Source organism: Chlamydia ibidis 10-1398/6, from assembly GCF_000454725.1.
In the GTDB taxonomy this organism is placed as follows: Bacteria; Chlamydiota; Chlamydiia; order Chlamydiales; family Chlamydiaceae; genus Chlamydia; species Chlamydia ibidis.
This window is the reverse complement of the sequence record NZ_APJW01000003.1, coordinates 173,014-230,684: the sequence shown is the minus strand read 5'-3', so window position 1 is coordinate 230,684 and position 57,671 is coordinate 173,014. Positions and strand designations below refer to the sequence as shown.

The following is a 57,671-nucleotide window of genomic DNA, read 5'->3' as shown; positions in this document are numbered from 1 at the left end:
GACGTGTCGTTTTAGGTTTTATCACGTCATAAAATGTTGACATATACCCTACTTATTTAGAGATATTCAGCGGAAAAGCTTTCCTTATGGATTCTAAAACTTCCGTGATTAGTAATTCAGGCGTCGGAGATAGAGAATATGGAAGCGTTTTCTTTATTTGCTCAGCTTTGCCATGGCATTGCTGTATGTACAGTGCGTTTGCCGTGCCCTTAATGCTAGAGACATTATGTTGTAGAGCAAACAGACGTATTTGAGCTATGCTGAATAACCACAACACTTCCTCTGGGAGAGCCCCGAAACGATCACGCATCTCATCTTGTATTGCCAGGAGATGATCCGTAGTCTCTGCGCTTCCTATTTTTTGATAGAATTCGATGCGCATAGACGCTTGATCAATATAATCGTCAGGAATACGGGAATTGTAGGGAAATTCGATTTTTACATCATCATGGAATAGTGATGGCAAAGAATTATTTTTTAATGCAGCCACTGTTTTTTTTAGTAACTTGCAATATAAATTAAAACCAATAGCAGTAATATGTCCTGATTGGTCAGTACCTAAGATATTGCCTGCACCTCGGATTTCTAAATCATGGAGGGCTATTTTCATCCCACCTCCATATTCTTGTTTATTTAGGGCTGCTAAGCGTTTTGCAGCTTGTGCTGATAGGCGATCAAGATGAGAGACTAAGAAATAACAGTAAGCTTTCTTATTCCATCTACCTACTCGACCTTTCATTTGATAAAGATCTGCCATACCAAATTTATCGGCTTGATCTATCAAAATGGTATTTGCATTGGGAATATCAATACCGTTTTCTATCAGCGCTGTTGCGACCAGGATATTAACTGTCTGATTTTTGAATTTATCAAAAATGGATGCCAGTTCTGTAGAGCTCATCTGTCCATGAGCAACAGCAATACGTGCTTCGGGGATTAATTGACGAATATTATCAGCAAGCCGGTATATGCTTTCTATGCGGTTATGGATAACATATGCCTGTCCGCCTCTGAGTAATTCATGTCGTAATGCACCTGAAAGTGTTTCTTCGTTATGTTCAACGACAAATGTGCTTACTGGTAACCGGTCCAGGGGAGGCATAGTAATAAGAGATAAATCACGGGCTCCCGATAAGGACATATAAAGAGTTCTAGGTATAGGCGTTGCCGATACAGTAAGACAGTCAATTGTCGGATAGCGCTCTTTAAGGAAATCTTTTACTTTGACTCCGAATCGTTGTTCTTCGTCGATGATTAGTAGTCCTGGGTTTTTAAAATTTAGGTTTTTATTAATAACTTTATGTGTGCCTATCAGAATGTCGATATTACCTGCAGCAATATCTTCGAATAGTTTTTTCATTGTTTTCCCTTGAGAAAATCTCGAGAGGGTAGCGATATTGATAGGTAACCCGGCCATCCTTTGTTTGAATGTTTCAAAATGCTGATTCGCCAATATTGTGGTAGGTACCATCACAATAACTTGTTTATGCCCGTCGCATACAGCTTTAACTGCTGCACGCATGATGACCTCGGTTTTCCCAAACCCTGCATCTCCGCAAATTAAGCGATCCATCAGTTTATCCGACATCATATCGGAATAGATTTGGTCGATTACTTTAAGTTGATCAGGAGTTTCGTCATAAGGGAAATTATCTGCAAATTTGATAACTTCTGGGCCATGAGGTGGATAAATGAAGGCAGATGTGGTAGAGCGCTGAGCCTCTAGTTGTAGGAGTTTTTCGGCATAAAGGACGAGCGATTTCTCAGCTAGATCTCTAGAACGTTTCCATTTAGAGCCATTTAAGTTGTGTAAATCGGGAGCCTTATCAGAGGAGCCGACATATCGAGAAATTAAGTACGCTTGATCGGAAGGTACGTACAAACGTGCTTTGTCTGCATACTCAATAACTAAGTAATCTGTTTCGATGTTAAGATGATTTGGTTTTTTTTCTATGCCAAGAAATTTCCCTATTCCATTGTGTAAATGGACAACGGTTTCCCCAGGTATTGGGACGAAAACCTCTTCTGTGGTAATAGAAAAATAGTTTCTCTGTTTTTGTCTACGTAAGATTTTAGTATCAGCAAATTCTCCCAAAGAGATTGCAGAAAACCCATATTCAATTAGAGCGAAGCTAGAAGATAAGTTCCCTATATTTTCAGAGATTTCATAGGATTCGCTTGATAGGGTGCTGACTAGAGTTCTAGCTTCTTGTAGAGCTTTATTTTGTGTGCTGTACAGAGCTAGATTGATAGGCGACTCGCATCGATTATACTCTTGTAAGCGGTGTAAAAAGCTAACTAGCGGGTTGTCATCTTCACTAATATCGGAATTGGGGTACACAAAAGGAATAGATAGACGAGAGCACTGAATGACCTGGTTAAATGCCTCGATATCTACTATTGAAGATGGTTTTTGTATTGTGTTTGGATAGAGTTTGTCTTCGAAGAACAGGGTTGCTGAGTGCAAAGCTCGAGACAATAGGTCTTGTATGGAGAAAAAGCGATGAGGTAGAGCTGACAGGGTCCCAGAAACTTGGGAAAAAATGTCTTCCAATTCTGATAAATTATCGAAAATAAGTATCGGAGGTTGTTCAAAGTAGTCTAATAAACTATGTGAAAAATTATGTTCGGAAGTGTTTTGTAAAGTCGGTGAAACAGTAATTTTTTTCACCTTTCCTGTTGATAGCTGGTCGGAGGGATTAAATGAACGAATGGATACGATTTCCTCTCCCCAAAATTCTATACGGTATGGTTCTTGAGAGGATAAGGGGAAAATATCTACAATCCCTCCGCGATAAGCAAAATCTCCTTTTTCGATAGCTAATACTTCATGACGGTATCCTAGATCTTTGCATAAAGAAATCATTGTCTCTGTGTCAAGAGTATCTCCCACAGAAAGTTCAAGATGTTGTTGAACAGTCGCTTTAGGAGAACGAGTTTTCTCTAGTAATGCTTTTAATGTGGTCACACAGAATATCGGCTGAGAACTATAACTTTGTAGATCATAAAGCACCTTATCACGTTTCCCTACAGCGTCAACATTAACGAGATTCTGGGAAAGATCAATCTCAGATGACGGGAACTCTAAAGGAGATGATCTCAGGAATGTCGTAATGTCCTCTACAAGGTCATCTATTCTAGCTGGTGAGGTGATCATCACGACTGAACGCTGATGATCATGAAAAATTTTTGCAGCTAAAAATGCTCGAGCTCCCGAACGGATTGTCTCTATAAGGAAAGGCAGAGCACAATCTGTTACTTCGATAGGGAATTTAAAATTTAAACTAACTGGGTCAAAATCCATTGTGCTAAAGTTTGATTTAAGACATCGATAGAAGGTAGAGTAGGCGCACTTCCCTGTGCTACAAGATCCTTCCCTCCCCAACGTCCTCCATAGGGAGTCAGCAGCGTTTTTAGCAAATCTTGAGCACGTAATCCTTCTGCATTAAGATCACTAGATATTCTAGCTAAGATTATGTACTTATCACTTTTCTCCGTAGTCCACAAAGAAACCAATCGTTTTGATATCTTTTCGTGCATGCAGTTGGCATATTGTTGGAGATAATGTGCTTCTGATTTTTCTAAATGATACGCTAGATAAAAGATATCATTTACCTTCTGACATTGTTTAACTAGATTATTAAGATGTGAGTTAATTAATTTGTTTTCTAGGTCATTAATAAGTTTTGTTTGTTTCTTTCTTTCATCTACAAGATTTTTTAGCTTGCTTAGAATTTGATCTTTAGGAGTTTGTAGTAGGGCGGCTACCGCATTCAAGGTGTCGTTTTCTTCAGCTACTAATTTTTGAGCCTCTTCTCCAGTAGCAGCCTCTATACGGCGTATTCCGGTTGAAACAGCCTGTTCTTTCACTATGCGAAAGTAACCTAAATCCCCAGTAGCTGATGCATGAGTCCCTCCGCAAAGTTCGTGTGAGAAGCCAGCAGAAACAACACGGACAACGTCACTGTACTTATCACCAAAGAACTGTTTAATTTCTGGAGAATTCATAATGTCACAATATAACTCTTCCCTGGTGTTTACAGGAGAATTCTCTCGTATTTTTTCGTTAACTAAAAATTCAATAGTTTGAAGATCTTCATTAGATATAGCTCGAGGATGAGTGAAATCTAGACGAATTTTTGTATCATCAACGTAAGAACCAGCTTGACGTATGTGGGAGCCAAGAGTTAATTCTAATGCTTTATGTAGCAAATGGCAGCCAGTATGATTATTGGCAATTTTTGTACGTCGAGAAAGATCAATTTGTGCAGTTACTGCAGACGCTTTTTTTAATTTTCCTGATGTTACGAGGCCTTGGTGCACGATTAAACCAACTTTTGGGCTGGTTGTGTTCATAACTGAGAAACTTCCTTCCGAAGAAAAAATTTCTCCTTTATCACCTATTTGGCCTCCTTTTTCAGGATAGAAAGGTGTTGTTGTTAAAATTAGATACCCCTCTTGCCCTTCGCATAGCTCATTCTGCTGTTCGCCATTGTGAATAATGGCTTCTACAAAAGTGTCGCAAGAAAATTGGTTGTAACCAATAAATTCCGATTCACTTTCAATGATAATGGAGTCAGAGATTGAATTTGAAGGTTGATAACTTTTTGCTGAAGTATTTCTAGATCGTTCTTTTGCCTCGTCTTCTAATCTGTAGAATGTTGCCATGTCCACAGTGTAGTCGTAGTCTTTAGCTAAGAGAGAAATTTCATCTATGGGGAGCCCATAAGTATCTTTTAATTTGAAAGCATCTTCCCCAGAAATTTGACAAGATGAGGAGGAGCTTTTGAGCACTTGTTGTAGGAGATTTCCTCCACGTCGCAAAGTTCTAAAAAAGCTTTCTTCTTCTAGGGTAATAACTTCTTGGATTTGAGATTGTGCAGACTTTAATTCAGGATAAGCTTCGCCCATAGTGTCAACCAACGTAGGTACAATTTCCGCCAAGAATGGTTGTGTGAACCCTAAACGTCTTCCGTAGTTTACGGATCTTCGCAAAATTTTTCTTAAAACATAACCGCGTTCAGTGTTTCCAGGAAGAAGACCATCTGCGATTGCAAATGAGAGAGAACGGATATGATCAGCAATTACTTGAAAAGGAGCACTTGATTCATTTTTTGGGTCATATTTTTTTTCGAAAGTTGTTCTGTAGACGCAATAAGGGTTCGTAAAACATCGGCTTCGAAAACAGTGCTAGTTCCTGAAATAAGAGAAACCAGACGCTCTAACCCAGCACCAGTATCCACGTGTTTATTAGGCAAGGCTAGGAGAGAGCCATCGCTAGTGCGATTAAACTCCATGAATACGAGATTCCAATATTCAAGAAAACGTTCTCCTTGTGTGTCTTCAAGAGGAGAGTTGGCAGGACCAAATTGTTTGCCGCGGTCAAATAACAATTCAGAACAATATCCACAAGGGCCAGTATCTGCCATACTCCAGAAATTGTCTTTGTCGCTTAATCGAAAAATACGTTCGGTGGGTAAATACTGCTCCCAAAGAGCAAAGGCTTCTTCATCCTGTTCATGTACTGTTGCGTAAATAAACTCTGGATCGAAATTGAAAACGGAAAGAGAGGCCTCCCAGGCAAATTTTATAGCTTCTTTTTTAAAGTAATCTCCAAAAGAGAAATTCCCTAGCATTTCGAAGAACGTTAAATGGCGGGAAGTATGACCAACATTTTCTAGGTCATTATGTTTGCCCCCAGCACGAATACATTTTTGTGAAGTCGTGGCACGTGAGTAGCTAACAGTTTCTTTGTTCAAAAAGATATTTTTGAACTGATTCATCCCGGCATTTGTGAAGAGGATGGAAGGGTCATTATGAGGGAAAACGGGAGAGGACGGGACTACGGTATGATCTCTGTTGGCATAAAATCTTAAAAAATTAGAACGCAATGTATTACTTAACATACGAGAAGACTCTGTGATTTGGCAAACGAAGCATTGAAACTGAAGATAATTATAGAGAAGATCTATATTTTAGTCTCCAATGCGCTCCTAATTTATACCGTTTTAAGATAAAAGTCTTACAAAGATTCTATGACACAGATTATTTGAAGATTGCTTGCTTTTTGCATAAGTATATCCTATGCTTTCTGCTTTATTCACTTAAGAAATGTCGTTTAGGTTTAAAGAATGGGACATAAAGCTCTCGATATTGATACCTTAGAAAAAATCTCTGGAACGATAAAACAATTGAGCATCGAAATGATTCAGGAAGCGGCTTCTGGACATCCAGGCCTTCCTCTGGGGTGTGCGGAGTTAGCTGCTTATCTGTATGGTTATGTGCTTCGTCATAATCCAAGAGATCCTGAGTGGGTCAATAGAGACCGTTTTGTTTTATCGGCAGGTCATGGTTCAGCTCTTCTATACGCTTGCTTGCACTTGTCTGGTTACGATGTTTCTTTAGAAGATCTTCAACAGTTTCGTCAGTTACACTCTCGAACACCTGGTCATCCAGAATTTGGCGAAACAGAAGGAGTTGAGGCAACTACAGGGCCTCTCGGGCAAGGTTTAGGTAATGCTGTGGGTATGGCATTGTCTTCCAAGATATTACAAGCAAGGTTTAATCGTCCCGAGCATGAGATTTTTAGTAGCAAAGTCTACTGCTTAGCTGGCGATGGCTGTATGATGGAGGGGGTTAGTCATGAGGTCTGCAGTTTTGCAGGTTCTTTAGGCCTCGACAATCTAGTCGTTATATATGACTACAATAACATTGTTTTAGACGGTTTTTTAGGCGAAGTTTCAGTAGATGATGTAGCCAAGCGATTTCAATCTTATGGATGGGAAGTCTATGAGACTGATGGGTACGACTTCTTGATGATGCATGAGGTATTTTCTAAATTAAAACACGAGCAAAAGCGTCCTGCTTTAGTTATAGCTCACACTGTTATAGGTCGAGGATCTCCTAAGGAGGGTACTCATAAAGCACATGGATCTCCCCTAGGCGAGAGTGGGGTAGAACAGACCAAACGTTTTTGGCATTTACCTGAGGAGAAGTTTTTTGTTTCTTCTGCTGTTAAGGCGTTTTTTTCTCATAAATTACAAGAAGATCGTAAACTGCAAGAAGCGTGGCAAGATGACTTTCGTGTTTGGACAAAGCAATTCCCAGAATTGTATCAAGAATACCTTGCTTTAAAAGCTTCTCCATCTTCTCAGGATTTAGAAAGAATATTGGGTAGTATTGAAATGCCTGAAATGATTGCAGGCCGTGCTGCTTCTAATAAGGTAATCCAAATTTTATCTCACAACTTGCCTTCTCTCATAGGAGGATCGGCTGATTTATCTAGTTCCGATGGAACATGGATAGCTGATGGTAGTGTGATAGGTTGTGATAACTTTCTAGGTAAAAATATCAAATATGGAATCAGGGAATTCGGTATGGGCACGATTATGAATGGCTTAGCCTATTCTCAGATCTTTCGTCCGTTTGGCGGAACCTTTCTGGTGTTTTCTGATTATCTCAGAAATTCTATTCGGTTAGCTGCGATGTCCCATCTGCGTGTAATCTACCAGTTTACCCACGATTCTATTTTTGTTGGTGAAGATGGACCGACTCACCAACCTATAGAGCAGATCATGTCTCTAAGAGCAATTCCAGGACTGCATGTAATCCGGCCTGCTGATGCAAATGAAGTTAAGGGGGCTTGGCAAGCTGCCTTGTCTTATTCTGGGCCTACGGCGTTGATTTTATCTCGTCAAAGTCTTCCTACACTAGCACAAACTAGCCGTGCTTATGTAGATGGTGTTGGTCGCGGGGCATATATAATTTTAAAAGAAGCTCGAGAGAAGATAGATTATACTTTATTTGCAACTGGATCAGAGGTGCATCTTGCTTTACAGGTGGCTAAAGAATTAGTTTACTTAGATAAAAGTGTCCGCGTAGTGTCTTTCCCATCTTGGGAATTATTTGAGTTGCAAGACTCTGAGTATAAGGAAAGCATTGTAGGAGGGGATCTTGGGCGGCGAGTCTCTATCGAAGCAGGTTCAGCATTGGGTTGGTATAAATATATTGGTACTCAGGGTCTTGCTATTGCCATGGATAGATTTGGATATTCTGGGGCTGCTAGCGATGTTTCCGAAATCTGCGGGTTTACCCCAGACCATGTTTTGCAAAGGATTTTATCTTAATAATCCGTGTCAGAAGGTTCTGAATCTTTGGCCATTGTATCATCCGCCTCTCCAATTTCCATATGAGGGAGGCCTTTTTCTTGTATTTGTGACACACGTTTTTTCAAAACGGTATCTAGCTTAGAGATGACTTCAACTCCTGTTTCAATATGGTCTTTAGTATAAGTTTTGAGTACGAAAGAGCCGCTTTCTTTTGTTTTTATTCCCTCTTTTCTCAAGGGAAGATCAGAGATCACAAGTAATGCGCCCATTGGTAGATTTCTTCTGTATCCTGCTGCAAATAGTGTCGCACATTCCATTTCTGCACTCTGTGCCTTGTTGGTGTATAAACGTTTGCGAAACTCGGTATTGAATTCCCAAAATCGTATATTAGTGGTATGTGAAATACCTATATGGTAATTTTTTTTTGCATTTTCTAAGACATCAGAAATAGTTTTTTGTACTACAAAATTCCCTAAAGCAGGGACCTCAGGAGGAAAATAGGCATTTGATGTGCCTTCTCCTCTAATACTCGCGACTGGGACAAAGTAGTCGCCAACTTCATAGTGAGAACGTAGCCCACCACACATTCCTAACATAATTCCTGCTTTTATGCAGGGAACAAAGGAGCATAAATCTACGATGAGGGCTGCTCCAGGAGAGCCTAATTTAAAATCTACAATGGATGTATTAATTTGTGGTGCGTGTGCAGCTAAAAACATAGACCCTTGAGATATAGAGACTTGATAAAGCTTGGCAAACGTTTCAACGTAGTAAGCAAAGTTGGTTAATAATAAGTAGGAACAGAATTCTTCGACACGAGACCCCGAATAGCGTTCTAACATATCTTGAGCAATCTGCTTTTCATCTATATTTCGTGTTTCCTTTGAAATCACTTCACTCTCTCCTTTTGATATCTTCTGTGTTGTGCTACTTGCTTTTAATAGGAAGAGAAAGGAATTTCAAATAAAAAATTTCTAGGTTGGCATAAGTTTCTATAGGGACATTCTTCTGGACAAAGCTAATAGTACTTGGATAACATAAACTAGAGAAAATTAAGGATAAGTTGCGCTATGGTTCGTGTAAGTACTAGTGAATTTCGTGTAGGATTAAGAATAGAGATAGATGGTCAACCTTATTTGATTTTACAAAATGATTTCGTCAAACCAGGGAAAGGTCAGGCATTTAACCGAATAAAGGTTAAAAATTTTCTTACAGGACGTGTTATTGAAAAAACCTTTAAGTCTGGAGAGTCTGTAGAGACTGCTGATGTGCGTGAGCAGCAAATGCGCCTTCTTTATACGGATCAAGAAGGTGCGACATTTATGGATGACGAGACTTTCGAACAAGAACTAATCTTTTGGGAAAAAATAGAAAATATTCGTCACTGGTTGCTCGAAGATACTATATATACTTTAGTTTTGTACAACGGAGAGGTCATTGCTGTAGAGCCTCCTATTTTCATGGAACTAAAGATTGCTGAAACAGCTCCAGGTGTACGTGGTGATACGGCATCAGGTAGGGTTTTGAAGCCTGCGGTAACAAATACAGGTGCAAAAATTATGGTCCCTATTTTCATAGATGAAGGGGAGTTGGTTAAAGTTGATACTCGTACTGGGAGCTATGAGTCCCGAGTTAGTAAGTAGCTGGCTAAAGTTTTTTGAAGTTTTATTGTGTAAAAATATACTTTTCTCTTAAGTTGCGTGGTATGCAAGATAAGTTAGTAGAACAACTCTCTCAGGAAGCTGAGTTGCTTAAGAAATTACGAGATAAAGCGTTAGCGCAAAGCGAACAGAGAAAGCGCGATCTTTGGCTGGAGGAGCTTTTGGCTATGCCAGAAGTAACGTCATGTTCTCAGGTTGATGTAAACTCTCTTGATACACCAGAGGTTTTTCTGGAAGTTGCGAAAAGAATAATAGAGAGGGGCGTATAGCGTCTCTCCCTGTACTATTTCTATTTTTGAACTACAATTCGACTATTCCCTCAATAGAGATTTCTAGAGGCTCCTCCGTCATTAGCAAGTTTTTAAGTGCTACTGTGTATACTCTGCACTCCTGTGTATAGAGATCGATCACATGGAAGCGTGCATTCGAAGGTAAAGAGATAGACCCGCTGTTTAAGATGAGGTTAGGTGCGTGATCTTTACACGTATAAATAGCAGCTTGATGATCATGGCCGTGTAAATACAACCGCACATTACTGTATTTCTTTAGAGTTTTCTGCAACAAATCATGATTAATTAGATCATGAGATGGGTTTTGTGTTGGTAACAATGGATAATGATTGGCGATAATAACGTTCTCGTGATGAGGAAGACTTAGAATAAAGTTTTCCAAGGATGATACTTGTGCTGATCTAATAATTCCGTTCGCAGAAAGCCAACCATTTAGATGCGAACAATCCAAAAGAACAAGCCACCAGTGGGGAGCAAGCTTGTTAAAAGAAATGCCTTCAGTTGCAAGTTGTTTATTAGGGAAATAATGGTAGAAAGCTTTTGTTTTTAGTGATCTTGGTGTGTAGACATCGTGATTCCCAGGCAATACATATGTATTTGCGTGCTGAGAAAGATTGTAGACAAAACGTTTAGCTAAAACAAATTCTTTAGGTAAAGCGGTGAGAGAAAAATCGCCAGTGACACAGATACTGTCAGCCTGTAGATTTTGTGCTAGTTTTGGGAAACGGTCTCCTATAGATCTTGCCTGGAAGGGCACTCCACCACATATCTTCCTTAGTAATCCTTTAAATCGTTTGTTAAAACATGTTAGGGGATTTTTTGGAAAAACATGAAAGTGAACATCGGAAATATGAATAACACGATGTGCTTCCTTAAGTTTATTAAGCATACGAATACCTAATGCCAGACACCCTGTATCATAAATAATAAACTCTAATAAGTAACAGCGATTTTCAAGGTATATGAGAAAGTATGTGCTCTGGTGGTATCATCTACTTCATGTTCGTGAGCATATTTGTTTTGCTTGGACTAAGAACCTTGAAACTCGTCCTCAATTTTGTTTTCTTTATAAATAACAACATTGGAAGATAAGATTTGGATTGCCGTATCTAAAGAAAAAGAAAAAATGTCCTGCATTTTCTCTAAAGGATCCAGTATATGAGAAGCAATTAAATCTTCAATTTGTCTAGAAACAATATTCAAGCCTAAACTAGGTGTAGCAATATTTCGTAGTTTATCAGTCACCATAGTTCCCTCTAAGCCTAAGTTATAGGCAAGTTGGCTAATAGGGGCTTGGCACGCCGTTTTTATAATTTGTAACGCCGCTTTTTCTTCTCTAGTTATAGCCAGATCTTCTTGGATATCTAAAGCAGCATAGAATAGGCCTGCTCCTCCTCCAGGGATATAGCCATGACGTAAGCTGGAATACAAGGTTCGTAGAGCTAGTGTGTATGCCTTTCTCTCTTCTTTTTTTATAGGGATTATCGCTATTAAACCTTGTAACCGAGTTTTTCTTTTTTTGTTCAGAGATTTTGTATTTGCTATATCTTCAGACTGTTCTAATTGTCGGATTTTTAGTTCTAGAACTTCTGGAAGATGGTGCCCATCAATAATAACTATTTCTTCTGAGGATATCTCTATATACTCACAATTCCCCAACGAAGAATAGTGTATAGAAACAGAAGATGGTGAAAATCCTTGAGAGTAAATGCTAGTTCCGGTGGATATTGCAATGTCTTCAAAAAGAAACTCATCTAAATCGGGATTATCGATTAACTTAATAACAGTTACTCTTAACAGACCTTCAAGGCAATTAATGGTGAGGGTAGCTAGGGCGTCTTTGTCTATATCATAACAAAATATTACTAAATGTTCATCGCGTTCTGAGATTTGTTTTAGGAGAGGTAAAAATTGTAATACCGTGGTGATTCTCTTATCGGTAACAAATATTTTTGGTTTCCGAATACGCGTGAATTTTTCTGTTTGTGTTCCTCTGTATAACGAAGCGGCTCCGATTTCAATTTTCAACCCTGGATATACCATTATCTCTGATTCTTCGGATTCCGATAGCCAGATAAGTCCTTCGATACCCGCATAGAATAGCGCAGAACAAATATGGTCAGAAATCCTGTTATTAGATATTGCAGAAAGTATAAGCCCTTTGATTTTAGAAACATCTTTGACTGGTAAAGTATATTTCAATAGGTTCCTTAAGAAAATTTTTTCTGCTTCTCGCAGTGATAAAGTGAGTTTATAACATGAAGTTCCCTCATCAACAACAGCAAGTCCTTCTTTGAGAAAATAGTAAAGAAAGAATAACGCCGTTGTCGTGCCATCTAAGTATTTATTATATACTTTGCTGGTTAGAGATTTAATAAAATCCAACCCTATATTTTCATACGGGTCGGGCAAAGATAGTGAAGAAACAATAGTATAGGTCTGGTGATCTGCATAGGAAGAAGACGGTGAAAAGGAGGGACTGGGGCCGTAAAAACTTTTGATAGAATGAAACACTTTTTCTATGCCAAGGAAAATTCTTGCCTTAGCATTTCCTGTTTCCTTATCTAGCACAGCGAACCCCTAAGTAATGCAGACACATATCGACACACTACCAAGTCATGATTTAGTTCACAATAACCTAAAGAAAAAGACAGGTGGCACCCGGAATCGAACCGGGGATAAAGGCTTTGCAGGCCTCGGCCTTACCGCTTGGCTATGCCACCAAAGGAACTAGTCTAAGCAAAATAGGATTTTCTGAGAAACAGGAAATCATTCTAATTACCAATGCGAGTTAAGAAACCCGTTTATAAATCGATTCTTACATTCTCGATAGGACGTGTCATGCGATTCTTTATCGTCATGATAAAATTGTTTCCACAACAAATTATTTATTAGTAGAATCCCCAAGGTAGCGCATCTTTGTAATCTGGTCATAATTTGATACGATCAGGGAGTTTGTCGTTGGTGGGCTTAGGTTTGTTGCAGGAGATCATAGGCAAATTATGCGCCCTATTTTGCTAGAGGAGTGGGTAGCACTAATGCTATCCGATGTCAAATGCCGCAGGTCCGGAAAAAAAATTTCAGGGTTTGCTATAGACAGTAGGCACGTTGTTCCGGGGGATTTGTTTTTCGCCCTTGAGGGAGGACATACGGACGGCCATTATTACTTGGAGCAAGCTGCTAAATCAGGAGCTGTTGCTGCTATTGTTTCCTCAGATTACAAAGGAAGCGATTTTGGTTTAGAATTAGTGTATGTCCCAAGTCCTAAAGCAGTTTTAAGAGAGGCAGGCCAAAGTCAAAGCCACTTAATGCAGGGTAGCTTAATAGGTATTACAGGGTCTGTAGGGAAAACTACAACAAAAGAATTTCTAAAGACTCTTTTATCCACATCTTACAAAGTACATGCTAGTCCTAAAAGTTATAACTCTCAGTTAACTGTCCCGTTAAGTCTTCTTATGGCAGATGGTGATGAGGACTTTGTCATCTTGGAAATGGGAGTTTCAGAACCTGGTAATATGGAGGACTTACTGACCGTAGTAGAGCCTGATATTTCTGTAATTACTCATATCACCGATCAACATGCTGCCTATTTCCCAAATAGTGGCTTACAAGGGATAGCTGAAGAAAAATCTAAGATTTTGTGTAATAGTCAAGTCCAAATCTTGCCTAAAGATTCCCCGTGGTATCCTTATTTCGTAGAGAAGTCTCCGTGCTCAGAGAGATTTTGTTTTTCATTTTGTGATGAGACCGCTGATTTCTATTATCATGCTATTACTTCCAATAATGTGTTTATAAGCACTCCTGAGGGCGTTATAGAACTCCCTATACAATTCCCTTATCGACCTGCATACAGTAATTTTCTGATAGCTTTTTCTCTTGCTTGGGTCCTTAGCACCCCGTTAGATCGCCTAGTGCATGCATGTTCTAATTTACAATTGCCGCCTATGAGGTTTGAAGAAAGTATGCGTAATGGTGTTAGGATAATTAACGATGCTTATAATGCTTGTCCAGAAGCTATGCTTGCTGCTTTAGATGCTTTGCCGAGTCCTGAAGTAGGAGGGAAGGTGATTTTAATTTTGGGCCATATGGCGGAATTGGGCGCGTATTCGCGTGAAGGTCATACAGTTGTAGCTATGAAAGCTTTATCTAAGGCGCACACAGTCTTTTTCATTGGCGAAAATTGGCTGCCAGTCCAACATATGTTGTCCACGAGTCTTTGTAAGGTGTCCTTTTATCCTTCCGCACAAGCCATAGAAGAAGCCTTAAAAGGTGTCGCGCAGCAAGGGGATATTGTATTGTTGAAAGGATCACGATCTTTAGCTTTAGAGTCCTTGCTAGGTTGTTTTTAATATTTATAGTTGTGCATGTACTCTTTACTTTTTCATTATTACCCGTTTTCATTGATCTGTGTTTTTCTAGCATCTTTTCTCCTCGGATTAATCCTAGGTAAACCGGTGATCTCATTATTGAGACATAAATCCTACTATGATCAGGTACATAAGGATCATTGCGAAAAACTTTTGTTGTTGCATAAAGATAAAGCGCAAATCCCTACGGGAGGCGGTTGGTTATTTCTCATCCTATTTTTGTTATTTGCTACTTGCTGCTTGCCTTTGAACAGAGCATCTACTTGGTTGTTTATTTTTCTTTTTTTGAGTTGGTCTAGCTTAGGTTGGTATGATGATAGTATAAAAAACCGAGCAAAAACAGGACATGGTATTAGTGCACGCACCAAATTATTTGCGCAGTTGGTTATCGCGATAATTACGGTAGTTAGCATCTATTACATATACGGTCCGGAAGTCTTTTATCATCTAAAAATTCCTTTCTTAGGAGAAGTATGTTTAAAAGGTTTGGTATTGGGGAAGGTTATTTGTTTCTCTTTAGCTATATTAGCAATAGTAGGTACCTGCAATTCTGTAAATCTTACGGATGGTTTAGATGGTTTGGCTTCTGGGACTGTAGCAATGGCTGGGTTGGGTTGTTTAGTTATCGGTTTGCTGAAAGGAAATACTTTAATAGCTTGTGATGTCCTATTAATCCTGTCAGTATTAATAGGGTCTTGTCTCGCATTCCTTTGGTATAATGCTTCCCCAGCACAGATCTTTATGGGAGATACTGGCTCATTATTATTGGGAGGAGTTTTGGGAAGTTGTGCCGTTATGTTACGTGCGGAGCTTATTCTACCAATTTTTGGCATGGTCTTTGTTGCAGAAGCAGGGTCTGTTATTTTGCAAGTTTTGAGTTGTAAATTCCGTCATAAACGTGTTTTTCTATGCGCTCCATTACATCATCATTATGAATATCAAGGCATACCGGAAACAAAAATCGTTGTGCGTTTCTGGATTGCGGCTTCAATTTTTACTACTCTTGGCATCATCTCATCCTTATTAGGATAACCAATATGACTAAGCGGTGTGTTATTGTGTTAGGTGCAGGGATCTCAGGAAGATCTTCTGCTAAGTTTCTACGTCAACGCGGGGATTATGTTATAGGGGTAGATCGATCCATAGATGCTCTTAATGCTTGCGAGTATTTTCATGAAATATGCCTAGAGGATTATTTAGATTTTCCTTTGGGTGCAGATCTTGTTGTAAGATCTCCTGGGATAAAATATTCACACCCATGGGTTATAGAGGCTAAATCTAGAAATATTCCCGTAGTTACTGACATACAACTTGCGATTCAGACGAGAGAGTTCCAAGAATACCCTTCTTTAGGAATTACTGGATCAAATGGTAAAACTTCTACAGTTTTATTTTTAGTGCATTTATTAAAGACAGCCAATATATCGGCTTTCCCTATGGGAAATATTGGTATACCCATATTGGAGAACATAAATTGCCGAGGAGTTAGAATTGTGGAAATTAGCTCTTTTCAATTAGATCATCAAGAAATCTCGTACCCTGTGTTATCTGGAGGAGTTATCTTGAATATTTCCGCTAATCACCTCGATTATCACGGAACCTTTACCGAATATGCAGAAGCCAAGTTGTGTATCAAGCATTGCTTGAAATATCCTAACGAATTGTGGTCAGGGGAGGGAACTGGCTGCGGAAGATCTTATTGGGATTATAGTGCAGAAAAGCTAGGTATTTTAGACAAAGGGAGTGCATTAAAACCAATATACTTGCATGATAAAAGCAATTATTATGCGGCCTATGCTCTTGCTTGTGGCTTGTTTGATATTACTCCAGAATTATGGATGCTGGCAGTCCAGACTTTTAAGAAGCCTCCTCATAGGATAGAATGTCTGGGGGAAAAAAATCGCATCCGTTATATCAATGATAGTAAGGCTACGACTATTTGCTCTGTAGCCAGGGCGCTGGTTTCTGTTGGTCCCAATATCATAGTAATTTTGGGAGGAAGAAACAAGGGTGGCGACTTTAAATCATTGCTCCCTGAACTGGCCCATACTACTAAGCATATCGTTGCTATGGGAGAGTGTCGTGAGGAGATCACGTCGGCTTTATCTTCTGCTTTGCCTGTAACTCAGGCCGTCTCCTTAGAAGAGGCAGTGAATGTGGCTGAAAGCGTAGCACAATCTGGAGACACCATTTTACTCTCGCCAGGTTGTGCGAGTTTTGATCAATTTCGTAGTTTTGAAGAGAGGGGCAACCGTTTTAAACAATTGGTTGGTAATTTGGAGGCACTAAATATATGAACCGTAGAGATACGATTATAATTGCAGCTGTTGTTAACGCTGTTTTGTTATTAGTTTTGTTTACTACAGCTAAACATGCTGATAGCAAGAATGTCGATATTCCTCTTGGGGTAGTGCCTAGCAAAGTTGTTGAAATTGCGCCACAGTTGGAAAAAGTAGTGGAGAAAAGTTCTGAGGTAGTGGTTGAAGCCGGCCCTCAGCGTATTGTTAAGGAAGAATTGGCTGCTCAGTTCACAGAAAGTAAACCTGTTGTTGTTAACCCTGTGCCAATTTCTGTTGCTCCTCAAGCAGCTGCACCAGTTAAATCCCCAACTGTAGCTCATCTAACCCCTGCTAACCCAGAGGTCTCTGATTCTACTAAAGAGCGTGAGTCTGTTCATCCAAGCTATACAACTATTGTTGTTAAAAAGGGAGATTTTTTAGAACGCATTGCTAGAGCAAATCAAACAACCGTAGCTACGCTGATGCAAATTAACGACTTGTCCTCTACTCAGTTGAAAATAGGTCAAGTTATTAAGGTCCCTGTTTCTGATAAAGTAGCATCTCCTAAGAACCCACAAGCAAAGGTAGTAGATCCCGAGGATTATTACATTGTTCAGGATGGAGATAGCCCTTGGACAATTGCCTTGCGCCACCATATCCGTCTAGAGGAACTATTAAAAATGAATGATCTAGATGAACAGAAAGCTCGTAAATTACGCGCAGGAGACCGATTAAGAATACGCTGATTTTTTGCTCTGTGTATTTATGAAATGGTTTGTAGTTTCTTGTTTGGCGGGTATTTTTTGTTTGGGCCTGATCATGGTGTTTGGTACTTCTTCTGCTGAGGTGTTGGACAGATCTCTCCCTTGTAGTACTCATAAAGCATTAATTCGCCAAGCAACTTATCTAATTTTAGGTTTAGGGATTTCTAGTCTAGTTTATATGACTGGATGGCGGGATTTCCTAAAAATGAGCCCTACATTACTCTTAGTTGCAAGTATCGTGCTCGCTCTTGTCCTTGTCCCAGGAATAGGTGTATGTCGCAATGGAGCAAAGCGTTGGCTTGGAGTAGGCCAATTAACTTTACAACCTTCTGAGTTTGTTAAATACCTCGTCCCTTGTGTCGCGATAGAGCGCCTTGTTTTTTCTTCGTGTGGAGAAGATTTTAAAAAGTTTTTTAAATTTGTTGTCCTGCTATTTATCCCAATTTTTCTGATAGCTATAGAACCAGATAATGGATCTGCCGCTGTGATTTCATTTTCTCTAATTCCTGTATTCATCATGACTTCAGTGCGTTTGCGCTATTGGTTAGTTCCCCTAATGTGTGTCATTGTTATTGGAGGAGCTCTTGCTTATCGGATGCCGTATGTACGGCAAAGATTAAATGTATATTTGCACCCCGAACTGGATATTAAGGGGCGAGGACACCAGCCCTATCAGGCAAAAATTGCTGCTGGATCTGGTGGATTATTTGGCAAAGGGCCAGGAGCTAGCTTACAAAAACTAACGTACCTTCCAGAAGCCCAAAATGACTATATTGCTGCAATATATGCGGAAGAGTTTGGCTTTCTTGGTATGTTGTTTTTGATACTTCTATACATGTGTTTTGTTTATGGTGGTTATGCCATTGCCATGCAGGCATCGACTCTTGAGGGCGCTTCCTTAGCTATCGCGGTTACCGTAATTATCGGTATGCAGGCTTTCATGAATCTAGGTGTTGTCTCTGGACTTCTCCCTAGCAAGGGAGTTAACTTACCATTTTTTAGTCAAGGGGGCTCTTCCTTAATTGCTAATATGTGTGGTGTGGCATTGCTGTTGAAGGTATGTGATGGGAAAAATCAAAAGAGTAATTTTAGCAGTTGGGGGGACAGGAGGCCATATAATCCCCGCTCTTGCAACAAGTGAGATGTTTATTGAAGAAGGTGTTGAGATTTTACTTTTGGGGAAGGGATTGGAAAGACACCCCAACCTTAGCCAAAATTCTTCTATTCCTCATAAAGAAATTCCTTCAGGGTTGCCGGTGCTCTCACATCCTATAAGAAGTATTTCTCAGATAGCGAGTCTATTATCGGGTTACCGTAAGGCTTGCAGAGAATTTGTCAATTATCAACCAGACATTACTATCGGCTTTGGGAGTTATCATTCTCTTCCTGTATTATTAGCTGCATTGAGAAATAAGATTCCTATATTTTTGCATGAGCAAAATCTTATCCCAGGCAAAGTCAATAAGTTGTTTTCTCGATTTGCTAGGGGGGTAGGATTGTCTTTTAGAGCAGCTTCTGAGCATTTTCCTTGTCGTGCTGAAGAAGTAAGCTTACCAAGAAGGAAATACGCGCAAGTGAATTGTTTTGTTAAAGATTTTTCTCAACTTTCTCCGAAAATTTGTGTAGTAGGTGGATCTCAAGGAGCCAAAGTATTGAATACTATAGTGCCTCCTGCTCTTGCAACTGTGAGTAAACAGTATGGTAATTTGTGTGTTTATCATATTACAGGAATGAAGAATCCTACAGAACCTATTCAATTGTTATATGATCGTTTAGGTATACCGGCTTATGTGAAAAATTTTGAAGGTGATATGCTTAGCGTCTTACAATCCTCAGATTTGGTTATTAGTCGTGCAGGCGCCACTATTTTAGATGAGATTTTATGGGCACAAGTTCCCTCCGTATTGGTACCATATCCCGGAGCTTATGGTCATCAAGAAGAAAATGCGAAATTTTTAGCTTACACTCTTGGCGCAGGATCAATGTTACTTCAGAAGCAGTTGAGTAAAGAGTCTTTGGCTACGAATGTTTTACTTGCTCTAGATTCACAGACTATACAGAATAGGCGACAGGCGCTTCAGATATACAACAAGAAAAAGGTAGCTAAGTCTTTTTACCAATTCATTTGTGAATGTTTATAGGTCAATATATGAGTCAAAGTTCGCACTATCATTTCATTGGTATTGGGGGGATAGGTATGAGTGCGTTGGCTCATATTTTAGTGGATCGAGGTTATCATGTAACGGGCAGTGATTTAGCTGAGGGAAAGACAATCCAAAAACTTAGAGAAAAGGGTGTTCTATGTTTTTTAGGGCATAGTGCTAAACACATCCCTGATTCTGGTATCGTTGTATATGGCTCTGGGATCACAAAGGATAACATTGAGTATCAAACAGCTCTAAATAAATCACTAAAAATTATCCATAGGGCTGAATTACTCTCAGAACTGATCCAAGAATCTACCAGTATTCTCGTATCTGGTAGTCATGGAAAAACAACAGTTTCTTCTTTAATTGCAGCTATATTTCGTGCAGATAACCGAGATCCATCCTATGCAATTGGGGGGCTAAATTCTGAATCTTTGAATGGTTATTCTGGATCCTCTGATTATTTTATAGCAGAAGCGGATGAAAGTGATGGATCATTATATCACTATACTCCGTATGCCGTAATTCTTACTAATCTTGATGACGAACATTTACAGAATTATCATGGATGTCGTGAAGAGTTGCTAAAAGCTTTACAGGATTTTTCTCGTAAAGTTTTCGACATGAAATACTGCTTCTATAATGGAGATTGCCCACATTTGAAGGGAAAAATTCACGGGACTTCGTATGGTTTTTCTCCTGAATGTGCCTTACACATTTTCTCCCATAAACAGGTAGGTTGGCAATCTGTGTTTTCTATTTCATTCTTAGGGAGAAAGTATACTGACATTACTTTGAATCTTATTGGGACACATAATATTGCTAATGCTGCTGCAGCAATTGGCATAGCTCTTCTTTTTGGTATTAAAGAGGATAGTATACGTAGTGCATTGGAGAATTTTTCAGGAGTTCAAAGACGTTTAGAACGTAGAAACATTTCTGATAAATTTTTGTTCCTAGAAGATTACGCACATCATCCTTCTGAAATTGTGTGTACTCTGAGAGCTGTGCGAGAGGCTATCGGTATGCGTAGGTTGATAGCTATTTGCCAACCACATAGATTTTCTAGATTAAAAGATTGCTTGGATTCATTCCCAAAAGCGTTCTTGAATGCAGATCAGGTTATTCTCACGGATATTTATAGTGCTGGAGAGGCTCGTATACATTCTTTATCAGAGGAAGAGTTAGCTAATCAGATTATAAATCATTCTCATGTTAACTGTGTCTATGTCCCTTATGATGAGCTTGTTGACTACTTGCGTTTAAATATTCGTTTACATGATGTTTGTATTTCTTTGGGTGCCGGAAGTATTTATGCTATAGGTACTGCCCTAGAATACTTTGAACCTAAAAAATTGTCTTTGGGCATCATTTATGGTGGAGAATCTTGTGAACACGATATATCCGTATTGTCTGCTAAGTATTTTTCTGAGCAACTTCCAAAAGATTGGTACGATGTACACTACTTTCTTATAAGTCGTCAGGGATTGTGGACAAAGGTTAGTGCAATCTTTCCTGAGGCGAATTATGCGGACCAGGGAAGTCATGTGCTATCTTCTGAAATAGTATCCTCTTTAAACGAGATGGATTGTATTATTCCAGTTTTGCATGGACCATTCGGTGAAGATGGAGCTATGCAAGGTTTTTTAGAGATTATTGGTAAACCTTATACTGGCCCATCTGTCTTGTCAGCAGCAGTGGCTATGAATAAAGTTATCACTAAGCAATTAGTCTCTTCCTCAGGGGTTCCTGTGGTGCCTTATCATCCAATATCATTACATATGTGGCAGCATAATCCTAAAGTATGTGTTTATAGGATCCTGGAAGACTTCTCTTTTCCTATGTTTGTTAAATCTGCACACCTCGGGTCAAGCATAGGAGTGTATCAAGTAAATAGTGAAGAGGAGCTATACGAAAAAGTAACAGAAGCCTTTCTTTATGATACGGATGTTTTTGTTGAAGAACATCGTTTGGGATCCCGAGAAATCGAAGTCTCGTGCTTAGGAGATAGTTCTGGTAGTTATTACATAGCTGATCCTCATGAAAGACGTGGGGAATCAGGGTTTATTAGTTACAAGGAAAAATATGGCTTTGATGGGCATGCTAGTGCTGAGATAATATTTGATATAGATTTATCTCTGGAACAGAAGAATCGCGTAAAGAACCTAGCTAGAATAGCTTTCCAAGCTATTAAAGGCCAAGGGTCAAGTCGGATTGATTTTTTCCTAGATGAAGAAGGAATGTTTTGGTTATCTGAAATTAATCCTATTCCAGGGATGACGAGGTGTAGTCCGTTTCTTGCTTCTTTTACTCGTAATGGATGGACTATTGCAGAAATAGCGCATCATATGATCATCGAAGCAATGTATCAGTTTAATAATCGTAAATCTAGATTAACAAAATTATGTTGTATAGATCCTCTAATAAAGAAAAGCTAAAAACTCATAAAGAGTTCTTAGCTTTAAAGCACCTTTCATGAAATACATCTAGATAAGAAAAGAAAGAAAGACTACGCAGAAGGGTGGTCGTGGTTACAGTCGCAAACCGATTCATTCTCAGAATAGATGTCGACATCTTCAGTAGGTGTACAACAAGTGGCTTCTACACAGCAACTCGAATAAGAGATATCTGATTTAGAATCGGAATTAGAACAAAAGTCACTAGCAATACTATTTACAGTATCTTCACTTGTTTCAGGTTGAATCAAATCAATCTGTATTTTCTTTTTTAATCGAGCGCACACCCGTCTAAGAATAGTTCTTAGAGCATGTATAGTGTTGCCTCGTCTTCCTATGATTTTCCCAATGTCATCAGGAGCCACACGGATCTCTAACTTTATAGATTCATTTGCCTCATCCTCAATAGAACGAATTTCCACAGCTTCAGGATCGGCAACTAAATTCTTAACGATATATGCTACAAACTCTTCCATAAAATCCAAATTAAATTAAGGTGTGGAAAAAGAAGAAATCCATTCCTATTCCTTCCAAGTCCCAAAAAATATTATACCAATTTTAAAAATAACGTCAATCTTTTTTTGTCTCTCAGGTATTTCTGGGGCGGTTTTTAAGTCAACTAGTGAAAATATCTTATTTATATAATGAGGAGCTATGGTTTTCTCGATCCATATAACTCTATAGGAATTAAAGTCTTATATAGATTTTCTGGGTTGGTATTTTTAGTTCTACTCTTGTAAAACTAGTTGAGGATTACATCAAAGAAGGAATGAAATTAGGACGTGTTTGAAAAGTATATATTTGTACTATTTAATTAGTGTTTTTTATGTCAGAGACATATAAGGAGAAACAAGATGTGCGATTGGATTGTTTAGTCATAGTTCTTTTACTAAAAGATAGTTAGGGAATCGTAGATCAACTAAATATTGCTTGTCCTGCTTAATTAATTGACGTTCACGTGCGATATGGTAACATTTGATCGCTTTTTCTAGAGAATTACGCCTCAAACGTAGAAGTGTACCAGAATGTAAGGTGATCACTACTTCTCCGGGATAGTTGTCTGTAGAGGAAACATCAATAGATGTTGGGACATCATTCATTAGTTCTCTCAAAAGAATGCTAATGATATCCATTTTCCAGCTTGGCAAAACAGGATATTCTAGATCTTGTTTAGCAAAGAAGATTCTAGGGAGTTTTAAAGGTCTAAAGAAAGGTTGGCATGGGAAAAAATTCCCAGACTGGTCGATCAAGGTATTTGTTTTATTCGCTAAATACGCAATCGGAGTATGTAAAGCATAAGAGATGACAATGCCTTTATTATCAGGAACTTTTTTTATGGCAATATGGGAGAATACTTTTTGCTTCTCTAGTAGAATTTCTGCTTGTTTGGTAGAAAACTGGTTTAAGTACGAGGGGCTGTCTGCGTAAAGCTCAAGTAGTTCGGAGAATATTGTCCCTTGAAGTTTGTTTTGCGACATCGGCATAAGAAAGATATTCTTTATTGGAACAGGTTTCCCTTCTGATATGCAAGAAACGTCAGGGAACAATAGCCAACGTGCTGTGGGAACAAAGATAAGCACGCTTAAGGTGATATACCCAAGTGCATGGGTAAAAGAATATCTTGGTCCGGGAGAAAAAAGCATTTTAAGCAAGCTTCTTGCCATGGGAGCACATTGTTTTTTATCTTTATCGTAAATAATATGGCTAATATTTGCGAGGTAGTACTAGGAGATTATATCATGAAAAGTTCGTCTAGATTGTTTAATGATATTTTAATTGTGGCTTTAGAGGGTGCATTAGATGCTATCTCTGTTCCAAAAATACAGGATTTCTTGGAATCTAGGGTGATCGAAGGGGTCAGGAAACTGGTTTTAAATTTTCAAGGAGTAACCTACATGAGTAGTGCGGGTATCCGTCTGCTATTTTCTGTATCCAAATTAATGCAAAAGCAGAGTGGCTTACTGTGTATTTGTTGTGTGCAACCCTCTGTAAATGAAGTGGTTCATATGGCCGGAATAGATCAGCTATTACCAGTTTGTAGCTCAGAACAAGAATGTTTTGCTAAGTTTTAATTTCGAGTATGCGTCCTCCTGAATTCTATTCCAATCACAACAATTCTACTGAATGTGATATTTGCCTAGACCCTCAAAAATCTTTTGTAAAACTGTTCAAGCGCTCCGTGGTTTTGTTGGCTGGACCCACAGCTTCAGGAAAAACCGAAGTGTCTTTGTATCTAGCTCCTATGATTAATGGGGAAGTGGTTTCTGTTGACTCTATGCAGGTTTATTGTGGTATGGACATTGGTACTGCCAAGGTCCCTTTGTCTTCACGTAAGTCTATTCCACACCATCTCATAGATATTTGTCATGTCCAAGAACTATTTAACGCTGTCGATTTTTATTATCATGCTGTGCAGGCTTGTCAGAGTATTCTTGCAAGGAATAAGGTTCCTATATTAGTAGGTGGTTCAGGTTTTTATTTTCATACTTTTCTCGTTGGGCCTCCTGAAGGTCCCCCAGCAGATAACGAGTTTCGGCAACAGTTATTATCTTCTATAGAGGAGCATGGCCTGTCTCCTTTGTATGAGAATCTCGCAAGGAAAGATCCTGAATATGTTCGTACGATTACTAAAAATGATAGGAATAAAATTATTCGGGGATTAGAAATTATTCATATTACGGGTAAAAAAGTATCCGAACATTCTTGGGTTTCTAAGTCCTCTAACCCTAAGGAATTTAATTGTCGTGGATGGTTTTTATCCCCTCCGAAAGATGTCCTAAAAAATAATATTATTAATCGTTGTGAAAAGATGTTAGAGGATGGGTTAATTGATGAGGTTGCTAATTTGCTTAATCAAGGGCTTCTGGATAACCCATCAGCATCTAAGGCTATTGGGTATCGTGAATGGATAGATTTTTTAAATCGTGGAGGAGGGAGCGAGCTATATGAACAAACTAAGGAACAATTTATTGCCAACAGTTGGCAGTATACTAAAAAGCAAAAAACATGGTTTAGAAGGTATTCTACATTTCAGAATATCAATACATTAGGGATGTCGGCAGAATCAATAGCGCAGAAGATAGCTCAAGATTATTTTCTTCATGGTTAGCCGGATAAATGCTGATAGAATGTATTTCTTTCAATTGGGGTGAACCCTTGCGATCTTATCATTTCACACATCTCCTCTTGAGAACTTTTAAGTGACCATCCCGTACATTTATGAACACTTTCATCGATAATGGTGCCGCCGAAATCATCAGCTCCATAATGCAACCCTTGAACACCCATATCTTTTCCTTCTCCAAACCATGAGGCGGCTATGTGATCAAAGTTGTCAAGAAAGATTCTAGAAAGGGCAAGCACACGATAATATAATTCGGGAGAAGCTTGTTTAGGGGAACGACGGCGTAAGGCAGTATTACCTGGTTTATAGCTCCAGGGTATAAAACTGTAGAATCCCGGCTTCTCATCTTGTGCGTTACGTAAAGTATCTAGATGTAATAGAATGTCTTGAGAGGATTCAACATGTCCAAACATCATCGTAGCGGTTGTACGAAATCCTATACGGTGTGCTAGCTTGTGAAAGTCAATCCAACCATTAGGCCCCATTTTTTTTGGCGATACGATTTTTCTAACAGTTTCTGAGAGAATTTCTGCTCCTCCGCCAGGAATAGTTCGCTGTCCTGTATCCCAAAGACGTGTTAAAGCTTCCTCCAGACTAATTCCAGATACACAAGCAGCATGACTAATTTCTACGGCAGAGAAGAAATGCGGGTGTATAGAAGGGAATTCTTGAATAGTAATACGTAATAGTTCCTCTAAGTAATCGATCCCAACATTTGGGTGGACTCCGCCTTGAAGCAAGACAGTTTTTATTCCCATAGAAACATATCGTTCCATTAGGATGCGGAAGTCATTAAACGACAAAAGATACGCGTCAGGTGAGGATGACTTTCTATAGAAAGCGCAAAATGCACAATCAATTTTACAAATGTTTGTATAATTGGGATTCGCATCCAGGACATAGGTAACTTTATTACCAGGATGGCGGCTTCTTCGTAAATTATCTGCTATCTTTTGTATTTCTTCTAAGGGACTAGAGGTGAATAACTCAAAAGCTTCGGGGACGGAGATTCTGGTCGACAAGCTCATAAAAACCATTGACGATAATAGCCTGCGGAAGCACACTTTATCTTCTATTCATTTTTCTTTGTCAAGCCCTACACCCTAAGTTGTTATTATGGATACTTCAGACAACAGCTTTCATTCTTCAGAAGCAGAACAAGGTTCTACAGTGGTTTCTAGAGAGGAATTTTCCATCAAAGGAGATGAAGTTTCTAATTCCACAATGATTAATGAATCCTTCACTATATTTACTCAAGAATTGTCCGCTTTTTCTTCAGTGGAAGAACAGGTGGCTTTCAGTTTAGACCGAATGGAGCAGGCTTTGAGAAGTCCCCAGGGAGCTGATTTAAAGTTGTTCTGGACGATCCGTAAGCATTGCTTGCCACTTTTCCATCAAGTGGATAATACTTCTAAGCGTTCCGATTATTGGCGTCGTTATATTGATTTGACGAAAGAGGGACGCCACATCAAAACTCTTCAAGATGAAGAGGGTACTTTTGTTGTTGGACAGATTGAATTAGCTATATCTTGTCTTGAGCAAGATATAGCTCTTTTTTTAGAAGGTAATAGTTCTGTTAATACTCAAGAGAGTGATGCTAGTTTCTTAGAGACTCATGCCTTAGATAGACATAAAGATTTTTATAAGGCATTGCACAGTTCGTTACTCTGGCTTAGTAGTTTTTCTACGAAGATTATAGATCTTCGCAAGGAACTTATGAACGTCGGTATGCGTATGCGCCTTAAGAGCAGATTTTTTCAAAGATTGTCTGCTTTAGGGAATCATGTGTTTCCTAAGAGAAAAGAGCTTATAGAACAGGTGAGTGCGGCATTTTTAGGGGATGTTAATTCTTTTGTATCTCGATATTTTTCTCATGCCGATAAAGACGCATTGAAGCGTTCTGTTTTTTTTTTAAGGAAGGAGATCAAAAGTCTTCAGCAGGCGGCTAAGTCCTTAGCAGTGTCTTCGACTGTGTTCTCAGAAACGCGTTTGAAGTTGAGTGAGTGTTGGGATCAGCTGAAGGGGTTAGAGAAAGAAATTCGGCAAGAACAGGGACGTCTTCGTATTGTTTCTGCAGAGAACTCTCAGGAGGTGCGCAGGCAACTTTCTGAGGGACGCCAAATGTTGGATAATGGTGTTGATCTCTTGCAGATTCGCAAATATTTGGACGGAATTGCTAAACATATACGAGCTGTGGATCTTATCCATGATGATGTTGTTGCATTAAAGAATGAATTGCAGACACTTTTTGATCTTCTTAAGGAAAAACAGGACCTAGCTGAGAAAGTTTATCAGGAGCAACTAGCAAAGGATAGACAGGTAAAGCAAGAAGCGATTCAGTTGCTTAGTGATAGAATCTCGGAATTTGCGACTGCGTGTAGTGTTAAAAATATTTCTCCTAACGCTCGAGTAGAGTGGCAAGAGCTCAAAGATGCTCTTGGTAAAGTTTCTTTCCTTTCTCCAACACAAAAAATATCTTTAGATAATAAGTTGAATGTTGCTTGGCAGCATATTGTTGCTTTTTTTGAGGAACAGCTCTTATCTTCTCCAGATTCTCGTGAAAAATTGATAAATATGCGTCAAGTTTTGGAACAAAGATTAGAACGTCGTAGAGAATTGAAGGATAAATTAGAAAAAGATAAGAAACTTCTAGGATCCTCTGGGTTGGATTTTGATCGAGCTATGCAATATAGTGCTCTTGTTGAAGAGGACAAACTTGCCATTGAGGAACTTGATGCGGCAATTCTTGATTTGAGGCGACAAATTCAGCAGTTGACATGAGACGTGCTTGTATATACGCTTTTGATTTGGATGGCACCCTATTGAAGGGAAATAGTAGCTTTGGGTTTTATAAATATGCTTTGCGGCATGGCTTGTTCCCCTATAAAACCCTTCCTACTTGTCTCAGGTCCTTTCTTTGTTTCCGTTTTTTTTTGATCTTTCTGCTTTTTATTCTGGGATTGTTTCTAATCTTCTTTCTTCAGTTTCTTCAGACGACCTATATTCTGTAGCTCATGATTTTGTTAATCAGTTGAATATAGGAGCTTTTTATTCTCCGATTTTGGAAAAGTTGGATGAAGCACTGCATGATCCTAGAGGAGAGGTAATTATTTTTTCTTCTTCTCCAGATTTTATTGTAGGGCCTATAGCAAAGAGGTTGGGAGTCAGTCTTTGGTATGCTTCTTCTTATAAAAATTATTTTGAAAATCAAGCAGTCGAAAATCAGTGTTTAACTGGCAAAAGGAAAGCAAAAATTTTAAGCTATTTAAAGAAGATAGGCGGAGTCAGGAGTCATACGTTTTCGGATCATATTCTGGACTTGCCTTTTTTGCTTCTTGGGGAAGAGAAGACCGTAGTTCGCCCTACTGGTCGTTTAAAAAAAATGGCTCGGAAGTATTATTGGAATATAATTTGAAATCAGAAAGATTAAAAAAAGCTCGACCTTATCCTAGATAATCGAGTATCCTCGAGCCGGTTTCTATGGAATTATTTTGTTTTAATTTATTGAAAGTAATAGCCAAGGTTATTGATAGCAAGAAGGGCAATAACCCTGTTGTTCTGGATGTTCGTTCTATTTCCCAGCTTACGGATTATTTTGTCTTTGCAGAGGGGAATGTTGGAGTACATGTGAAAGCTTTGGCTGACAATATTGTGGAGGAATTAAAGTCACACGATATTTCGCCTCTGCATGTTGACGGATTAAGCCATAGTGACTGGGTAGTTATAGATTATGGATTTATAGTTATCCATCTCTTTGTTTCTTCTGTAAGAGAGCAATATCGGTTAGAGGAGCTGTGGAAGGATGGATCAATTATAACGTCCAAGCTCCTAGCTTCTTAGTGAGGTGGAATGGTTTTATGGATAAAAAGCGTGTAGTAGTCACAGGATTGGGTGTAGTTTCTTGCTTGGGCAATGAAGTGGATGCTTTTTATGACAATTTGTTGGCCGGCACAAGTGGCGTGCGTACAATTACATCATTTCCTTGTGAGGATTATGCTACGCGGTTTGCTGGTTGGATTCCTGAATTTAATCCAGAGCCCTATTTAGACAAGAAACAGGCACGTCGAGTAGATCCTTTCATTACATATGCTATGGTCGCAGCTAAAAAAGCTATTGCTATGTCTCGGTGGGATAAAGATAATTTGCCTGCTGATCCTCATCGCTGTGGGGTGGTTATCGGGTCCGGTATGGGAGGCTTGCAAACTTTAGATGAGGGCATGGAGAAGTTAGTTTGCGGAAATAAAAAGTTGTCCCCGTTCTTTATTCCTTACATTATAACTAATATGGCGCCAGCACTGGTTGCTATGGATTTTGGTTTAATGGGTCCTAATTATTCTATATCAACAGCATGCGCAACGTCAAATTATTGTATTGATGCTGCCTATCAGCATCTTGTTTCTGGTCGTGCGGATATGATTGTGTGTGGTGGCACTGAAGCAGCTGTCAATCGTGTAGGATTATCAGGATTTATCGCTAATCGGGCACTGTCGGAAAGAAATGATGCGCCCGAGCAAGCGTCTAGACCTTGGGATCGTGATCGCGATGGCTTCGTAATAGGAGAGGGGGCTGGTGTACTGGTATTGGAAACATTAGAGAACGCCCAAAAAAGAGGAGCACCGATTTTTGCTGAAATTTTGGGGGGATACACTACTTGTGATGCCTTTCATATCACTGCTCCAAGAGATGATGGTGAAGGAATTACTTCTTGTATTCTTGGGGCTTTGGAAAGTGCAGGTATCGAGAGGGAACGTGTCAACTATATTAATGCGCATGGCACGTCCACCCCTTTAGGAGATATATCTGAGGTGTTGGCAGTAAAAAAGGCCTTTGGTAGTCATATCAAAAATATGCGAATGAACTCTACAAAATCCCTCATAGGGCATTGTTTAGGAGCAGCAGGCGGAGTTGAAGCTATAGCTACTATCCAAGCAATACAGACAGGAAAATTACATCCCACAATTAATTTAGAGAATCCAATCATAGAAATTGAAGGTTTAGATCTGGTTGCACACAAAGCTCAAGATTGGGATATTGATGTAGCTATGTCAAACTCTTTTGGTTTTGGTGGACATAATTCAACGATATTATTCTCGAGGTACATACCCTAATTATGATAAAGACAAAGTACGAGTATTCTTTTGGTATTATTCCTGTAAAGTTTTTTGGCACTCCAGATAGAAGTACCTTAAAAGCTTGTTTTATCTGCCATACGCACGGCAAGCATTGGGGGTTCCCAAAAGGCCATGCTGAAGATAAAGAGGGACCTCAGGAGGCAGCAGAAAGAGAGTTAGTTGAAGAAACAGGCTTAAGTGTTGTTAACTTTTTCCCTAAGGTTTTAGTGGAGAGCTATTCTTTTAATGATAATGAAATATTTATTCGCAAAGAAGTGACTTACTTTTTGGCAGAAGTGAAGGGAGATGTTCACGCAGATCCTGAGGAAATCTTAGAATGGCAATGGCTAAGCTTTCAAGAGGGACTCCGCCTGCTAAGTTTTCCTGAGATACGAGAAGTTGCCTCGGAAGCAGACAAATTTGTTAATAGTTTTCTCTTTTCATAACTGTTCGTTTTGAGGAGAGTTTGCTCTCCTCAGATGGTTATTTTAGCAGAGTTTCTTATTCAGAAAAATAATTTAGATAGTCTTGATGCGCTAGATCGATTACCTTCTCTGCTTCTCTTTTGCCGTAGATCCCTACAATTTCTATTTTAGCAGGTTTCGCATTCATTAAGTGTTCAGGTGTTGCCTTATATGTTAGGAAGTAGTGTTGAATCATATCTAGTACAGTTCCTGGGCAGTCCGAAATATCTTGAATTCCTCCAAATACTAGGTCATCTTCAAGAACTGCGATAATTTTATCGTCGGCTTCTCCGGAATCAATAATACGCAAACCTCCAATAGGACGTGCTTGTAGTAGGATATTACCATGTGTGATGTTCTTTTCGGTTAACACGCATATATCTAATGGATCTCCGTCTCCTGAAATATTCTCCTTGCAGCTTTGCTCACCGCTATATTTTCCTGAGAGATCGCCACAATATGTTCTAGGTAGTAGCCCATACAAACAAGGGCAGAAATTTGAAAATTTTTGTGGACGATCAACCTTTAGCAACCCAGAATCTTTATCCAGCTCAAATTTGACAGAATCCTGGGGCGTAATTTCAATATAGCAGCAGAGGGACTGATAGTTGTTCTGAGTTAGTTCAGGTCCGTGCCAGGGGTGTACAAGCGCGTGAGATCGGTTTTTGGACATAGGCCTCTCTTATTTACACTAAGTTTAAATTAATCACTTTCTAGAGAGAATTAGCCTAACATGTGTAGAATTTTAAGAGAAGCTAGAGAGGTAGGTTAATTGACTTTTAATTAGACCTATACAATACTGGGTTGTTATAAATTATTTAAGAAGTTAATTCTAGCTTATGAATTATCCTTTAGTCTTCAAAGATATTGACGTGCCAAATTACGAGCGTGTCTTAGAGGTTACTTGTCCTAGTGTTCATCTACATGCAATTATTGCTATTCACCAGACTGTTATGGGACCTTCCTTGGGAGGTGTTCGTGCTTTTGCATACAATACGTTTGATGACGCTCTTACTGATGCTCTACGTTTGTCTCGAGGTATGACATATAAAGCGGCTTTAAGTGATACCGGAACAGGCGGAGGGAAAAGTGTTATCATTTTGCCTAAGGGATGTTCTCGACCAACCGAAGATATGTTGCGAGCGTTTGGGCAAGCAGTAAATACCTTGGAAGGCAGCTATATTGCTGCCGAAGATCTCGGAGTAACCGTCAGAGATATTACCATCATGCATGAGGAAACTCCTTATGTTTGCGGTATAGAGAGTGTTAGCGGAGATCCGTCTATTTATACTGCTCACGGGGTATTTCTCTGTATTCAGGAAACAGCACGTAGATTGTGGGGTACTTCTTCCCTAAAAGGTAAAAGAATTGGTATTCAGGGTGTGGGTGCTGTCGGTAGCAGATTAGCAAGAGCAGCTTTTTTTGAAGGTGCAGATGTGATTATATCGGATACCCGCCAGGCCATATTATGTGATTTGGCCAAGTTTTATGGAGCAACTGTCGTACCTAAGGATGCGTTTCCTTCTTTAGAGTGTGATATTTTCTGTCCATGTGCGTTCGGTGGTGTTGTCAATGAGGAAAGTATCAGTACACTGCGGTGTCAGGCTATTGTTGGAGCTGCAAATAACCAGTTGGAAAATCCTTCTCTAGGAGCTGAACTTCATAATAAAGGTATTCTGTATGCTCCTGATTATTTGGTAAATGCTGGGGGCTTGTTGAATGTATCTTTGGCGGTAGGTCGTCCATATGATCCAAAATATGTCTTGAGCAGAGTGCAAAAGTTGCCAGAGATATTAAAAGATCTCTATGATCAGAGCAAAGCAACTAATCAAGATATTGTCACACTGTCTGATAGGATAGTGGAAAGTAAGCTTGCTGCTCACGTGTAGGCGGAAAGTTTTTGAGTTCCTTAGTTTTTCTAGGATTAGAAACTTGTCCTGGTAACGATAGCTAGATTTTAGAATGATTTAGTTCTGCCATTTTTCGATGTTTTTTGGGAAGAGTTTCGAAATCGAGTGTGTTCAAAGAAAAGTGCTTGCGTAAAGCTTCCAGGGTAGTCTCATGAATGTGAGAGTTCCCAGATGCTAAGATGACCGGATGGTTATTTAAAATCATGTTATCTATGTCATAACTTAAGGGATTGCCCAATAAGTCAGAGACTCTACCCCCCGCTTCTTCTACTAAAAATGCTCCAGGGGCGTGATCCCAAATACGGGCATCGGAAATGATAAAAGGATAACGGATAAAAAAATCCGCAGCTCCTTCCGCAACCATAGCGTATTTGTATTGACTATCAACTCGGTGAGCTTGCGGCTGACTAGGAAGAGAAAGACTGAGTTGTCGTGTTGCGTTGTGTTGTTGATTTCTTGCAGCTAGAGAAGCCTCACAAAATTTTCCTGTAGGGGTCAATCCAGAGCGGATAGCTTTCTTTGCTCCAATTCCTGATCCGAATGCAAACAACCCAGAACCTTTGGATGCTGAATATATTTTGAATGTCTCTCTAGTATAAGGACAACCGACTACAGATAGTACTGGTTGCGCGTTATACATTAATGCAACCGCTATTGCGAAGGATCTATTCTTAATGAATCCTGATGTCCCATCAATAGGATCAACTAGCCAAAATAGTTCAGCATCACGTTCACAAGGCCTTAAGACATAAAATAGTTCAGCTTCAGTGACTTCAGGAGATAGTCTATGAATGAATTCTAAAATTCTTGGAATTTTATACTGATCTTCTTGAGGATATAAGACTTCTTCTCCAACAAAAGAAATATGAGGGAAAGAAAGTGTTAGTTTTTTTCTTAAAAAAAATTGGATAGCATAATCTGCTGGAGTGACACACGATAGATCTGGTTTATTCCAGCAGGGGACTAGAGGAAAAGTATTGCGATAAAGCATCAATTCATTCATTACCTCCTCTACTATAACTTCTACAGCTTTCTGATAATCTAGTAATCGGGAGGGCATAGAATTTCTTTCCTTCGAGTATATTTAGAATCCTTAGGAGATCACTGCGCGACCATGATCTTTCTCGCACATACAAATGGGAAAATGAAGCTAGTCTATAGAAGCCAGAAACCCACACAGTTAGGAAGGGTAGGTGACAACTAATTGGGAAAAAATTTCTAAATGAAGAAAATATAAGCTCCGAACAAATCAAAACACATGGGGTTGAGTTTTAAGGATATAAAGAAAAGAGTTCAAGTAAAAACCAAACCCGAGAGCTTCCCATTTGGCAACGCAAATCATATTATCAAAAGCAAGGATTATGTTAAACTTGAGAGAAGATCTATGGTGATATTGGTAGCATAAAGAAAGGGCTTATATGCTGATTAAGGCGTGGCGTATTGTTTATGAAACGATCTATGCGTTTTTAGTGGGATCTGCATTAAAGTTGCGGTACAACATAAAACTCGAAGGTCTAGAGTCTTTGCGTCCGAACGCAAATCTTGGATCTTTATTTTTGTCAAATCATGTCGCAGAAATTGATCCTGTCATTTTGGAATATCTTTTTTGGCCAAGATTTCGTGTGCGTCCTTTAGCCATTGATTATCTATTCCATAGTCCTTTTGTACGCTGGTTGCTGAATTCTGTTCGAGCAATCCCTGTCCCTAGAGTTACTCCTGGGAAAGAATGTAAAAGCATAATTGCTCAAATGGAACATTTCTATACACAAGCTACTGATGCTTTGAATGCCGGAGAAAGTTTACTCCTATATCCCTCTGGCAGATTGTCAAGGAATGGTAAAGAAGAAATAGTTAATCAGTATTCTGCGTATGTGTTATTGCACAGAGCTAAGGAGTGCAATGTATTTTTGGTGAGAATTTCCGGACTTTGGGGAAGTTCTTTTTCACGTTATAAAACTGGAACTACTCCAAAATTAGGATCGGTATTTAAAGAAAGTTTAAAAGCTTTGCTTTGTCGCGGATTATTTTTCATGCCTAAGCGAAGTGTATTAATAAGAATCCAACAAATCGATAATGCTTTTTTGAAGAAATTTTCTAAAAAACAAGACCTAAACGCATTTCTTACTTCTTGGTTTAATCAATGCGATGAAAACTTACCTGTAGAAGTCCCTTATGCATAGCTTAGGAAGGATAACATGCATCAGTTTTGGAATACTTCTGAACATCGAAAAATACGATTACGTGTGTCAAACACAATATTAGAAAGTTTTTTTATTCTATGTTCCGAAATGGGTGTAGAATCTGCTTGTTATGACGAACAGGTGGGTAAATTTTCCTATGCTCAAGTGAAAAAAGCTGTCATTGCTTTATCATTGAAGATTGCTACATATCCTGACCAACACATTGGCATTATGATGCCTTCTTCAATCGGAGCATATATAGCTTATTTTGCGGTGCTACTGGCAAATAAGATCCCAGTGATGATCAATTGGAGCCAAGGTTTGAGAGAGATCGAAGCTTCATCACAATTATCCGAAGTAAATCATGTACTAACGTCCAGGAAATTAGTGCAGCATCTTCATCAGGTACACGGCGAAGACGCTATCTATCCCTTTGAATTTATTTATATGGAAGATGTCCGCAATCAGATGTCTTTGTGGGATAAGTTGAGGACAGCTTGTTTCTTTTCTTTGCCTCATCGATGGTTATTAAAGTTATTCAAGGTATCAGGAAAATCTCCGGATGATATTGCTGTGATTTTATTTACTTCGGGTACTGAAAAATTGCCTAAGGGAGTTCCTTTAACTAATGCCAATTTAATTGCTAACCAAAAAGCATGTTTAAAGTTTTTTGATCCAACATCTACTGATGTTATGATGTCTTTTTTACCACCATTTCATGCTTATGGATTCAATTGTTGTGCCCTTTTCCCTCTACTAACCGGATTACCCGTTGTTTTTGCTTATAATCCTTTATATCCTAAAAAGATAGTCGAATTGATGGAAGAGACCCAAGTTACCTTTTTGGGAAGTACTCCAGTATTTTTTGACTACATTTTAAAAACAGCAAAAAAGTTAGAAGCGAAATTACAGTCTTTACGTTTTGTTGTGATTGGGGGAGACGTATTCAAGGAATCTTTGCATAAGGAAGCTTTATCAATGCTTCCTCATACTTTATTGTATCAGGGATACGGGACAACAGAGTGTTCACCGGTAATTTCGGTGACTACTCCAGATAGTACAAATAGTGAAGCGTGTGTCGGCATTCCCATAGAGGGAATGGACGTATTGATTATTTCAGAGGAAACAAATGTTCCTGTATCTTCTGGAGAAGTAGGATTAGTCGTAGTTCGTGGTACATCGCTGTTTCATGGTTATTTAGGCGACACTCAGCATCGTGGTTTTATTAATTTAGGAGGAGATCTCTGGTATGTTACAGGAGACTTAGGCTACCTTAATCACAAGGGTGAATTATTCCTAAAAGGCAGATTGAGTAGATTTGTTAAAATAGGCGGAGAAATGGTTAGTCTAGAGGCTTTAGAGAGTATTTTAATAAATGGCTTTTCTAAATTGTATCCTGATGATCATCCAAATCTCATAGTTTCCCCTATTTCTGGAGATAAAGTTAGGTTATGCCTATTTACTACGTTTGCAACAAACATTTCTGAAGCTAATGATATTCTTAAAGAGTCAAAAACAAGTAGCATAATGAAAATATCCTATCAATACCAGTTAGAGTCTATCCCTATGTTAGGAACTGGTAAGCCGGATTATGGTAAGTTAAATGTCCTAGCCCTTTCTCTATTTGGTGGAAAAGATTAAACTCCCTATAAGTATTTGAATCTACTTTGTTTGATATCTCGGGGGATTTTTTGGCTAATCCGAATCCAATAGATTTTATTACTAATGATTTTTTAGGTTTTTGTCGTTCTGACGCTCTCTCAAATGTAGTTGTGAACAATTATCTTGCTTATTGTCAGAAAGCTCCACATACCCAATCAGGATTTGGAGGCTCTAGATCAGTACTAGGTTCATCCGAACTTCTAGAGTCTCTAGAGAATAAGATAGCTCGTTATCACGGGTGTCCTTCAGCTTTCCTAGCTCACAACGGTTATATGGCAAATCTAGGATTTTGTTATCATATTTCTCGAGAAACTGATGTGTTGCTGTGGGACGAGTCTGTTCATATATCTTTGGTAAAGGGATTGCCGGTAATATCTGGCAGGCACCAGTCATTCCGTCATAATGATGTTAATCATTTGGAATCTCTTTTATCTCATTACCGCTCTATATCTTCGGGGCGTATTTTTATTTTTGTCTGCTCTATTTATTCTTTTTTAGGAACGCAAGCTCCTATTGCTGAGCTATTGATATTAGCAAAAAAATATCATGCACATTTAATTGTTGATGAAGCCCATGCTATGGGGATTTTTGGTGATCAGGGAAAAGGAATATGTTCTGAATTTGGATATGACAATTTCTATGCGGTTCTTGTAACATACAGCAAAGCAATGGGTTCCATTGGTGCTGCAATTTTATCGTCAGATACAGTGAGAAAAGAATTATTAAGTACCTCTCCTCCATTGCGATATTCTACAGCCCTACCTCCTTATATCTTGTTAACAATAGATGCTGCCTACAATCTTTTACCTAAAGAAGGCGAGCAGGCTCGTTATCGGTTGAGTGTTTTGCAAAGACATTTTTCTAATCGTTATCCTTCAGCATCTTTAGGATGCGTACAACCCATAACAGTTAAGGGTGATATACAATACATAGCTGAGACATTACGTCAGTCTCAAATTTATGTAGGACAAATTAATTTTATAAGTTCGCCTCTTTTACGTGTCAATTTGCATGCTTATAATACAATACGAGAAATTGATATTCTCATGGATATTTTAGAAAAATGTAGTGACAGGATCGACATCAATCACAAACTTTACTTTTGATGAAAGTTTTATAGAAAGTAGTGCTTCGTGAAGTGCACGGTTTACGGAGAGGATGTGTTTGCTTTTAATAAGAAACTGATAGCGAAAAGTGTCCTTTACTTTGAAATGACCACAAGGAGAAACAGGGAGCAATTTTCCTTGTTCACGAAGAGTGTTTTTTAAAGTTTCGTGTATACGTTGAGTTTCTTTTAGGGTTAGTTTTGCGCATCTCCCGATGAAAATACAGCGTACTAGTCGTACGAATGGTGGGTAACAGCATACTTTGCGCCCGGGTATCTCTTGCTCATAAAATTTGGAATAGTTTTGTTCTAGAGCACAGGTGATAGTTTTATTAGAAGGGAGAAAAGATTGAATGAAAATTTCCCCTGGAAGATAGCTTCTTCCAGAGCGACCCATAACTTGGGTAATAAGTTGAAATACATGTTCTGAGGCTCGAAAATCAGGAATATATAGTCCAGAATCACTATTCAGGATAATTGCTAAGGTGACATTAGGGAAATGCATCCCCTTAGCAATCATTTGTGTGCCAATTAGAACATCGGCTTTGCCTGTTGCAAATTGTTTTAGTAGGACCTCATGACTACCACGAGATTTTGTAGTATCCGAATCTATGCGTATTGTACGAATCTTAGGCAAAATAGTTTGTAAACATTTCTCAATTTTTTCAGTGCCCGTGCCTCGATATTGCAGTGTGAGGTTCCCACGACATTCAGGGCATGTAGTTTGTATATCTTTGTAGGAGAAATTACATAAATGGCAGAGTAGGATGTTATCATCCTTGTGGTATGTCAATACTATGTCGCATCGTGAACATTTCAATGTGTGGTGGCAAGACAGACAGGTAATATTAGTATGATACCCACGACGATTAAAAAAAATTAAAGTTTGTTCTCCTCGTTCTACTCGTTCTACGATACCTTTAAGAACTTGCTGAGAAAATAGAGTTTTGGTTTTTGTTTTTTCTCTCTCTACATTCATATCTATCAATGTTACTTGAGGAGGACAGGTAGCAACGGCTTTTTTAGGCAGCTCTAACAGGTTATATTTCTTAGATAATGCGTTTGTATAGCTTTCTATACTAGGAGTAGCACTACCTAAAATTACAGTTGCATTAGCTAATTTCCCTCTCATAACTGCGACATCGCGTGCGTGGTAGCAAGGATTAAGATCACTTTGTTTATAGGCAGTATCGTGTTCTTCATCCACTATGATTAACCCAAGGTTTTTCAGTGGACAGAATAGGGCAGATCGTGGGCCTATAATAATGTGAAGGCGACCACTAGATGCGTCTCTCCACGTTTGATTCCTAGTACTTTCATTAAGCTTGTGGTGAAGAATTCCAACTTCTTTCCCAAAATGCGCTTGGAATAGAGTAATAGTTTGTATCGTGAGAGCAATCTCTGGGACAAGGAAGATTACGCTTTTACCTAATTCTCTGGCCTTACGAATAGCTTGAAAGTAGACTTCTGTTTTCCCGCTTCCTGTTACCCCGAAAAGTAGATGTGTTTGAAATTTACCAGAAGACAAGGAAAAGCAAATTTTATTTATGGCTAGTTCTTGATAAGAGGTTAGTTCATATGAATCTGGACGGAAAAAATCTAAACATTCTTCTTGAGTTTCTAAATTAGAAGAATTTACAAGTTCTAGAATCCCAAGTTTTTGTAGTGAATATATTGGAGATTGAGATACCTTCACTTGTTCAAGCAAAGTGGTCGTTGTAGGTGGACTCTCCCGTGACAATAAGAACTCTAATACTTTAGCTTGGGCGGGGTTGCGTTTCTCTAAATCATTTATTAGCTTACGTGTTTTTGTTTTGTTTAACTTCAATACTACTTTTTGTATTTGTCTAGGTTGGATAATCCCGGAGGAAATACTTGGAAGGACAAGGCGTAATGTTTTCCCCAAAGGGCAAAAATAATACTGGCTCATCCATAGAACAAGATTTAATAGCTCTTTTGGTATAACAATTCCTGAATCAATAACACTTAAAATCGGCAAAACCTGTGTACAAGAAGAGGAATTTTTAATTTGCTTAACTATACCATATTTTTGAGCTCCCCGTAAGGGAACACGTACCCCGGTTCCTTGAGTGATATATTCGAGTTCTTCCGGTACTCCGTAGTCTAACGTTTTGCTAATATTAGAGCTGACAATTACTTCTGCGTATAGGCGAAAGGTTGGTTGCTCAGAATGGCCCATAAATCTCGTTTTAATTGTATATCATTCTCGTAGTATGCACAAGAGTACATTGGAAGCCAAATTTTCCCATGTTCAATAAAAGTATTGTGGTATTGCGCATTAACAAATTTGTAATTTGCTGCTATTATAGGAATTAAAAATAAAGAAGAATCATTTATATTTTTAAATACACTCTCAGGTTTAGAAAACAAAGACAGTCGTGTTGGGAAAAGCTGTCGTGTTAGAACTTTTGCTAAACGATTACAGAACAGGATTTCTTCTTCTTCATCTTCTTGAGCAAAAATTCGACAAGGGACATTCACTTTGTCTGGTATAACGTATTGCTTCAAACAGGTGTAATGTATTTTAAGAATTTCTTGAAGCGATTCATCGGGATGCATGGGCACAAGATCCCAAGAAGATTTTTTTCTTTGAGGGGGGGGGGAGTCTATCTGGGGCAAAGTAGTTGTCGGGTGGAGAGACGTAGGGCTAAAAAATAAGGGAGTATTCTCAGATGGTTTGGACGTTTCGTTTGTGCATGTTTGGGGCACATTTTTTTTAACATCGACATTCTGCTGCTTTAAAAAGTGTATAGAAGTAAGTTGAGCTAAATTCGGATAGTACTGGTTACTATATCGACTAATAATCTCTAGGCAAAGATCAGCTAGCTGTGAATCTATTTCCTTCATTGTAGTATATACATTTGTGACAGATATACCTAAGCACCCACTATAGTAGGTGCCTGTAATTTATTCATCTATCTTCTTATTCATAAAGATTATCTTTGCGTTTTATAAAAAATAAGATAATACACGTTTGTAATTGGAAAAATTTTATCTAGTGTTTTTTGAGGTTCAGCATGACACGTTGGTTACAGGGAAGTATATTAACCTTATGTTTATTGTGTACTTTACCTTGCTGTGCAGCAAAAAAGCGTATGCATCGAAGCGAAGTAGCACCGCAGGTTATCAGCAGCGCACAGGCATTATCAATAAATTGGGAATCCTACACAGCTGCTGTGAATAAGGCAAAGGATGATGGTAAACCCATTGGTTTATTCTTTACAGGATCTAATTGGTGCATATGGTGTATGAAAATGCACGAGCAGATCCTATCAGATCCTACTTTCGTAAAGTTTGCCAATGCAAATTTACACTTAGTAGACATAGATTTCCCACAGCCAAATAATCTACCTCAGGAGATTAAAGAGCAAAATCAAAGGTTGAAATCAAAATATGGTGTGAGTGGTTTCCCAACTTTGGTATTTATCAATAGTTCAGGGAAAGAATTGGCTAGGATGGGATTTGAGTACGGCGGTGGCATCAATTATGTTGAAAAAGTAAAGACTTCACTTAATATGAAGGATTAGTAGAGTTCTTCTAGACCTTGTAAAAGCATATTTTTTCCTGAAAGATCTAGGCCTAGGCAAGAAATCATTTCTCTTTTTTGTAGTTTTTGAGAAAATCTCATCTCGCATTAGCGATGGATAATGTCAGTACTTGTGTTATCTATCGCTTCTCTTATAATTGTAAACCATTAGTTATGTATTGAGGGGATGATGTCAGGGGATGCCGAATATTTACAGAATGAGGATTTTCTTCAAAGAAGTTGTAAACTTAAAGAAATCTCTGATCTTAATGTCCCTCCCTATCCCTACGAATTCCCGGGTGTCACCAGTATAGCAGATGTCAAGAGCTCTTATCTTTCTCAGCCTTTGGGTAATAGTGAAGATGCTACTCAACGTAAAACACCTAAAGTGAAAATAGCAGGTAGATTGTTGCTGTTCCGCTCGATGGGGAAAAACGCCTTCGGACAAATTCTTGATAATGACCAGAAAATCCAAGTGATGTTCAATCGTGATTTTTCTTCCGTATCGGGTCTATCTAAGGATGCTGATATCACGCCTATCAAGTTTATTGAGAAAAAATTAGATTTGGGAGACATCCTTGGAATAGAGGGATATTTGTTTTTTACACATTCTGGTGAGCTGACGGTTCTGGTAGAAGTCGTGACTCTTTTGTGTAAATCGTTACTTTCTTTACCTGATAAACACTCTGGATTAAGCGACAAGGAAATACGCTATCGTAAGCGTTGGTTAGACTTGATTTCCTCGCATGATGTCCGAAAGACCTTTTTACAGAGAAGTCGTATCCTTAAGTTGATTCGTCAGTACATGGATAATCAAGGTTTCTTGGAAGTTGAGACTCCTATACTACAGACGATTTATGGAGGGGCTGAAGCAACTCCATTTACCACTACATTAAATGCTTTACATGCTGATATGTTCTTAAGGATTTCTTTAGAAATTTCTTTGAAAAAAATTCTTGTTGGAGGGACTCCACGTATTTATGAAATCGGTAAGGTATTCAGGAATGAAGGTATTGATAGGACGCACAATCCTGAGTTTACGATGCTAGAAGCTTATGCAGCTTATATAGATTATCATAGTGTAATGACTTTTGTAGAGAATTTGATCGAATATTTAGTTATGTCTGTGAACAACGGCAGTACGGTACTCACCTATTCTCATTTAAAGCAGGGTCCTCAAACTGTAGATTTTAAGGCTCCTTGGATTCGTATGACCATGAAAGATAGCATTAAAGTATATGGTCAGGTAGACATAGATCTTCATAGTGATCATGAACTTAGAAATATTCTTAGAGATAAAACTTCTTTACCTCCAGAATCTTTCACGACAGCTACAAGAGGATCTTTGATAGCTTTGTTATTTGATGAGTTAGTTTGTGATAAATTAATAGCCCCCCATCATATTACTGACCATCCTTTAGAAACTACACCACTATGCAAAACTCTTCGTTCTGGAGACGTAGCATTTGTTGAACGCTTTGAAACCTTTTGTTTAGGAAAGGAACTCTGTAATGCTTATTCTGAGTTAAATGATCCAATTAAACAAAGAGAATTATTAGAAGAACAGATGCACAAGAAAGCTTTAAATCCGGATAGCGAGTATCATCCAATTGATGAAGAGTTCTTGGAGGCATTGTGTCAGGGTATGCCGCCAGCAGGAGGATTTGGTATCGGTATTGATCGTCTGGTAATGATCCTTACTGATGCGGCTTCCATCCGCGACGTTCTTTATTTCCCAGTTATGAAAAAGATTGAAGCAAGAACAGCTAGTGAGACCTAATCTTAGGACCAGACTTCGTATCTTCAATGGTGAAACCTAATGCTGCAACTTTGTCCCTGAGAGCGTCTGCTTGTTTCCAGTCTCTGTTTGTACGGGCCTTTTCTCTTTCGTGTACCAGTATCTGGATTTCTTCAGGAATAATTGTTTCTCGAGACAATGGAAGTACGCCAAGTACTTGGTTCACGGTATTTAGCTTGCTAAGCACTTGATCTGCATCATTTTGTGAGAAGTTTCCTAGATCAATGAAAGTATTTATGTGGTGCATAAAATCGAAAAGATGTGACAACGCGGACGCGACGTTTAAGTCATTTGCTAAAGACCTACGGAAAGAGTGCATAAATTGAGAGATACAAACAGAAGTTTTTGACGATATACTAGATTCAATAGGATAAGGGTCATTTAGACGAGAAATAAAATCACCCAGTCGTTTTAATGCTTGACGGCAGGCTAACAAGCCCTCTTCAGTAAAGTTTAATTGTGTGCGATAGTGGCTTTGTAAGAGCATATACCGTACTTCTGCTCCGTTGAATCCTTGGTTTAATAAGTCTCTTAGTGTAAAAAAGTTGCCCAAGCTTTTAGACATCTTCTTACCATCAACTAGTAGGTGTTCGGAGTGTAGCCAGTAGCGAACAAAAGGTTGTTTTGATAAGGACTCTGACTGTGCAATTTCATTCTCATGATGTGGGAAAATGTTATCTACTCCGCCAGCATGGATGTCAATAGAGTCACCTAATAGTTGCATAGACATGATAGAACACTCAAGATGCCATCCAGGGCGACCTTTACCAAAGGGACTATCCCAATAAATCGTACCATCTCGATTCGCATCGTATTTTTTCCAAAGAACAAAATCGCACAAGTTATCCTTATCATATTCGTCACAAGATACTCGAGAGCCACATTTGAGATCCCGGATATTTAAATGCGATAACTTTCCATAAGTGGGAAACTTTTCTATAGAGAAATAAACGGAGCGATCTTGACCAATGTAAGCAATACCTTGTGAAAGGAGATCCTGAATGGCTTCGATCATCTGAGGGATATAGTGAGTCGCATAGGGATAATGATCGGCTTTTAAGATATTCAGCGTAGATAAATCTTCGAAAAATGCTTGTATATAGGGAGCTGTATATTCGTTAAGGGAGACTTTATGTTTCGTTGCTCCCGAGATGGTTTTATCATCCACATCAGTAATATTCATGACATGTTTAACTGAGTATCCCAAAAATAATAGCGTACGTTTCAGTAGATCTTCAAAAATATAGGTACGAAAATTACCCACGTGCGCATAGTGATACACTGTTGGACCACATGTATACAGTCTCACGGGATCATGTGCTGGGGAGAAAATTTCTTTTTTTCTTGAAGCTGTATTATAAAGATATAGAGTTTCGCGTGGTTGTATCATGTAATAATTCTCAGTTTAAAATTATGACCAATTCTCCGGTCTGTTCGAGAAAGAAACAAAAGCAGAAATCTACGTATATTTTGATAACTTAAGAATTTTTCTAAGGTTATATATGAGCACGTTTCTCGTTGTCTTTGATTTAGGAGATTTCTGCGCGAAATTCTACTAAAAATCTACTGTTAATGGAATAACTTTGTCCCTAAGATAGAGTCCACAAACAATTCTTTGAGAATTTACTATTTGATTTGTCTTATTTATACACTAAAAGTTTTTAGTATTTTCTAGATTATCCCTCTACAAAAAGTCAGTAAAATACAACAATATAAAGATTTTTATAGATCCTCCAGCCCTAGTCTACAGATGGGATCTGTGTTTTTTATTTCGTTTTAATAAAAAAAAGATTATACCACAAGAGTGGCCGGAAGCATGTCCTAGACCTGCTGGAGAGGCCTAAATAGAACCAGTTGCGTCCTATGATTAGGGAAAAGGAGGGGAAAGCCATGATCCTGTTGCAGAGTCTGAAGAGATGTTCTTTTAAGCAACTGAAACTGCTATCCTCATTATTTTTCGTAACTAGTTCGCTTTGTGCTCATGGTAGGAGCGTAGAAAATACATCCCGTATTGTTTGGCATGTTGATTATCAAGAGGCTGTCGAAAAGAGTAGGGCTAGCAATCTTCCTATGCTATTATTCTTTTGCGGATCTGACTGGAACGGCTCTTGTATGAAAATTAGAAATGAAGTTTTATCTTCGATAGAGTTTTCCGAAAAGGTAGCTGATAAGTTTGTCTGTGTAGAGGTCGATTTTCCGAAATATCGTCAACAAGTCGATGCTTTACGTGAGCAGAATGCTAAATTGAAATCCCAATTTAGGATAGATGAATTTCCTTGTTTACTTTTGTTGTCTTCCCAAGGGAAAGAAATTTATAAACTTGGTTCTTTTGGAAATGAAACAGGGGGTAAGTTAGGCGATATTCTTTCTCATGTGGTAGAGGTAGATAATTCTTTGAACAAGGCATTACCGGTGATTTCTAGCCTATCAATGCAAGAATTACAGAGGTACTATCGTTTATCCGAGGAAATTTCTAGAAAAGATTTTATGGCAAATGCTTTGGAAATAGGCGTTCGAGAGGATGATTATTTCTTCTTATCGGAGAAGTTCCGTCTTCTTGTGGAATCTGGGAAAATGGATTCAGAGGAATGTCAGAAAGTGAAAAAGCGTTTGTTAAATAAAGATATCAAAAACGAGAAACATACATATTTCACTGTTGCTTTGATTGAATTTCAAGAGTTAGCAAAAAGGTCACAAGAGGGAGTACGTCAGGATATAAGTGAAGTTATAGCTCCCCTAGAAGCATATCTGACTCAGTTTGGTCAAGAAGACAAGGAGAATGTATGGAGAATCGAGATGATGATAGCACAATTTTATCTGGAATCTGATCAATGGCAAAATGCCCTAGAACATGCTGAAGTAGCCTTTGAAAAGGCCCCTAAGGAAGTGCGTTCACACATTTCGCATTCTTTAGATTATATCCGCCACCAGTCATAGATTTATGGCGAGACATTTTCACAACTATTTCGGGAATGTGTTGAGAGAAATCTATCAATAAGGTCTTAAATTCAGGCAAACGTTTATCCCTTTTAGGCATAACCACTATTTGACAGGCAGGTAAGGCATGACGTGTCTGTCGGAAAGCTTCTCGAACGAGTCGTTTAAAGTAGTTCCTTTTATGTGCTTTACCGAACTTTTTAGATACAGTTATTCCTAACTTACAGGAGGTATGGTGACGCAAGGGAGCGACATAAAAAACGACCTGACTACCTTGGGAAGAAAAACCAGAACGCGTGATATGAACAAACTGCTTCCTTTTTAATACGCGAGCACATTTTGGTAGAGTCAAGCGTTGCACGGGATCATTTTTTTTTACAGATCAATTAAATTATGTCTACCATGTCGACGACGACGGTTGAGAACATTTCTCCCGTTCTTAGTTGCCATACGAGCACGGAACCCGACAGAATTTCTGCGTTTTCTTTTGCTGGGTTGGTAAGTTCGTTTCATAGTACCCTCTTATGGTTCTTACAGTCTCCTAGTTAGCCTAAAATTAAGCCAGAGAGAACTCCCCGAGAGTTTATAAGATAGTGACAATAAAGATCAAGAGAACAAGAAAATTCTTATTTCTATCTTAAAAAGCTACTTATTTCCCCTCAGTCTCCTATTGTCAAAAAGTACAAAAGCGATTAAATTGGTTCCTTTTAGCGATATCCTGTGGTTTAGAGTGCTTCCTTGCTCATAAGCAGGGTTTATCAAGGTATAGTTATCATGAAAGTAAGTTCATCAATTAAAGCAGACCCTTCTAAGGGGGATAAACTCGTCCGTCGTAAGGGGCGTCTTTATGTCATCAACAAGAAGGATCCCAATCGTAAGCAACGCCAAGCAGGGCCTGCGCGTAAAAAGTAATATTTAAAAGTTTAGGTAAGAACGCATGGCGAAGAAATCAGCAGTAGCTAGAGAAGTTAAACGTCGACAATTGGTAGAAAAAAATTTTAAGAAGAGAGAGGAGCTTCGTAAGATCGCTAAGAGTCTAACTGCGAGTGAAGAAGAGAAGGAAGCTGCTCGTTTGGCCCTTAATAAAATGAGAAGAGATACCTCGCCAGCCCGTCTACATAATAGATGCTTGTTGACAGGACGTCCTCGTGGGTACTTAAGAAAATTTGCTATTTCTAGAATTTGTTTCCGTCAAATGGCTTCTATGGGAGAGATCCCCGGAGTTGTTAAGGCGAGCTGGTAGTGATCCAGATTTTTTATGCCTTCAAGACGATCAGGACATCCTTGTATCTAAAATTTTCATAGTTTCGGGTGTCCTGTCTTTCTTCTATTTAAGTATTTTGAGAGCCTCGCGCAGTTCAGATACGTCTTTGACTTTCTTCCATTCCGACATTCCCTTCCTCCAAACCCAAATGTCTCCTGGTCCATTGTTTGCCTGGTTATGCGTATTTTCCTCTTGAAGGAATGCTAATAGGCGCTCAGTTGTTAATGGCCCGACATTTCGTCTTTCAGAATCCAAGTAAAACCATCGTTCTGTAGAAATATTTAAAAGATTTGTTGAAGACGAGCTGGAATTTTCTAGAATTTCCTGGAAAGTATTATCCATAGGTTCCCCATCATCCGTGGATAAAGAGGAATTATTAGGATTGTCTTTAGAATTGATCGAAGGAAGCATACAAAGGATCAAGATAGCGAAAATACCAAACAATGCTCCCCCTATGAACCATCCTATAGGGTTTCTATTCTTTTTGATTGCTATGTAAGAAGTAGCAATACCTAGGAGAATATAGAATAGGAAAAAAGAAATAGGAAGTATTGAGGGTAGCATATTAACCGCTTCGCTATTAGACTAGTCACTAGCGCCTATTATTTCTATGGTGAGTATTTCTCGCTAGCTAAATAGGCAGATAGGAGGAATATGGACAAGCAAAATTTAAAACTAGATGTAAAAGAGATTGAATTTCCTGAAACTGTATTCAGCCGTGATATAGAAACTCGAGTTATTCAAGTAATTATTTTGCATTGTTTAGCTAAAATTAATGGGGTTTCCTTATTAGGGGGAAATTTAATAGATACTCTATTCGGTAGAGACATCGAGAGAATGAAAGGGATCTATGTAGAACAAGATACTAAGAATCATCTAGTCAAAGTCCGTGTGGAGGTAAATGTTGATTACGGTGTTTCCATCCCTGAGAAAACTGAAGAAATTCAAGGATGTATTGTTTCGGAAATATCAGAATATACAGGGTTACATGTCGCCGCAGTACATGTGATTATCAAAGGTTTAACTCAACCAAAGGATCCTGTTGAAAGTGAAGAAGAAGTCGAGGAATTAAGCGTGGCCGATCTACCTTCTGCTGAAGATTTTTTAGAAGAGACAAAGGAAATTGAAGGATAAGTCAAAAGTTGTCACTAGAAAAATGTCCCCTATCCAGCTAACGGATCAGGGGACGGTGTTATTTTTCTCGCGGAAAATTTAGTCGTTTTTCTATAGCCCTCTTGTACTCGTATATTGCCTTAACGTCTTTCTGTGTAATACCTTGAATGGAAGAAAGTTCCTCAGCTGAGGCTTCCATCACGCGTTTCCAACTCTTACATCTCTGTAACAATCTCATCCTTTTTATTTTTCCAATTCCTGGAATTTTATGTTCAGGACACAAAGTAGCTTTGGCATGTTTTTTGCGATATCTACTAATTGCAAATCTGTGAGCCTCGTCTCGCAAATATTGGAAAAATTGTAATAGTTTCGACTTGGGTGACAAGTTAATGCCTTTAGGAAATTCGTCGCAAAATAACCGTTCCTTTGTTAGAGAACCGCTGTGGTTGCTTGCTTCTTTGGCTAAGGATACGATTTCTATACCTGTCAAATTTAATTCTCTTAATATTTTTTTTGCTTGGGTATATTGAGAGTATCCTCCATCAATTACGATCATGTCGGGTAGATTAGATGTTAGGTTTGTAAATCTATGGAGGAGAACTTCTTTTAAGCTGGCAATATCATTATTGCTCGAAGAAAGGGAAAAAGTTCGGTAATCTTTATATATCCAAGTATTGTTTTCGAAAACAACATATACGCCTACACCGTGGATACCTTGAAAATGAGCGTTGTCATAACACTCGATCCTGGAAGGATATCTAGAAATCTTAAGAATTTCTTTCATTTCCTCGTAAGGAATACGTTGATCAGTAGATGTTTCGGCATGTGCCTTAGAGTTATTATATGCTAGACGTAAGAGCGTTTTTCCATAGCCCTTTTTGGGAAAGAGTAGGCGGGGAGGTTTCGCTTTATTGAGTAGTTGTGGGAGTTCGGGATTGTCTAGGGGAGTAGGCAGGAGAATCTCTTGAGGAACTTGTGGGTTGTTGCTGTAATATTGTAATAAAAAGGAACTTAGTAAGTCTACGTCTTCTTGTGCATTCTCGGTGAAACCAAAATGCCGCGCTCCTAGAAGTTTTCCCGATCGCACTGTTAGTACTGTGATTGTTGCTCCATGCGTTTTCCGATATAATCCTATGGCATCAATGTCATGGAAATGTAGTTTCTCAACACACTGCTTCTCCATCGCCTGACGAATTAGTTTAAGTGTGCGATAATATATTTCGGCTTGTTCGAACAATTGTTTCTTAGCAGCTTCCTGTATGGAGATTTCTAAACTTTCGACGACTTCGTTGATTTCGCCTTTTAAAAACAAGATGGCTTTTTCTAAAGTTTCAGAATACTCTTCGTGTGAACAGAGGTTTACACAAGGACCCAAACATCGTTTCATTTCATAAAGGATACATGGGCGTTTTCTTATGGAGAACTCTCTATCAGAACAGGTCCTCAGAGGGAACCATTGGTTGATTATTTCTAAAAGAGTGCGACAGGCATCGGAACTAACGTATGGTCCAAAAATAATTCGATTTTTAGTAGAAGAGATAGATTTGGTTCTAACAGCTTCTATTCTAGGCCAAGTATGTTTCAGAGATATAGATAAACAAAAGAATGTCTTATCATCTTTTAACAGTACATTATATTTTGGGCGGTATTTCTTGATTAAATTGTTTTCAAGTAGGAGAGCCTCAGTTTCATTAGAGACCAAGATTGTATCGACTTCTTCGGTCTTTTGCATGACCAAGAGGATGCGTTCATTAAGCATGGCCTCTTTTTGGAAATAAGAACTTAGGCGATTACGCAAATTTTTTGCTTTGCCTACGTAAAGAACTTCTCCATTACTATCCTTCATAAGATAAACACCTGCAGAAGTGGGTATTAGTTTAGGAGAAAAATCCTTAACATGCATAAAATCTTAAAATAGCGTAAGCTGCTGAGCTCTTTCTGGTTGTGGACGAGAGGATTCAGGGCCCTCTAATTGTCGCAAGATACTTTGAGCTCTGGATACCACACAGAGGGGAAATCCCGCCAGTTTTGCGACATGTATGCCAAAACTTTTTTGAGAGTGCCCTTTTAAAATTTCATATAGGAAAATGGGTTGGCTACCATTTTCTTTTACTCCTGCGTGGAAATTTTCAACATGAGGACAATGGGCTTCTAGGTTGGTAAGTTCTTTATAGTGAGTGGCAAATAGTGTTTTAGCTTTTTTCTCTTCTGTAAAGAGCAAGTATTCGACTACTGCTTGGGCAATTGCTAAACCGTCGTATGTACTTGTACCCCTACCTACTTCATCAAGAATTACCAAGGAACGGTTTGTTGAGTTGTGGAGAATATTGGCAGTTTCTGCCATTTCCACCATGAAGGTAGACATGCCTTTAGACAAGTTGTCGCCCGCTCCTATGCGCGTAAAAATTTTATCTATAACACCAATATGTGCAGATTTAGCAGGGATAAAAGAACCCATCTGTGCCATGATCACAAGTAGAGCTACTTGGCGTATATAAGTAGATTTTCCTGCCATATTGGGACCAGTGAGCAGGATCATACGAGTTCGTGAACTATGCATTTTAGTGTCGTTAGGGATAAACGTTCCCTTGTCTAATAGGGTTTGTGCGACAGGATGTACTCCTTTTACAATGTGCAAATAGTCACTTTCATCTACGAGTGGGCGGCAATAATCATATTCCGCTGCTAAGTCAGCAAGGCTAGCAATATAATCAAGATCTGCAATGGATTTTGATAATGCTAAAATACTATTCCTATGCTCAAGGATTAGAGAGCAAAGGTGCTTGAATAATTGTGTTTCCAACGTCTGAAGCTTTTCAGAGACGTTGGACATATCGTCTTGGAACTTTTGAAGTTCTTCGGTAGTAAAGCGTTCAGCGTGTAAGCGAGATTGCCTACGAATGAATTCTTTGGGAAGAAGGGGTGCAAATTCACTATGTACTTCTATATAATAGCCCAGAGCTTGTGCGTAACACACTTTTAGTTTTTTTACGCCAGTAGTGATGCGAATCTTCTCTTGGTATTCCCACAACCATTCTTTCGAATGTTGTTGGGTATAGCGAAGATGCTTGATATCTGTATGATAGTCATCTTTAAAGATATTCCCATCAGAAAGTCTTAAGGGAAGTTCATCAAGTAAGGCACGTGACAGTAGATTGACTAGGGAAGTAATTTCAGTAGTCAGAGAGAACTTATCTTGTAAAAACTCGGGTAAGGGAATTCCGGAGAGTAGATCACATATATGTACGCAAGAATTCAAGGAATCCCGTAAAGCACCGATATCTTTAGGGCCAGCAATTGACGTCGTTATTTTGGTAGATAATCTTTCAATATCACGAATGTGTGACAGGTAGTCCCGTAATTTTTTTCTAAGTTCAGAACGATTTAAAAGAAATTCTACACCGTCTTGACGTGGAATAATCTCATTAATGTCATAGAAAGGATTAATTAAGGTAGATCGTAGTAATCTACCTCCCATAGGGGTAAGCGTTCTTTCCATGACATGGAGAAGAGAACTTTTACCTTGAGGGTCGTGAATAGGAGAAAGAAGCTCTAAATTTATTTGAGATGCAGTATCAATAAGAAGCCGTTGTCTCTCTCCATAAAGTTTAGGGATCATGATGTGGTTAGTTGGCAAAAGAAGTTTATCTTGGATATATGACAACAAAGCTCCGGCAGCATTAATCGCAGGAACTAGGCCCTTAAGTCCAAAGCCATCTAAAGAACATACTTTAAAATGGGAAGATAGTTTTTGTGTTGCAAATTGATGTTCAAATGCCCAATCAGCATAGGAAGATAAGGTCACTTTTAAATGCTGTTGAATTTGAGTAATAATTTCTATGTGTTTTTTGTAAAATTTCTCACAGCTTAAGATTTCCGTAGGGGCTAGACGACAAATTTCATCGACAAGTTCCTTGGGGTGGTCGTACTCTCGTAAGAGAAAAGTCCCGGTAGAAAAATCAAGACAAGAAAAACCAAATAATGCTCCAACTCGGTTAACGGATACGATATAATTGTTTGCCTTCTCTGGTAGTAAGGTGGATGATAATAAAGTGCCCGGAGTAACGAATCGCTGTAAGTCTCTGGCTAATGGACCAGGCTTGTCTTTCGTCACTTTGACATTATCGAATTGCTCTGCTACTGCAACCTTAAAGCCTTTGGCTATAAGTCGGTCAATATATCCGTCCACGCTGGCTGCAGGTACCCCGCTCATAGGAATACCCTGTCTCTGAGTGAGAGTTAGATCTAGGTGTTTGGATAAAGCAACTGCGTCATCATAAAAAGCCTCATAGAAGTCCCCCATGCGAAAGAGAAGAAGAGACTCCCCAGCTTGCTCTTTGCATTGATGCCATTGCTCCATCATGGGCGTAGTTTTTTTCACAGTCATATTTCTCTACACTGGGACAGCTATATTTAAAACGGTTTTCTCATGCTTCTAGATGAAAAATACCAAGAATGTACCGACTTTTTAAGATCGCGGTAGTGAAAAGTAAACCACCGATTCTAGATTCAAAGATTACAATATTTGTTCTTCAGGATCAAGATAGGACTGATTTAGATTTTATTGTTTATACATTCTCTAAGATCCGAAGGAGGTAGTATATGAGTATTTCATTGTTGTTATTTATTTTTCACAAGATTGATAATAAAAGTTTCTAAAACAATAATTTTCATAGAGGTTTTCTCTATTAAAATCATATTCTATAGCCTGTATTCTTTTTGTAAATTTGCTAATAGTATAGAACGAGGCACTTCGTGTATACTGAGGAAAGTTTAGATCTTCTAAGACATAGTATCGATATTGTAGATGTTCTTTCTGAACACCTACATCTGAAGAGAGGTGGTGCAACATACAAGGCGTGTTGTCCATTTCACATGGAAAAAACTCCATCATTTATTGTGAACCCGACAGGTGGATATTATCATTGTTTTGGTTGCGGAGCTCATGGAGATGCAATTAGTTTTCTAATGCATCACTTAGGATTCTCGTTTATTGAAGCTGTATTATCCTTGTCTAAAAGATTTCATGTTAATCTTGTCCTCCAAGAAGTCGACAAACGTTCTTCTTCTTCGTCAGATATCAAAAGAGATCTCAGGAACATAAATGCAGAGGCAGAGAATTTTTTTCGTTACTGTTTGTATCATCTGCATGCAGGAAGGGAAGCTTTGTACTACCTTTATCGTCGAGGGTTTTCTCCTGACACGATTGACAGGTTTCATCTTGGATATGCTCCCGAGCACTCTTTATTTGTCCAAGCAATGCAAGAGAAAGGTTTTTCGGAAGAAAATTTAAGGCGCGCAGGATTTTTTGGTAATCGATGGTTCCTATTTGCTAAGCGTATTACTTTTCCTATTCATGATGGCTTAGGTCATACGATCGGATTTTCTTCCAGAAAATTTTTACCCACCGCACATGGTAGTAAGTATGTTAATACTCCTGAAACTCCTTTATTTAAAAAATCTAGAGTTTTGTTTGGGCTAAATTTTTCTCGTAGGAGAATTACAAAAGAAAAAAGAGCAATCCTTGTAGAAGGTCAGGCGGATTGCTTGCAAATGATTGATTATGGTTTTAACTGTACGGTTTCTGCTCAAGGGACAGCATTTACCGAAGAGCATGTTCGTGAATTGACAAGGTTGGGAGTTTCAAAAATTTACCTGCTGTTTGATAGTGATGAAGCGGGAACTAAAGCAGCTTTAAAAGTAGGAGATATGTGTCAATCAGACGGTATTGCTGTTATGGTTTGTCGATTGCCCAAAGGTCATGATCCAGATTCTTTTCTTATTGCTAATGGGAGTATTGCTCTCAGTGATCTTTTGGATCAAAGTGATACCTATCTCTCCTTCTTAGTTGCTGAGGAAGTTCGTAGATATCCCAATCTGACACCTGTAGAAAAAGCTCTAATAGTTAAGAGAATAGTAGGAAGAGTTGACAAATGGAAAAACCCTATTGTTGTGTATGAACACTTAAAACAATTGGCATCTTTGATGATGATACCAGAAAACATGGTGTTTGCTTTAGTAGATTCTCAACGCAACATTAACACTTCTGACGCTAGAATCGCTAAATCTAAAGAAGTTACCTATGCGGCAGATCCAGATTTAGTGATAGAGACAGATGTTCTACGTTGTATGCTTTTTTCTAAGGTTATTGGAGAAAGTATACTTTTTACAGCTAGGGAGTATTTTACTGACAAAGATTTCAAATATGCCGAGTGTAAAGAATTATTTATCCAAATGATAAAGTATCATAAAGAGAAAGGTGTGCTGATACCTTTTGACACAGCTCTAGCTCATATCAGAGACTCAGTAATTATTTCCCTGCTTACTGATAGGCGTATTAATACAGAGAAACTGGACTCCATCTTTCTACAGGCAGCACAAAAGTTAGTAGATCGCAGATGGAGAGAAGAGTGTCATTCAATTATACACCGGTCACATGGAGCAGATCAATTAGCGGTTTTGGAAGCCTATGCGCGTCACTATAAAGAAAAAATAACAGTTTCTTTAATCTCTTTTGACTCGAAATCTTAGTATTAAGATATTTTAATCTTTTAAAAACTTCCGTATTAACTTACGTTGATATATAATGTGAGAGAATAATTTTTAATTTCTTTATTATTATGAAGTCTTTTAAATTTCTTCTTCCAATCCTAGCATGGTTATTGTGTTCTGGAAGTGCGTTATCTTCCTCCACTAACCGTATGCATGCAATCTTTATTTCTGATAAATTAGGGTTGGCCGCTATTTCCTCAGTAGCGTTAACTCCCAAGGCTACAGATTTTGCTCAAGTCATGGGGTTGAGTTATGGGACATCTGTACTCGTGCACGATTGGAACAATCAACAGGCATTGGAAATTGAATCTTTAATAGCAGGAAACAGAATCATTTAATTTGGAATTCATTTGTAATTACATGTAACAGTTTTCTTTCAATTTCAGTAACGCTGTCTCTTTGTTGGAGTATTTCGTAACGGCCGAGTTTTAAGTGTTTTTGATCGTTTTATTCTAGGGAATAGGTAATGCTTCGCTATCTATATTTAATTCTACTTTCCATATTCATACCGAACTCTCTTGTCTTGGGGAGTTGTGAGAAATTCAACCTTGCCCATGGTTATCAACCACCTACTTATAGAGATACGGATTCTGGATCTAGAATTTACTACTCTTATTTTTCTGCATTGGAAGATGCACAGGAAAATGATAAACTAGCTATTGTTGTATTCTTTAATCCAACAAATAAGGATGTTTTTAGTCATTTGTTTAATACCGGGAAGACTAGCTCGGCTCTGTCAACGGATTTACAGAGCTTAGGTAATGTGGTGGTTATGCAAAGGGGATTGATCTCATCTTTAGAATACTATCCTAAAATGGATCCAATGACTTTATATATGGCAGATTTCTGCGATCGTTTCCCTACTTTAGATCTTTCTCAAGGTCCTTCAATAATTCTTATTATTATTGATAAAAATGGGAGAGACGTTATTGCGGGGATACGCTCTGTTAAAGTGCATAACTAATATCTAATTACTTTTAATTTTATTTTAATATTGATTTTCAAATTATAATCTGCGTTCAGGATAATTCTGTCGCGAGAATTAATTTGTCTTTTTAATAATCAGTTTGATATCCTTCCTTGGAGTTTTTAAACGTCTAGCAAGGGAGGAGTCCTATGCGCATTCTCTTATCTCTACTTTCATTATTACTAGCATTGCCAGCTGCCATCGGAGGAGAGACTTCTCGTAACAAGGAAGAAGAATCTGAACAAGCGGCCGAGGACCCGTCTTGCATACATCATTCTTATATTTCAGCTGTTTCAGCTGCAAGAAATAGTGGTAAGGACACAGTAATTGTTTTGTTTAGCGAAGACAAATCTGGTAAATATTTTTCTCAACTAGTTGATTTAGCGAAAACAATGGAAAAGACAGTTCTAAGTCAGTATGCAGAGTTTTCTGTTATTAGTTATACAGGGATTAGCCTGTTAATTTATCCTCCCTTACCTGATCCTATGAGCGAGGAAGTTGCTAAGTTTAAGCACGCTTTCCCTGAACTTACATCCTCGTCTGATGATAATGCCTATATGGTTACGCTTTCTGTTTCTCCTCATAATGTACAGGTAATGGATACAGTTCCTTTAGACTTGGAGCATAAGAATTTTAGTTAGCTCTTTCTGTCGTTTTCTTATCTCATTTTGTTAATGTTTCTTACAAATCAAGAATGCCCTCAAGCTTTTTTGAGGGCATTAGTTTAGGTAGAAAGTATATCTATCTTTTTACTTATCTGTTTGGTATCCTCTTAAAAAATTATTTTAATTCGGTGCTTTTATGCGTATTATAGCTTCTCTAATTTGTGCTTTTTTTACTTTTAGCTCTTTTATCTCAAGAGCTGATGCGAATGCCGTACCAGCTGTTTTAACTTCTCATACTGACGAGTTGGGTTATCGAGTCTTTGATGACTATACGCTGGGGTTAAGCTTCGCACAGGACAAGGAAGTGCCTCTGATTATTGTATTGGTAAGTGGGGAAAGAAATGATGAATTGAGTGAATTGTCTCGTTTAGGTTTTTGCGAGAATGATGGTCTTGGTACGTTGTTAAGCGAGGTCGCCTGTCTTGTTATTTTACAACCTGATGAGTGCGGTAATCTTCCTGATTTGGAGTCGCTTAAAGCTACATTTCCGGGGCAGGATCTAGAATGTGAGGGCGAAGGAGTACATCTGCTAACGATTATGTTAACAGAAAACGGCACTCCTGAGCTTTTAGATAGGATGACTTTCGATATCTAAGATTACTTATACTGTGTGATTTGAAAAGTAGCAATTAAATTGCTACTTTCTTGGTCCCTATTTTTTTGTTGGAGGCTACACTTTTAATTCTTCCCAGGCATAATGAGAAAAGCTTTCCATTGCTTTAATTAGCAGATGAATACGTAAGCTTTTCAATGTTTCATCACTACTCGCAATATGTACATTATTTAGGAAGTTTTCAATATGTACACAGAGCTGAGCTAGTTGGTAAAGATATTCTGAACTACACTTTTGTCCCTCTTTTACAGCATTATTAAAGTTATCTATTGCTGTTTTTAGTAATGATTCTTCCTTCGAAAGGATTTCTAGTGTTACTGGATTGGTGGAGATTTGTAGAGAAGTTAAAATCTTTCTCAAGCGGTTGTGAGTCGAAATAATTCGCTCTAGTATGTTTTTGTTTTCAGATTTCATTTGTCGAAGAACTTGGCAAGAACGTATACTCATCAGGGGATTTTTTACCGTTGTTTGAGATAGAACTGCAGAAATTTCATCTTTGTGAAATCCTAAATTTGTTAGTACAGTTTTCAATCTTCCCCAAATGAATGTGAGTAGATCATTAATTACCTTAGATTTGTCCCAAGTTT

51 protein-coding genes, 1 tRNA gene and 1 pseudogene (2 of these 53 only partly in view) are annotated in these 57,671 nt (G+C 38.6%); 32 read left to right on the top strand and 21 right to left on the bottom strand.

The features are described from left to right. The 3 genes and pseudogenes from hemE to alaS all read right to left on the bottom strand — a co-directional run. Positions 1-43, bottom strand: the 5' portion of a protein-coding gene (gene hemE / locus H359_RS04515) for a uroporphyrinogen decarboxylase (protein ID WP_020370576.1). It extends 965 nt beyond the left edge of the window; 43 of the gene's 1,008 nt are visible here — the first part of the coding sequence; the start codon lies at positions 41-43; the stop codon falls past the left edge of the window. 9 nt (positions 44-52) lie between these two features. Next, positions 53-3,304 carry a transcription-repair coupling factor gene (gene mfd / locus H359_RS04510; RefSeq protein ID WP_020370575.1) on the bottom strand — a complete coding sequence of 1,084 codons (3,252 nt, stop codon included), beginning with the start codon at positions 3,302-3,304 and terminating at the stop codon, positions 53-55. Further along, positions 3,280-5,906, bottom strand: a pseudogene (alaS, locus tag H359_RS04505) (alanine--tRNA ligase). The gene mfd and the pseudogene alaS overlap by 25 nt, the downstream one beginning before the upstream one ends. A gap of 225 nt (positions 5,907-6,131) precedes the next feature. On the opposite strand from alaS, the gene tkt reads away from it, so the two are divergent. Then, positions 6,132-8,126 carry a transketolase gene (gene tkt, locus H359_RS04500; RefSeq protein WP_020370573.1) on the top strand — a complete coding sequence of 665 codons (1,995 nt, stop codon included), beginning with the start codon at positions 6,132-6,134 and terminating at the stop codon, positions 8,124-8,126. Here tkt and H359_RS04495 read toward each other — a convergent pair. After that, positions 8,123-8,998 (bottom strand): AMP nucleosidase, encoded by an 876-nt coding sequence (locus tag H359_RS04495; RefSeq protein ID WP_035392395.1) that lies wholly within the window; start codon positions 8,996-8,998, stop codon positions 8,123-8,125. The genes tkt and H359_RS04495 overlap by 4 nt on opposite strands. A gap of 180 nt (positions 8,999-9,178) precedes the next feature. On the opposite strand from H359_RS04495, the gene efp reads away from it, so the two are divergent. After that, entirely contained in the window at positions 9,179-9,751 is a 573-nt protein-coding gene (gene efp, locus H359_RS04490) for an elongation factor P (RefSeq protein WP_020370571.1), read from the top strand. 62 nt (positions 9,752-9,813) lie between these two features. After that, positions 9,814-10,038 carry a hypothetical protein gene (locus H359_RS04485; protein WP_020370570.1) on the top strand — a complete coding sequence of 75 codons (225 nt, stop codon included), beginning with the start codon at positions 9,814-9,816 and terminating at the stop codon, positions 10,036-10,038. A gap of 31 nt (positions 10,039-10,069) precedes the next feature. On the opposite strand, the gene H359_RS04480 is transcribed toward H359_RS04485, so the two are convergent. The 3 genes from H359_RS04480 to H359_RS04470 all read right to left on the bottom strand — a co-directional run bounded on the left by H359_RS04480 (position 10,070) and on the right by H359_RS04470 (position 12,782). After that, a complete protein-coding gene (locus tag H359_RS04480) occupies positions 10,070-10,948 on the bottom strand; it encodes a metallophosphoesterase family protein (protein WP_020370569.1) in 879 nt (292 codons plus the stop codon). Positions 10,949-11,088: 140 nt separating this feature from the next. Then, positions 11,089-12,630: a TCP-1/cpn60 chaperonin family protein gene (locus tag H359_RS04475; RefSeq protein ID WP_020370568.1), complete on the bottom strand. Its 1,542-nt coding sequence runs from the start codon at positions 12,628-12,630 to the stop codon at positions 11,089-11,091. An 81-nt stretch (positions 12,631-12,711) separates the two neighbouring features. After that, positions 12,712-12,782: transfer RNA gene (locus H359_RS04470), tRNA-Cys, on the bottom strand. 279 nt (positions 12,783-13,061) lie between these two features. On the opposite strand from H359_RS04470, the gene H359_RS04465 reads away from it, so the two are divergent. Genes H359_RS04465 through H359_RS04435 form a run of 7 tightly spaced genes read left to right on the top strand, consistent with a single transcriptional unit; the run spans position 13,062 to position 22,054 of the window. Beyond that, positions 13,062-14,408, top strand: coding sequence for a UDP-N-acetylmuramoyl-tripeptide--D-alanyl-D-alanine ligase (locus tag H359_RS04465; RefSeq protein ID WP_020370567.1), 1,347 nt, complete (start codon positions 13,062-13,064; stop codon positions 14,406-14,408). A 15-nt stretch (positions 14,409-14,423) separates the two neighbouring features. Then, the gene (gene mraY / locus H359_RS04460) at positions 14,424-15,458 is read left to right on the top strand and encodes a phospho-N-acetylmuramoyl-pentapeptide-transferase (protein ID WP_035392218.1); all 1,035 of its coding nucleotides are present in this window, start codon (positions 14,424-14,426) and stop codon (positions 15,456-15,458) included. Positions 15,459-15,463: 5 nt separating this feature from the next. Next, positions 15,464-16,723 carry a UDP-N-acetylmuramoyl-L-alanine--D-glutamate ligase gene (gene murD / locus H359_RS04455; protein WP_020370565.1) on the top strand — a complete coding sequence of 420 codons (1,260 nt, stop codon included), beginning with the start codon at positions 15,464-15,466 and terminating at the stop codon, positions 16,721-16,723. Beyond that, positions 16,720-17,451, top strand: a complete 732-nt coding sequence (locus tag H359_RS04450; RefSeq protein ID WP_020370564.1) for a LysM peptidoglycan-binding domain-containing protein — start codon at positions 16,720-16,722, stop codon at positions 17,449-17,451. The genes murD and H359_RS04450 overlap by 4 nt, the downstream gene beginning before the upstream one ends. Positions 17,452-17,470: 19 nt before the next feature. Next, positions 17,471-18,610, top strand: a complete 1,140-nt coding sequence (gene ftsW / locus H359_RS04445) for a putative lipid II flippase FtsW (RefSeq protein ID WP_020370563.1) — start codon at positions 17,471-17,473, stop codon at positions 18,608-18,610. Next, positions 18,531-19,610, top strand: coding sequence for an undecaprenyldiphospho-muramoylpentapeptide beta-N-acetylglucosaminyltransferase (gene murG, locus H359_RS04440; RefSeq protein WP_202897957.1), 1,080 nt, complete (start codon positions 18,531-18,533; stop codon positions 19,608-19,610). The genes ftsW and murG overlap by 80 nt, the downstream gene beginning before the upstream one ends. Beyond that, entirely contained in the window at positions 19,601-22,054 is a 2,454-nt protein-coding gene (locus H359_RS04435) for a bifunctional UDP-N-acetylmuramate--L-alanine ligase/D-alanine--D-alanine ligase (protein ID WP_407918996.1), read from the top strand. Before murG ends, H359_RS04435 begins: the two co-directional genes overlap by 10 nt. Before the next feature lie 71 nt (positions 22,055-22,125). Here the strand turns inward: H359_RS04435 and H359_RS04430 are convergent, their stop codons facing one another. Together H359_RS04430 and H359_RS04425 are read right to left on the bottom strand one after the other, a co-directional pair. Beyond that, entirely contained in the window at positions 22,126-22,548 is a 423-nt protein-coding gene (locus H359_RS04430) for a KH domain-containing protein (protein ID WP_020370560.1), read from the bottom strand. Positions 22,549-22,947: 399 nt separating this feature from the next. After that, positions 22,948-23,715 carry a cell division protein FtsQ/DivIB gene (locus tag H359_RS04425; protein ID WP_238318217.1) on the bottom strand — a complete coding sequence of 256 codons (768 nt, stop codon included), beginning with the start codon at positions 23,713-23,715 and terminating at the stop codon, positions 22,948-22,950. Between the two features lie 96 nt (positions 23,716-23,811). On the opposite strand from H359_RS04425, the gene H359_RS04420 reads away from it, so the two are divergent. Both H359_RS04420 and miaA read left to right on the top strand, forming a co-directional pair. Then, entirely contained in the window at positions 23,812-24,144 is a 333-nt protein-coding gene (locus H359_RS04420; RefSeq protein ID WP_020370557.1) for an STAS domain-containing protein, read from the top strand. An 8-nt stretch (positions 24,145-24,152) separates the two neighbouring features. Beyond that, positions 24,153-25,181, top strand: a complete 1,029-nt coding sequence (gene miaA / locus H359_RS04415; protein ID WP_020370556.1) for a tRNA (adenosine(37)-N6)-dimethylallyltransferase MiaA — start codon at positions 24,153-24,155, stop codon at positions 25,179-25,181. Here the strand turns inward: miaA and mqnC are convergent. Continuing rightward, entirely contained in the window at positions 25,178-26,224 is a 1,047-nt protein-coding gene (gene mqnC / locus H359_RS04410) for a cyclic dehypoxanthinyl futalosine synthase (protein ID WP_020370555.1), read from the bottom strand. The genes miaA and mqnC overlap by 4 nt on opposite strands. A gap of 88 nt (positions 26,225-26,312) precedes the next feature. Here mqnC and H359_RS04405 point away from each other — a divergent pair, with 88 nt between their 5' ends. From H359_RS04405 to H359_RS04385, 5 genes are all read left to right on the top strand, one after another. Then, complete coding sequence (locus H359_RS04405) at positions 26,313-27,977, top strand: coiled-coil domain-containing protein (protein ID WP_020370554.1); 1,665 nt, start codon at positions 26,313-26,315, stop codon at positions 27,975-27,977. Between the two features lie 136 nt (positions 27,978-28,113). Beyond that, the gene (locus H359_RS05165) at positions 28,114-28,611 is read left to right on the top strand and encodes an HAD family hydrolase (RefSeq protein ID WP_238318216.1); all 498 of its coding nucleotides are present in this window, start codon (positions 28,114-28,116) and stop codon (positions 28,609-28,611) included. 65 nt (positions 28,612-28,676) lie between these two features. Further along, the gene (gene rsfS, locus H359_RS04395) at positions 28,677-29,036 is read left to right on the top strand and encodes a ribosome silencing factor (RefSeq protein ID WP_020370552.1); all 360 of its coding nucleotides are present in this window, start codon (positions 28,677-28,679) and stop codon (positions 29,034-29,036) included. A gap of 17 nt (positions 29,037-29,053) precedes the next feature. After that, entirely contained in the window at positions 29,054-30,304 is a 1,251-nt protein-coding gene (gene fabF, locus H359_RS04390; RefSeq protein ID WP_020370551.1) for a beta-ketoacyl-ACP synthase II, read from the top strand. A 2-nt stretch (positions 30,305-30,306) separates the two neighbouring features. Further along, positions 30,307-30,753 carry a bis(5'-nucleosyl)-tetraphosphatase gene (locus H359_RS04385; protein ID WP_020370550.1) on the top strand — a complete coding sequence of 149 codons (447 nt, stop codon included), beginning with the start codon at positions 30,307-30,309 and terminating at the stop codon, positions 30,751-30,753. 55 nt (positions 30,754-30,808) lie between these two features. On the opposite strand, the gene H359_RS04380 is transcribed toward H359_RS04385, so the two are convergent. Continuing rightward, a complete protein-coding gene (locus H359_RS04380) occupies positions 30,809-31,444 on the bottom strand; it encodes an inorganic pyrophosphatase (protein WP_020370549.1) in 636 nt (211 codons plus the stop codon). 166 nt (positions 31,445-31,610) lie between these two features. Between H359_RS04380 and H359_RS04375 the strand changes: the two genes are divergently transcribed. Further along, positions 31,611-32,660, top strand: a complete 1,050-nt coding sequence (locus tag H359_RS04375) for a Leu/Phe/Val dehydrogenase (protein ID WP_020370548.1) — start codon at positions 31,611-31,613, stop codon at positions 32,658-32,660. Positions 32,661-32,721: 61 nt separating this feature from the next. On the opposite strand, the gene H359_RS04370 is transcribed toward H359_RS04375, so the two are convergent. After that, positions 32,722-33,741, bottom strand: coding sequence for an inositol monophosphatase family protein (locus tag H359_RS04370; protein ID WP_020370547.1), 1,020 nt, complete (start codon positions 33,739-33,741; stop codon positions 32,722-32,724). A gap of 358 nt (positions 33,742-34,099) precedes the next feature. Here H359_RS04370 and H359_RS04365 point away from each other — a divergent pair, with 358 nt between their 5' ends. The 3 genes from H359_RS04365 to H359_RS04355 are packed head-to-tail and all read left to right on the top strand — an operon-like array spanning position 34,100 to position 37,629. Beyond that, a complete protein-coding gene (locus H359_RS04365) occupies positions 34,100-34,861 on the top strand; it encodes a lysophospholipid acyltransferase family protein (protein ID WP_020370546.1) in 762 nt (253 codons plus the stop codon). Positions 34,862-34,876: 15 nt separating this feature from the next. Beyond that, positions 34,877-36,502 carry an AMP-binding protein gene (locus H359_RS04360; RefSeq protein ID WP_020370545.1) on the top strand — a complete coding sequence of 542 codons (1,626 nt, stop codon included), beginning with the start codon at positions 34,877-34,879 and terminating at the stop codon, positions 36,500-36,502. Positions 36,503-36,552: 50 nt separating this feature from the next. Next, on the top strand, positions 36,553-37,629 hold the full coding sequence (locus H359_RS04355) for an aminotransferase class I/II-fold pyridoxal phosphate-dependent enzyme (protein ID WP_035392393.1): 1,077 nt from the start codon (positions 36,553-36,555) through the stop codon (positions 37,627-37,629). On the opposite strand, the gene priA is transcribed toward H359_RS04355, so the two are convergent. Further along, positions 37,579-39,828: a replication restart helicase PriA gene (priA, locus tag H359_RS04350; protein ID WP_020370544.1), complete on the bottom strand. Its 2,250-nt coding sequence runs from the start codon at positions 39,826-39,828 to the stop codon at positions 37,579-37,581. The two genes, H359_RS04355 and priA, sit on opposite strands and share 51 nt — an antisense overlap. Then, positions 39,783-40,496: a hypothetical protein gene (locus tag H359_RS04345; RefSeq protein WP_020370543.1), complete on the bottom strand. Its 714-nt coding sequence runs from the start codon at positions 40,494-40,496 to the stop codon at positions 39,783-39,785. Before H359_RS04345 ends, priA begins: the two co-directional genes overlap by 46 nt. 170 nt (positions 40,497-40,666) lie before the next feature. Between H359_RS04345 and dsbH the strand changes: the two genes are divergently transcribed. Then, on the top strand, positions 40,667-41,176 hold the full coding sequence (gene dsbH / locus H359_RS04340) for a disulfide reductase DsbH (RefSeq protein WP_020370542.1): 510 nt from the start codon (positions 40,667-40,669) through the stop codon (positions 41,174-41,176). A gap of 189 nt (positions 41,177-41,365) precedes the next feature. Beyond that, positions 41,366-42,955 (top strand): lysine--tRNA ligase, encoded by a 1,590-nt coding sequence (gene lysS / locus H359_RS04335; RefSeq protein WP_020370540.1) that lies wholly within the window; start codon positions 41,366-41,368, stop codon positions 42,953-42,955. On the opposite strand, the gene cysS is transcribed toward lysS, so the two are convergent. Next, positions 42,942-44,363 carry a cysteine--tRNA ligase gene (cysS, locus tag H359_RS04330; protein ID WP_020370539.1) on the bottom strand — a complete coding sequence of 474 codons (1,422 nt, stop codon included), beginning with the start codon at positions 44,361-44,363 and terminating at the stop codon, positions 42,942-42,944. The two genes, lysS and cysS, sit on opposite strands and share 14 nt — an antisense overlap. A 500-nt stretch (positions 44,364-44,863) precedes the next feature. On the opposite strand from cysS, the gene H359_RS04325 reads away from it, so the two are divergent. Further along, positions 44,864-45,910 (top strand): thioredoxin family protein, encoded by a 1,047-nt coding sequence (locus H359_RS04325; RefSeq protein ID WP_020370538.1) that lies wholly within the window; start codon positions 44,864-44,866, stop codon positions 45,908-45,910. Here the strand turns inward: H359_RS04325 and rnpA are convergent. Together rnpA and rpmH are read right to left on the bottom strand one after the other, a co-directional pair. Continuing rightward, on the bottom strand, positions 45,852-46,271 hold the full coding sequence (gene rnpA / locus H359_RS05115; RefSeq protein ID WP_081031112.1) for a ribonuclease P protein component: 420 nt from the start codon (positions 46,269-46,271) through the stop codon (positions 45,852-45,854). The two genes, H359_RS04325 and rnpA, sit on opposite strands and share 59 nt — an antisense overlap. 14 nt (positions 46,272-46,285) lie before the next feature. Then, positions 46,286-46,423, bottom strand: a complete 138-nt coding sequence (gene rpmH, locus H359_RS05110; RefSeq protein WP_081031111.1) for a 50S ribosomal protein L34 — start codon at positions 46,421-46,423, stop codon at positions 46,286-46,288. Between the two features lie 261 nt (positions 46,424-46,684). On the opposite strand from rpmH, the gene rpmJ reads away from it, so the two are divergent. Beyond that, positions 46,685-46,822 (top strand): 50S ribosomal protein L36, encoded by a 138-nt coding sequence (gene rpmJ / locus H359_RS04320; RefSeq protein ID WP_011006789.1) that lies wholly within the window; start codon positions 46,685-46,687, stop codon positions 46,820-46,822. Between the two features lie 25 nt (positions 46,823-46,847). After that, positions 46,848-47,153 carry a 30S ribosomal protein S14 gene (gene rpsN, locus H359_RS04315; RefSeq protein ID WP_020370537.1) on the top strand — a complete coding sequence of 102 codons (306 nt, stop codon included), beginning with the start codon at positions 46,848-46,850 and terminating at the stop codon, positions 47,151-47,153. Between the two features lie 84 nt (positions 47,154-47,237). Here rpsN and H359_RS04310 read toward each other — a convergent pair whose 3' ends face one another. Further along, positions 47,238-47,738: a DUF4339 domain-containing protein gene (locus tag H359_RS04310; protein WP_020370536.1), complete on the bottom strand. Its 501-nt coding sequence runs from the start codon at positions 47,736-47,738 to the stop codon at positions 47,238-47,240. 90 nt (positions 47,739-47,828) lie between these two features. Between H359_RS04310 and H359_RS04305 the strand changes: the two genes are divergently transcribed. Further along, complete coding sequence (locus H359_RS04305) at positions 47,829-48,308, top strand: Asp23/Gls24 family envelope stress response protein (RefSeq protein WP_020370535.1); 480 nt, start codon at positions 47,829-47,831, stop codon at positions 48,306-48,308. 58 nt (positions 48,309-48,366) lie between these two features. Here H359_RS04305 and uvrC read toward each other — a convergent pair whose 3' ends face one another. Both uvrC and mutS read right to left on the bottom strand, forming a co-directional pair. Continuing rightward, positions 48,367-50,190 (bottom strand): excinuclease ABC subunit UvrC, encoded by a 1,824-nt coding sequence (gene uvrC / locus H359_RS04300; RefSeq protein ID WP_020370534.1) that lies wholly within the window; start codon positions 50,188-50,190, stop codon positions 48,367-48,369. Positions 50,191-50,196: 6 nt separating this feature from the next. Beyond that, the gene (gene mutS / locus H359_RS04295) at positions 50,197-52,674 is read right to left on the bottom strand and encodes a DNA mismatch repair protein MutS (protein ID WP_021119612.1); all 2,478 of its coding nucleotides are present in this window, start codon (positions 52,672-52,674) and stop codon (positions 50,197-50,199) included. 368 nt (positions 52,675-53,042) lie between these two features. Between mutS and dnaG the strand changes: the two genes are divergently transcribed. From dnaG to H359_RS04270, 5 genes are all read left to right on the top strand, one after another. Beyond that, a complete protein-coding gene (gene dnaG, locus H359_RS04290; RefSeq protein ID WP_020370532.1) occupies positions 53,043-54,818 on the top strand; it encodes a DNA primase in 1,776 nt (591 codons plus the stop codon). An 89-nt stretch (positions 54,819-54,907) separates the two neighbouring features. Then, entirely contained in the window at positions 54,908-55,177 is a 270-nt protein-coding gene (locus H359_RS04285; protein WP_020370531.1) for a hypothetical protein, read from the top strand. Between the two features lie 128 nt (positions 55,178-55,305). Then, positions 55,306-55,803 (top strand): hypothetical protein, encoded by a 498-nt coding sequence (locus H359_RS04280; protein ID WP_021119621.1) that lies wholly within the window; start codon positions 55,306-55,308, stop codon positions 55,801-55,803. 152 nt (positions 55,804-55,955) lie between these two features. After that, the gene (locus tag H359_RS04275; RefSeq protein WP_020370529.1) at positions 55,956-56,447 is read left to right on the top strand and encodes a hypothetical protein; all 492 of its coding nucleotides are present in this window, start codon (positions 55,956-55,958) and stop codon (positions 56,445-56,447) included. Between the two features lie 160 nt (positions 56,448-56,607). Next, positions 56,608-57,066, top strand: coding sequence for a hypothetical protein (locus tag H359_RS04270; protein WP_020370528.1), 459 nt, complete (start codon positions 56,608-56,610; stop codon positions 57,064-57,066). 75 nt (positions 57,067-57,141) lie between these two features. On the opposite strand, the gene H359_RS04265 is transcribed toward H359_RS04270, so the two are convergent. Then, positions 57,142-57,671: the final stretch of a glycine--tRNA ligase gene (locus tag H359_RS04265; RefSeq protein ID WP_020370527.1), read on the bottom strand. The gene runs 2,497 nt beyond the window's last position; 530 of the gene's 3,027 nt are visible here — the last part of the coding sequence; its start codon lies beyond the right edge, outside the window — the gene reads right to left on this strand; its stop codon occupies positions 57,142-57,144.

Excerpts from the sequence above, each read along its gene's own strand:
- efp (WP_020370571.1), top strand. The coding sequence starts at position 9,179 with ATGGTTCGTGTAAGTACTAGTGAATTTCGTGTAGGATTAAGAATAGAG.
- H359_RS04405 (WP_020370554.1), top strand. The coding sequence starts at position 26,313 with ATGGATACTTCAGACAACAGCTTTCATTCTTCAGAAGCAGAACAAGGT.
- fabF (WP_020370551.1), top strand. The coding sequence starts at position 29,054 with ATGGATAAAAAGCGTGTAGTAGTCACAGGATTGGGTGTAGTTTCTTGC.
- H359_RS04275 (WP_020370529.1), top strand. The coding sequence starts at position 55,956 with ATGCGCATTCTCTTATCTCTACTTTCATTATTACTAGCATTGCCAGCT.
- lysS (WP_020370540.1), top strand. The coding sequence starts at position 41,366 with ATGTCAGGGGATGCCGAATATTTACAGAATGAGGATTTTCTTCAAAGA.
- H359_RS04480 (WP_020370569.1), bottom strand. The coding sequence starts at position 10,948 with ATGCTTAATAAACTTAAGGAAGCACATCGTGTTATTCATATTTCCGAT.
- mfd (WP_020370575.1), bottom strand. The coding sequence starts at position 3,304 with ATGGATTTTGACCCAGTTAGTTTAAATTTTAAATTCCCTATCGAAGTA.
- H359_RS04370 (WP_020370547.1), bottom strand. The coding sequence starts at position 33,741 with ATGCCCTCCCGATTACTAGATTATCAGAAAGCTGTAGAAGTTATAGTA.
- H359_RS04450 (WP_020370564.1), top strand. The coding sequence starts at position 16,720 with ATGAACCGTAGAGATACGATTATAATTGCAGCTGTTGTTAACGCTGTT.
- rsfS (WP_020370552.1), top strand. The coding sequence starts at position 28,677 with ATGGAATTATTTTGTTTTAATTTATTGAAAGTAATAGCCAAGGTTATT.
- dsbH (WP_020370542.1), top strand. The coding sequence starts at position 40,667 with ATGACACGTTGGTTACAGGGAAGTATATTAACCTTATGTTTATTGTGT.
- H359_RS04375 (WP_020370548.1), top strand. The coding sequence starts at position 31,611 with ATGAATTATCCTTTAGTCTTCAAAGATATTGACGTGCCAAATTACGAG.
- mutS (WP_021119612.1), bottom strand. The coding sequence starts at position 52,674 with ATGACTGTGAAAAAAACTACGCCCATGATGGAGCAATGGCATCAATGC.
- H359_RS04425 (WP_238318217.1), bottom strand. The coding sequence starts at position 23,715 with ATGCTTTTTTCTCCCGGACCAAGATATTCTTTTACCCATGCACTTGGG.
- H359_RS04280 (WP_021119621.1), top strand. The coding sequence starts at position 55,306 with ATGCTTCGCTATCTATATTTAATTCTACTTTCCATATTCATACCGAAC.
- H359_RS04360 (WP_020370545.1), top strand. The coding sequence starts at position 34,877 with ATGCATCAGTTTTGGAATACTTCTGAACATCGAAAAATACGATTACGT.
- H359_RS04465 (WP_020370567.1), top strand. The coding sequence starts at position 13,062 with ATGCGCCCTATTTTGCTAGAGGAGTGGGTAGCACTAATGCTATCCGAT.
- miaA (WP_020370556.1), top strand. The coding sequence starts at position 24,153 with ATGCGTCCTCCTGAATTCTATTCCAATCACAACAATTCTACTGAATGT.
- mraY (WP_035392218.1), top strand. The coding sequence starts at position 14,424 with ATGTACTCTTTACTTTTTCATTATTACCCGTTTTCATTGATCTGTGTT.
- ftsW (WP_020370563.1), top strand. The coding sequence starts at position 17,471 with ATGAAATGGTTTGTAGTTTCTTGTTTGGCGGGTATTTTTTGTTTGGGC.
- uvrC (WP_020370534.1), bottom strand. The coding sequence starts at position 50,190 with ATGCATGTTAAGGATTTTTCTCCTAAACTAATACCCACTTCTGCAGGT.
- murD (WP_020370565.1), top strand. The coding sequence starts at position 15,464 with ATGACTAAGCGGTGTGTTATTGTGTTAGGTGCAGGGATCTCAGGAAGA.
- H359_RS04430 (WP_020370560.1), bottom strand. The coding sequence starts at position 22,548 with ATGGAAGAGTTTGTAGCATATATCGTTAAGAATTTAGTTGCCGATCCT.
- H359_RS04305 (WP_020370535.1), top strand. The coding sequence starts at position 47,829 with ATGGACAAGCAAAATTTAAAACTAGATGTAAAAGAGATTGAATTTCCT.
- priA (WP_020370544.1), bottom strand. The coding sequence starts at position 39,828 with ATGGGCCATTCTGAGCAACCAACCTTTCGCCTATACGCAGAAGTAATT.
- H359_RS04485 (WP_020370570.1), top strand. The coding sequence starts at position 9,814 with ATGCAAGATAAGTTAGTAGAACAACTCTCTCAGGAAGCTGAGTTGCTT.
- H359_RS04345 (WP_020370543.1), bottom strand. The coding sequence starts at position 40,496 with ATGAAGGAAATAGATTCACAGCTAGCTGATCTTTGCCTAGAGATTATT.
- H359_RS04270 (WP_020370528.1), top strand. The coding sequence starts at position 56,608 with ATGCGTATTATAGCTTCTCTAATTTGTGCTTTTTTTACTTTTAGCTCT.
- H359_RS04380 (WP_020370549.1), bottom strand. The coding sequence starts at position 31,444 with ATGTCCAAAAACCGATCTCACGCGCTTGTACACCCCTGGCACGGACCT.
- tkt (WP_020370573.1), top strand. The coding sequence starts at position 6,132 with ATGGGACATAAAGCTCTCGATATTGATACCTTAGAAAAAATCTCTGGA.
- mqnC (WP_020370555.1), bottom strand. The coding sequence starts at position 26,224 with ATGAGCTTGTCGACCAGAATCTCCGTCCCCGAAGCTTTTGAGTTATTC.
- cysS (WP_020370539.1), bottom strand. The coding sequence starts at position 44,363 with ATGATACAACCACGCGAAACTCTATATCTTTATAATACAGCTTCAAGA.
- H359_RS04310 (WP_020370536.1), bottom strand. The coding sequence starts at position 47,738 with ATGCTACCCTCAATACTTCCTATTTCTTTTTTCCTATTCTATATTCTC.
- rpmH (WP_081031111.1), bottom strand. The coding sequence starts at position 46,423 with ATGAAACGAACTTACCAACCCAGCAAAAGAAAACGCAGAAATTCTGTC.
- rpsN (WP_020370537.1), top strand. The coding sequence starts at position 46,848 with ATGGCGAAGAAATCAGCAGTAGCTAGAGAAGTTAAACGTCGACAATTG.
- H359_RS04325 (WP_020370538.1), top strand. The coding sequence starts at position 44,864 with ATGATCCTGTTGCAGAGTCTGAAGAGATGTTCTTTTAAGCAACTGAAA.
- H359_RS04420 (WP_020370557.1), top strand. The coding sequence starts at position 23,812 with ATGAAAAGTTCGTCTAGATTGTTTAATGATATTTTAATTGTGGCTTTA.
- H359_RS04285 (WP_020370531.1), top strand. The coding sequence starts at position 54,908 with ATGAAGTCTTTTAAATTTCTTCTTCCAATCCTAGCATGGTTATTGTGT.
- H359_RS04435 (WP_407918996.1), top strand. The coding sequence starts at position 19,601 with ATGTTTATAGGTCAATATATGAGTCAAAGTTCGCACTATCATTTCATT.
- rpmJ (WP_011006789.1), top strand. The coding sequence starts at position 46,685 with ATGAAAGTAAGTTCATCAATTAAAGCAGACCCTTCTAAGGGGGATAAA.
- H359_RS04365 (WP_020370546.1), top strand. The coding sequence starts at position 34,100 with ATGCTGATTAAGGCGTGGCGTATTGTTTATGAAACGATCTATGCGTTT.
- H359_RS04385 (WP_020370550.1), top strand. The coding sequence starts at position 30,307 with ATGATAAAGACAAAGTACGAGTATTCTTTTGGTATTATTCCTGTAAAG.